The sequence below is a fragment of the Jatrophihabitans sp. genome, from assembly GCF_036000465.1.
GTDB lineage: Bacteria > Actinomycetota > Actinomycetes > Mycobacteriales > Jatrophihabitantaceae > Jatrophihabitans.
In genome coordinates this window covers 1-55305 of record NZ_DASYFV010000076.1, presented here as the reverse complement: position 1 = coordinate 55305, position 55305 = coordinate 1, and the positions used below count along the sequence as shown (strand labels likewise).

General features: G+C 72.2%; 55 protein-coding genes and 1 tRNA gene (1 of these 56 only partly in view). 23 read left to right on the top strand and 33 right to left on the bottom strand.

The window, feature by feature from the left end:
- The 3 genes in view from murJ to VGN18_RS20410 are tightly spaced (at most 7 nt apart) and all read right to left on the bottom strand, a layout consistent with a single transcriptional unit that may run on beyond the window.
- A protein-coding gene (gene murJ / locus VGN18_RS20420) for a murein biosynthesis integral membrane protein MurJ (protein WP_327541571.1) crosses the window boundary here: on the bottom strand, positions 1 to 662 show its beginning. It extends 1276 nt beyond the left edge of the window; the window shows 662 of its 1938 coding nt (coding positions 1–662); it begins with the start codon at positions 660 to 662; its stop codon lies off the left edge, out of view.
- 7 nt (positions 663 to 669) lie between these two features.
- On the bottom strand, positions 670 to 2901 hold the full coding sequence (locus VGN18_RS20415; RefSeq protein WP_327541570.1) for a DUF6049 family protein: 2232 nt from the start codon (positions 2899 to 2901) through the stop codon (positions 670 to 672).
- Positions 2898 to 3476 (bottom strand): NUDIX hydrolase, encoded by a 579-nt coding sequence (locus VGN18_RS20410; RefSeq protein WP_327541569.1) that lies wholly within the window; start codon positions 3474 to 3476, stop codon positions 2898 to 2900. Before VGN18_RS20410 ends, VGN18_RS20415 begins: the two co-directional genes overlap by 4 nt.
- 6 nt (positions 3477 to 3482) lie before the next feature.
- Between VGN18_RS20410 and VGN18_RS20405 the strand changes: the two genes are divergently transcribed.
- Positions 3483 to 4994: a CCA tRNA nucleotidyltransferase gene (locus tag VGN18_RS20405; protein WP_414655080.1), complete on the top strand. Its 1512-nt coding sequence runs from the start codon at positions 3483 to 3485 to the stop codon at positions 4992 to 4994.
- On the opposite strand, the gene VGN18_RS20400 is transcribed toward VGN18_RS20405, so the two are convergent.
- Positions 4966 to 6255, bottom strand: a complete 1290-nt coding sequence (locus VGN18_RS20400) for an MFS transporter (RefSeq protein ID WP_327541567.1) — start codon at positions 6253 to 6255, stop codon at positions 4966 to 4968. The genes VGN18_RS20405 and VGN18_RS20400 overlap by 29 nt on opposite strands.
- 91 nt (positions 6256 to 6346) lie before the next feature.
- Here VGN18_RS20400 and VGN18_RS20395 point away from each other — a divergent pair, with 91 nt between their 5' ends.
- Entirely contained in the window at positions 6347 to 6925 is a 579-nt protein-coding gene (locus VGN18_RS20395; RefSeq protein ID WP_327541566.1) for a YqgE/AlgH family protein, read from the top strand.
- Between the two features lie 70 nt (positions 6926 to 6995).
- The gene (locus VGN18_RS20390) at positions 6996 to 7190 is read left to right on the top strand and encodes a hypothetical protein (protein WP_327541565.1); all 195 of its coding nucleotides are present in this window, start codon (positions 6996 to 6998) and stop codon (positions 7188 to 7190) included.
- A 79-nt stretch (positions 7191 to 7269) separates the two neighbouring features.
- Here VGN18_RS20390 and VGN18_RS20385 read toward each other — a convergent pair whose 3' ends face one another.
- Complete coding sequence (locus tag VGN18_RS20385) at positions 7270 to 7638, bottom strand: DUF4267 domain-containing protein (RefSeq protein ID WP_327541564.1); 369 nt, start codon at positions 7636 to 7638, stop codon at positions 7270 to 7272.
- 185 nt (positions 7639 to 7823) lie between these two features.
- On the opposite strand from VGN18_RS20385, the gene VGN18_RS20380 reads away from it, so the two are divergent.
- Both VGN18_RS20380 and VGN18_RS20375 read left to right on the top strand, forming a co-directional pair.
- Positions 7824 to 8126 carry a type VII secretion target gene (locus tag VGN18_RS20380; protein WP_327541563.1) on the top strand — a complete coding sequence of 101 codons (303 nt, stop codon included), beginning with the start codon at positions 7824 to 7826 and terminating at the stop codon, positions 8124 to 8126.
- Complete coding sequence (locus VGN18_RS20375; RefSeq protein WP_327541562.1) at positions 8126 to 8971, top strand: hypothetical protein; 846 nt, start codon at positions 8126 to 8128, stop codon at positions 8969 to 8971. The genes VGN18_RS20380 and VGN18_RS20375 overlap by 1 nt, the downstream gene beginning before the upstream one ends.
- Before the next feature lie 7 nt (positions 8972 to 8978).
- Here the strand turns inward: VGN18_RS20375 and VGN18_RS20370 are convergent, their stop codons facing one another.
- The 6 genes from VGN18_RS20370 to VGN18_RS20345 all read right to left on the bottom strand — a co-directional run bounded on the left by VGN18_RS20370 (position 8979) and on the right by VGN18_RS20345 (position 14602).
- Positions 8979 to 9425, bottom strand: coding sequence for a YbaB/EbfC family nucleoid-associated protein (locus VGN18_RS20370; RefSeq protein ID WP_327541561.1), 447 nt, complete (start codon positions 9423 to 9425; stop codon positions 8979 to 8981).
- Positions 9426 to 9448: 23 nt separating this feature from the next.
- Positions 9449 to 10039, bottom strand: coding sequence for a hypothetical protein (locus tag VGN18_RS20365; protein ID WP_327541560.1), 591 nt, complete (start codon positions 10037 to 10039; stop codon positions 9449 to 9451).
- 85 nt (positions 10040 to 10124) lie between these two features.
- On the bottom strand, positions 10125 to 11225 hold the full coding sequence (locus VGN18_RS20360; protein ID WP_327541559.1) for an inositol-3-phosphate synthase: 1101 nt from the start codon (positions 11223 to 11225) through the stop codon (positions 10125 to 10127).
- Between the two features lie 48 nt (positions 11226 to 11273).
- Positions 11274 to 11795, bottom strand: a complete 522-nt coding sequence (locus tag VGN18_RS20355) for a PadR family transcriptional regulator (protein WP_414655081.1) — start codon at positions 11793 to 11795, stop codon at positions 11274 to 11276.
- A 136-nt stretch (positions 11796 to 11931) separates the two neighbouring features.
- Positions 11932 to 13896, bottom strand: coding sequence for an acyl-CoA dehydrogenase (locus tag VGN18_RS20350; RefSeq protein WP_327541557.1), 1965 nt, complete (start codon positions 13894 to 13896; stop codon positions 11932 to 11934).
- A 16-nt stretch (positions 13897 to 13912) separates the two neighbouring features.
- Positions 13913 to 14602, bottom strand: coding sequence for a TetR/AcrR family transcriptional regulator (locus VGN18_RS20345; protein WP_327541556.1), 690 nt, complete (start codon positions 14600 to 14602; stop codon positions 13913 to 13915).
- A 31-nt stretch (positions 14603 to 14633) separates the two neighbouring features.
- Here VGN18_RS20345 and VGN18_RS20340 point away from each other — a divergent pair, with 31 nt between their 5' ends.
- From VGN18_RS20340 to VGN18_RS20320, 5 genes are all read left to right on the top strand, one after another.
- Positions 14634 to 15923, top strand: a complete 1290-nt coding sequence (locus tag VGN18_RS20340; protein WP_327541555.1) for an acetyl-CoA C-acetyltransferase — start codon at positions 14634 to 14636, stop codon at positions 15921 to 15923.
- Position 15924: 1 nt separating this feature from the next.
- Complete coding sequence (locus tag VGN18_RS20335; protein ID WP_327541554.1) at positions 15925 to 17253, top strand: 3-oxoacyl-ACP reductase; 1329 nt, start codon at positions 15925 to 15927, stop codon at positions 17251 to 17253.
- On the top strand, positions 17253 to 18113 hold the full coding sequence (locus VGN18_RS20330) for a MaoC family dehydratase (protein ID WP_327541553.1): 861 nt from the start codon (positions 17253 to 17255) through the stop codon (positions 18111 to 18113). The genes VGN18_RS20335 and VGN18_RS20330 overlap by 1 nt, the downstream gene beginning before the upstream one ends.
- Before the next feature lie 229 nt (positions 18114 to 18342).
- On the top strand, positions 18343 to 18786 hold the full coding sequence (locus VGN18_RS20325; protein ID WP_327541552.1) for a MarR family winged helix-turn-helix transcriptional regulator: 444 nt from the start codon (positions 18343 to 18345) through the stop codon (positions 18784 to 18786).
- Between the two features lie 341 nt (positions 18787 to 19127).
- Positions 19128 to 20201: a histidine kinase gene (locus VGN18_RS20320; protein ID WP_327541551.1), complete on the top strand. Its 1074-nt coding sequence runs from the start codon at positions 19128 to 19130 to the stop codon at positions 20199 to 20201.
- 108 nt (positions 20202 to 20309) lie between these two features.
- On the opposite strand, the gene VGN18_RS20315 is transcribed toward VGN18_RS20320, so the two are convergent.
- Positions 20310 to 20471 carry a hypothetical protein gene (locus tag VGN18_RS20315; RefSeq protein ID WP_327541550.1) on the bottom strand — a complete coding sequence of 54 codons (162 nt, stop codon included), beginning with the start codon at positions 20469 to 20471 and terminating at the stop codon, positions 20310 to 20312.
- A gap of 182 nt (positions 20472 to 20653) precedes the next feature.
- Between VGN18_RS20315 and VGN18_RS20310 the strand changes: the two genes are divergently transcribed.
- Complete coding sequence (locus tag VGN18_RS20310) at positions 20654 to 21655, top strand: putative adhesin (protein ID WP_327541549.1); 1002 nt, start codon at positions 20654 to 20656, stop codon at positions 21653 to 21655.
- A gap of 12 nt (positions 21656 to 21667) precedes the next feature.
- Here VGN18_RS20310 and VGN18_RS20305 read toward each other — a convergent pair whose 3' ends face one another.
- Positions 21668 to 22549, bottom strand: coding sequence for an SDR family NAD(P)-dependent oxidoreductase (locus tag VGN18_RS20305; RefSeq protein ID WP_327541548.1), 882 nt, complete (start codon positions 22547 to 22549; stop codon positions 21668 to 21670).
- Between the two features lie 58 nt (positions 22550 to 22607).
- On the bottom strand, positions 22608 to 24182 hold the full coding sequence (locus tag VGN18_RS20300; protein ID WP_327541547.1) for an NAD(P)/FAD-dependent oxidoreductase: 1575 nt from the start codon (positions 24180 to 24182) through the stop codon (positions 22608 to 22610).
- 79 nt (positions 24183 to 24261) lie between these two features.
- Here VGN18_RS20300 and VGN18_RS20295 point away from each other — a divergent pair, with 79 nt between their 5' ends.
- The 4 genes from VGN18_RS20295 to VGN18_RS20280 are packed head-to-tail and all read left to right on the top strand — an operon-like array spanning position 24262 to position 27326.
- Positions 24262 to 24906, top strand: a complete 645-nt coding sequence (locus VGN18_RS20295; protein WP_327541546.1) for a TetR/AcrR family transcriptional regulator — start codon at positions 24262 to 24264, stop codon at positions 24904 to 24906.
- Positions 24907 to 24950: 44 nt separating this feature from the next.
- Positions 24951 to 26054, top strand: coding sequence for a branched-chain amino acid aminotransferase (locus tag VGN18_RS20290; RefSeq protein ID WP_327541545.1), 1104 nt, complete (start codon positions 24951 to 24953; stop codon positions 26052 to 26054).
- A gap of 33 nt (positions 26055 to 26087) precedes the next feature.
- Complete coding sequence (locus VGN18_RS20285) at positions 26088 to 26561, top strand: carbonic anhydrase (protein ID WP_327541591.1); 474 nt, start codon at positions 26088 to 26090, stop codon at positions 26559 to 26561.
- Between the two features lie 36 nt (positions 26562 to 26597).
- Positions 26598 to 27326: a maleylpyruvate isomerase family mycothiol-dependent enzyme gene (locus tag VGN18_RS20280; RefSeq protein WP_327541544.1), complete on the top strand. Its 729-nt coding sequence runs from the start codon at positions 26598 to 26600 to the stop codon at positions 27324 to 27326.
- Between the two features lies 1 nt (position 27327).
- On the opposite strand, the gene dcd is transcribed toward VGN18_RS20280, so the two are convergent.
- Both dcd and VGN18_RS20270 read right to left on the bottom strand, forming a co-directional pair.
- The gene (dcd, locus tag VGN18_RS20275; RefSeq protein ID WP_327541543.1) at positions 27328 to 27906 is read right to left on the bottom strand and encodes a dCTP deaminase; all 579 of its coding nucleotides are present in this window, start codon (positions 27904 to 27906) and stop codon (positions 27328 to 27330) included.
- A 10-nt stretch (positions 27907 to 27916) separates the two neighbouring features.
- Complete coding sequence (locus VGN18_RS20270) at positions 27917 to 28837, bottom strand: haloalkane dehalogenase (protein ID WP_327541542.1); 921 nt, start codon at positions 28835 to 28837, stop codon at positions 27917 to 27919.
- 128 nt (positions 28838 to 28965) lie between these two features.
- On the opposite strand from VGN18_RS20270, the gene VGN18_RS20265 reads away from it, so the two are divergent.
- Positions 28966 to 30642, top strand: a complete 1677-nt coding sequence (locus tag VGN18_RS20265) for a DUF885 domain-containing protein (RefSeq protein ID WP_327541541.1) — start codon at positions 28966 to 28968, stop codon at positions 30640 to 30642.
- 49 nt (positions 30643 to 30691) lie between these two features.
- Here VGN18_RS20265 and VGN18_RS20260 read toward each other — a convergent pair whose 3' ends face one another.
- From VGN18_RS20260 to VGN18_RS20240, 5 genes are all read right to left on the bottom strand, one after another.
- The gene (locus tag VGN18_RS20260; RefSeq protein ID WP_327541540.1) at positions 30692 to 32350 is read right to left on the bottom strand and encodes a hypothetical protein; all 1659 of its coding nucleotides are present in this window, start codon (positions 32348 to 32350) and stop codon (positions 30692 to 30694) included.
- A 248-nt stretch (positions 32351 to 32598) separates the two neighbouring features.
- Entirely contained in the window at positions 32599 to 33006 is a 408-nt protein-coding gene (locus VGN18_RS20255) for a hypothetical protein (RefSeq protein WP_327541539.1), read from the bottom strand.
- Positions 33007 to 33038: 32 nt separating this feature from the next.
- Positions 33039 to 33533, bottom strand: coding sequence for a GNAT family N-acetyltransferase (locus VGN18_RS20250; protein ID WP_327541538.1), 495 nt, complete (start codon positions 33531 to 33533; stop codon positions 33039 to 33041).
- A gap of 17 nt (positions 33534 to 33550) precedes the next feature.
- The gene (locus VGN18_RS20245; RefSeq protein WP_327541537.1) at positions 33551 to 33802 is read right to left on the bottom strand and encodes a DUF4242 domain-containing protein; all 252 of its coding nucleotides are present in this window, start codon (positions 33800 to 33802) and stop codon (positions 33551 to 33553) included.
- Between the two features lie 86 nt (positions 33803 to 33888).
- On the bottom strand, positions 33889 to 36573 hold the full coding sequence (locus VGN18_RS20240) for an ATP-binding protein (protein ID WP_327541536.1): 2685 nt from the start codon (positions 36571 to 36573) through the stop codon (positions 33889 to 33891).
- Between VGN18_RS20240 and VGN18_RS20235 the strand changes: the two genes are divergently transcribed.
- Complete coding sequence (locus VGN18_RS20235) at positions 36572 to 37372, top strand: MBL fold metallo-hydrolase (RefSeq protein ID WP_327541535.1); 801 nt, start codon at positions 36572 to 36574, stop codon at positions 37370 to 37372. The two genes, VGN18_RS20240 and VGN18_RS20235, sit on opposite strands and share 2 nt — an antisense overlap.
- Positions 37373 to 37375: 3 nt before the next feature.
- Here VGN18_RS20235 and VGN18_RS20230 read toward each other — a convergent pair whose 3' ends face one another.
- Both VGN18_RS20230 and VGN18_RS20225 read right to left on the bottom strand, forming a co-directional pair.
- Positions 37376 to 40903, bottom strand: a complete 3528-nt coding sequence (locus tag VGN18_RS20230) for a helicase-related protein (RefSeq protein WP_327541534.1) — start codon at positions 40901 to 40903, stop codon at positions 37376 to 37378.
- Between the two features lie 11 nt (positions 40904 to 40914).
- On the bottom strand, positions 40915 to 41448 hold the full coding sequence (locus VGN18_RS20225; protein ID WP_327541533.1) for an NUDIX hydrolase family protein: 534 nt from the start codon (positions 41446 to 41448) through the stop codon (positions 40915 to 40917).
- Between the two features lie 130 nt (positions 41449 to 41578).
- Between VGN18_RS20225 and VGN18_RS20220 the strand changes: the two genes are divergently transcribed.
- Both VGN18_RS20220 and VGN18_RS20215 read left to right on the top strand, forming a co-directional pair.
- A complete protein-coding gene (locus VGN18_RS20220) occupies positions 41579 to 42049 on the top strand; it encodes an allene oxide cyclase family protein (protein WP_327541532.1) in 471 nt (156 codons plus the stop codon).
- Between the two features lie 61 nt (positions 42050 to 42110).
- Positions 42111 to 42944, top strand: a complete 834-nt coding sequence (locus tag VGN18_RS20215; protein ID WP_327541531.1) for a class I SAM-dependent methyltransferase — start codon at positions 42111 to 42113, stop codon at positions 42942 to 42944.
- Here VGN18_RS20215 and VGN18_RS20210 read toward each other — a convergent pair.
- From VGN18_RS20210 to VGN18_RS20185, 6 genes are read right to left on the bottom strand one after another with little or no spacing between them, the layout of a single operon-like run.
- A complete protein-coding gene (locus tag VGN18_RS20210) occupies positions 42827 to 43276 on the bottom strand; it encodes a hydrogenase maturation protease (RefSeq protein ID WP_327541530.1) in 450 nt (149 codons plus the stop codon). The genes VGN18_RS20215 and VGN18_RS20210 overlap by 118 nt on opposite strands.
- On the bottom strand, positions 43273 to 44562 hold the full coding sequence (locus VGN18_RS20205; RefSeq protein WP_327541529.1) for a Ni/Fe hydrogenase subunit alpha: 1290 nt from the start codon (positions 44560 to 44562) through the stop codon (positions 43273 to 43275). The genes VGN18_RS20210 and VGN18_RS20205 overlap by 4 nt, the downstream gene beginning before the upstream one ends.
- Complete coding sequence (locus VGN18_RS20200) at positions 44559 to 45326, bottom strand: hypothetical protein (RefSeq protein WP_327541528.1); 768 nt, start codon at positions 45324 to 45326, stop codon at positions 44559 to 44561. The genes VGN18_RS20205 and VGN18_RS20200 overlap by 4 nt, the downstream gene beginning before the upstream one ends.
- Positions 45326 to 46141, bottom strand: a complete 816-nt coding sequence (locus tag VGN18_RS20195; protein WP_349259979.1) for an FAD/NAD(P)-binding protein — start codon at positions 46139 to 46141, stop codon at positions 45326 to 45328. Before VGN18_RS20195 ends, VGN18_RS20200 begins: the two co-directional genes overlap by 1 nt.
- 4 nt (positions 46142 to 46145) lie before the next feature.
- Positions 46146 to 46610, bottom strand: coding sequence for a cyclic nucleotide-binding domain-containing protein (locus VGN18_RS20190; protein ID WP_327541526.1), 465 nt, complete (start codon positions 46608 to 46610; stop codon positions 46146 to 46148).
- Positions 46597 to 47724: a 4Fe-4S dicluster domain-containing protein gene (locus VGN18_RS20185; protein ID WP_327541525.1), complete on the bottom strand. Its 1128-nt coding sequence runs from the start codon at positions 47722 to 47724 to the stop codon at positions 46597 to 46599. Before VGN18_RS20185 ends, VGN18_RS20190 begins: the two co-directional genes overlap by 14 nt.
- Positions 47725 to 48002: 278 nt before the next feature.
- Between VGN18_RS20185 and VGN18_RS20180 the strand changes: the two genes are divergently transcribed.
- Positions 48003 to 48076 (top strand) — tRNA-Gly (locus tag VGN18_RS20180).
- Between the two features lie 74 nt (positions 48077 to 48150).
- On the opposite strand, the gene VGN18_RS20175 is transcribed toward VGN18_RS20180, so the two are convergent.
- Both VGN18_RS20175 and VGN18_RS20170 read right to left on the bottom strand, forming a co-directional pair.
- Positions 48151 to 49368 (bottom strand): hypothetical protein, encoded by a 1218-nt coding sequence (locus tag VGN18_RS20175; protein ID WP_327541524.1) that lies wholly within the window; start codon positions 49366 to 49368, stop codon positions 48151 to 48153.
- Entirely contained in the window at positions 49365 to 49898 is a 534-nt protein-coding gene (locus VGN18_RS20170; protein ID WP_327541523.1) for a SigE family RNA polymerase sigma factor, read from the bottom strand. Before VGN18_RS20170 ends, VGN18_RS20175 begins: the two co-directional genes overlap by 4 nt.
- Before the next feature lie 165 nt (positions 49899 to 50063).
- Between VGN18_RS20170 and VGN18_RS20165 the strand changes: the two genes are divergently transcribed.
- Positions 50064 to 51005, top strand: a complete 942-nt coding sequence (locus VGN18_RS20165; protein ID WP_327541522.1) for a hypothetical protein — start codon at positions 50064 to 50066, stop codon at positions 51003 to 51005.
- Between the two features lie 137 nt (positions 51006 to 51142).
- On the top strand, positions 51143 to 51952 hold the full coding sequence (locus tag VGN18_RS20160) for a C1 family peptidase (protein WP_327541521.1): 810 nt from the start codon (positions 51143 to 51145) through the stop codon (positions 51950 to 51952).
- A 224-nt stretch (positions 51953 to 52176) separates the two neighbouring features.
- On the opposite strand, the gene VGN18_RS20155 is transcribed toward VGN18_RS20160, so the two are convergent.
- Both VGN18_RS20155 and VGN18_RS20150 read right to left on the bottom strand, forming a co-directional pair.
- Entirely contained in the window at positions 52177 to 52866 is a 690-nt protein-coding gene (locus tag VGN18_RS20155; protein WP_327541520.1) for a response regulator, read from the bottom strand.
- A complete protein-coding gene (locus tag VGN18_RS20150) occupies positions 52863 to 54464 on the bottom strand; it encodes a sensor histidine kinase (protein WP_327541519.1) in 1602 nt (533 codons plus the stop codon). The genes VGN18_RS20155 and VGN18_RS20150 overlap by 4 nt, the downstream gene beginning before the upstream one ends.
- A gap of 197 nt (positions 54465 to 54661) precedes the next feature.
- Between VGN18_RS20150 and VGN18_RS20145 the strand changes: the two genes are divergently transcribed.
- The coding region (locus tag VGN18_RS20145; protein WP_327541518.1) for an ABC transporter ATP-binding protein at positions 54662 to 55305 on the top strand (644 nt) is incomplete at its 3' end.

The following is a 55305-nucleotide window of genomic DNA, read 5'->3' as shown; positions in this document are numbered from 1 at the left end:
ACGAACGCCGCCGCGATCCACGGCGCGGCCAGCACCGTGGCCAGGGTCATGGCACCGAGTGCAGCGGTGGCGATCGACAACAGCCGCTGGGTGTAGGCGATGCCGCCGTCGTCGTCCTCGGACTGCGCGTGCACCAGCAGCGGGATGAGCACGCTCGAGAGCACGCCGCCGAGCAGCAGCTCGTAGATCATGTTGGGCAGGTTGTTGCCCGCGTTGTAGGAGTTCGCGACGGCGCCGGTGCCGATCGCGATGACCAGCAGGATGCTCCGCAGGAAGCCGGTGATACGGCTGGCCAGGCTGGCCACCGCCATCGACCCGCTCGCCGCCATCAGGCCCCGGTTGCTGCGCTCGGACTCGGGTTCGGCCGGGCGTTCCGGCGCCTCGGTGGCGTCGGCGGCCTCGGCGGGACTGAACGCGGTCGTGGCCGGCGGCTCGACGACCTCCGGTTCGACCTCGGGCTCGACCTCGGCCCCGCGCCGCCGCCGGCGCGGCTTGCCGACGTAGGTGGTGGTGCCCCAGCGGGGCTCGTCCGGCGCCTCCCAGTCGGCGTACATGACGCCGCCGATCGGGTCGGCTTCGGTGAACAGGCGCGGTTCGACGGCGTGACTGCCGTTGTACAGCGTGGCGCTGCTCCAGCCGTCGTCCTTCACCGGGGTCGTCACGAGACGGTCACTGGGCGAGCTCCGGCTGCGAGTCCACGAGGTGGCGTTTGGTGGCCCGCGTCGGGCCGGACGGCCGGGTGCGGCGGGTGCGCCACTGCCGGGAGAGCCGCAGCAGCAGGGCGATGCCGAGGATCGCGCCGGCCACGATGGTGATGACGACCCCGACCGTGCCGAGGACCGTGCTGTGCACCGAGAGCGTGATCGGGTCGCCGAGCGACGCGCCGTCGGTGGTCCTGAGCTGGGCCAGCACCGGGATGCGTCCGGACCGCTCGACGTGGGTCCTGATGTGCACGAGTTGCTTGGTGTGCGGGGCGATGACCGGCGAGCTGGCGTTGTCAGCCGTGAAGCCGGGCAGGCCGCCCGCGGTACGGACGTCGATGACGACCTTGACGCCGAAGTTGCTGTCGTTCTCGACGGTGATCGGCAGCGGGGAGTTGCTCGACGCCAGCGTGTAGCTGCCCGAGGTCGGCTTGACGATGTACACCGCGGCGAAGATCGCCTCGAGCCGCTTGTAGAGCTCGCCCGACTGGGCCGCCGACGCGGACTGCAACCCGATGGTCGAGTCGACCCGCCACGCTGCGGACGACACCCGCTGCAGCGCCGGCTCGTACGTGGCTCGCAGGGCCTGTGCCGTGGGGGCGTCGGCCAGCAGCTGCTCGGCGGTGGGGAGTTCGGTGGTCGCCGTGTTGATGTTGGAGAGGGTCTCGTTCGAAAGCCCGGTCTGCAGGGCGTTGGTGGCCACCAACCGGCTGGTGACCTTCTGGTCGCCGCTCGGCGACGCCGAGCGCAGCGCGATCGGGGTGGTGAACGGGCTGATGCTGGTGTCGCGGATCGTGCGGACCGCGTTGGCGACGGACGCATCGACGTAGCGCGGTGGCGTGAGCAGGACGAACCGGTCGGCGGACAGGTCCTCGTCGCGGCGCACCGCCAGTTCGGCGGTCAGCTGCGGCAGCGCCCCGGTGCCGGCCCCGCCGACCGTCACCGCGCTGCGGACGTAGCTCTGCAGCGCCGGAGCGGTGAGCGCGGCCTGGATCGAGCTGCTCCGGGTGCGCAACGTCGCGAACGAGCGGGGGATGTCGCCCTCGAGATTCGGCCGCACCGCCGCGGAGTCGAGGATCAGCGTCTGCGCCCCGGCCGTGGCGAGGGATTCCAGCCCGGTCCTGCTCACCACCCCGGCCGCCGGCCAGGCGACGTCGTCGCTGTAGCTGCGGCCGCCGAGCGCGGTCGCGACCCGGGCGGCCATGGTCTGGTTCGCCAGGTTCCGGGCCCAGGGCAGGTCGGCCGCGGCGAGGGACTCGACGTCGGGATCGGCGTAGGGGGTCAGCTCCACCTGCACCTGGTCGAGATCGACGACGGCGCGCAGCCGCACCAGCCAGGATTCGGCCGCCGCCGACCCGGTGCCCGGGACCGCTTCGACCGGGACGGTCTTGCCCGAACTGTCCTTGCGGGTCGTGGCGGACTGGACGGTGTACTTGCCACCGGCCATGACCTCGAGCTCGTCGAGCAGTTCCGGGTCGATGACGAGGGTCAGCGGCACCGCCGGTTTGGCGGCCTCCACGCCCTCGACGACGCGCAGCGCCCGGTCGAGACGCCCGTCGGTGACCGAGGCCGCGAGCTCGTCGTCGGTGAACACGGTGTCGTCGAGCAGGCGGTGCGGACGGTCGATGAGCGGCCACACCCAGCTCACCTGGACCGGCTTGGGCACGGCCTTGAACGACGGCATGTAGGTGGTGGCGAAGCCGAGCGTCTGGTCGACCCCGTCGGTGCCCGTGACGTGGGCCGACATCTGCAGGGGATAGATCGCGTCGTGGCACAGGCAGATGCCGGCGTCCCGCGGGATGTCGGTGGAGGTCACGAACCGGGTCGGCACGTTGGTGGCGCCGGCCGGCAGGTCGACGGAGTCGGGCGTGGTCGGGGCGATGTCGTAGCCGCCCTCGGGCGGGGTGCTCGTCTTCAGGGCGGCGTCCAGGGCCTGCTGGTTGCCGATCGGGTCGCCCCGCTGGGCCTGCACCTGCACCCCGTTGATGGCCCGACCGGTGTTGTTGGTGAGCTCCATCGAGATCACCAGCGGGCGCTTCACATTGCTCGGGACCGGCGTCGACGGACTGACATCGACGACCTGGATGGTGATCGCCGAGGTCTCGCGCGACGCGTGGGCCGCCTGCGGCGCGACCAGGACCGGCCCGGCCATCGCGAGCCCGAGAGCGAGGACGCCGCGACCCAGGCGGGTGATGATCACGCGGTGTCCGCGAGCATCCTGCCCGCGGTGTCCACCAGTCCGCGCTCGTCCGGGTAGGCGAGTTGCGCGCGGATCTCGGACAGCGGGACCCAGGCGACCTCGTCGACCTCGATGTCGGCGTCGGACAGCTCGCCGCCGGTACGGCGCATCAGGTAGTGCCGCACGGTCTTGTGGATGCGGCGGCCGTCGGCGACGAACCAGAAGTCGATGGTGCCGAGTTCGCCGAGGATGACCCCGGAGATGCCGGTCTCCTCCTCGACCTCGCGGACCGCGGCCTGCTCGGCCGTCTCGCCCGCTTCGATGTGGCCCTTGGGCAGCGACCAGAGCAGGCGGCCCTGCCGGTCGGTGCGCCCGATGAGGGCACCGCGGGGAACCTCGCCGTTGAGGTCGACGACCAGGCCCCCGGCGCTGAACTCGTCGACCTGACGCAGCCAGCGCCGGGAGCGGCGACGCTTCTTGTTCCCGGATCGGCCCGCCCCGGGGGTACGGGCCGGCGCATCGGAGGTCGGTGACGGGGTCGGCTTCGCCGGCCGCCCAGCCTGGCGCCCGGGCTGGGACTCCGGGCCAGTGGGCATCTCCCGATGGTAACCGGAGGAGGTCGGCATCGCCCCGGAGGCGCAGGCGGGTCGGTCGGTACGCTGGCCGTCCGTGAGCCCGCGCGCCGATCGACCGAACCGCACCGAAAAGGTGGGCCAGTGACGTCCCCGGCCGATCTCGTCCCGCTGCCGCCGGCCGCGCTGGCGCTCGGCCGGGCGTTCCGCGACGCCGGTCACGAGCTGCACCTCGTCGGCGGCCCTGTCCGCGACGCGCTGATGGGGCGCCGGTGCGAGGACCTCGACTTCACCACCGACGCCCGCCCGGAGGAGATCCTGGCCGTCGTCGGCCCGCTCGCCTCGGCGACGTGGACGACGGGCATCGAGTTCGGCACGGTCGGCGCCCGCGTCCAGGGCCTGATGTGCGAGATCACCACGTTCCGGGCCGACCGTTACGACCGGGTGAGCCGCAACCCGATCGTGGCCTGGGGCTCGTCGCTCGAGGACGACCTGCGCCGGCGCGACTTCACCATGAACGCGATGGCCGTGTCGGTCACCGGCGACGCCGTGTTCACCGATCCGTACGGCGGGCTGGCCGATCTCGCCCGCGGCGTCATCCGCACGCCGGGCACGCCGGAGGAGTCGTTCGCCGACGACCCGTTGCGCATGCTGCGGGCCGCGCGGTTCGTGTCGACCCTCGGCGTGACGGTCGACCCCGAGGTGGCCACCGCGATGACCGCACTGAGCGGGCAGCTGGAGCGCATCACCGCCGAACGCGTGCAGGCCGAGCTCAACAAGCTGCTGCTGGGCGCGGCACCGCGAGCCGGGCTGGAGGTGATGGTCGACACGAAGCTGGCCGACGTCGTGCTGCCCGAGTTGCCGGCGCTGCGGATGGCCGCCGACGAGCACGGCCAGCACAAGGACGTCTACGCCCACACCCTGCAGGTGCTCGACCAGGCGATCGATCTCGAGGACGGCGGGCCCGACCTCGTGCTGCGGTGGGCCGCGCTGCTGCACGACGTCGGCAAGCCGGCGACCCGTGCCTTCCTGCCCGGTGGACGCGTGACGTTCCACCACCACGAGGTCGTCGGGGCCCGGATCGCCCGCAAGCGGCTCAAGGCGCTGCGCTGCAGCAAGGACCTCATCGAGGACGTCGGCCAGCTCGTCTTCCTGCACCTGCGCTTCTACGGCTACCGCAGCAGTGACTGGACCGACTCGGCCGTGCGCCGCTACGTCGTCGACGCCGGGCCGCTGCTGCCGCGGCTGCACAAGCTCGTCCGCTCCGACTGCACGACCCGCAACCAGCGCAAGGCCGCCGCGCTCGCCGGTGCCTACGACACCCTGGAGCAGCGCATCGCCGCGCTCAAGGAGCAGGAGGAGCTCGAAGCGATCCGGCCCGATCTCGACGGCAACGAGATCATGACGATCCTCGACATCCCGCCGAGCCGCCTCGTCGGCGCGGCCTACAAGCACCTGCTCGCGCTGCGCATGGAGCACGGCCCGCTCGGCCACGACCGCGCGGTCGAGGAGCTCAGGAGCTGGTACGCGCAGAACTCCTGACCCGGGCGAGCCGTAGGTAGGCCAGCGCGGTCACGGCGTAGCCGAGCGCGATGACCACCACCGCCATCGGGGAGTGGCCGTCCTCGGGCAGCACGCTCGCCGTCAGCAGCGCCGCCACCACCAGGGTGACGTTGAACAGCGCGTCATAGAGGGAGAAGACGCGGCCGCGGAACTCGTCCTCGACCTGCTGCTGGACGAGGGTGTCGACGCTGATCTTGATCGACTGCGCGACGAAACCGAGCAGGAACGCGGCCACGAGCAGCAGCGGGAGCACGAAGGTCAGCGCGAGGCCGAGTTGCACGCCGGCGGCGGCGAGGAGCAGGGCGGCCGGCCAGCGCACCGGCCCGATCGAGCGGAAGGCGGCCGGCGTGACCATCGCGGCCAGCGCCCCGCCGGCGGCGAGGGCTGCGACGACCTGGGTCAGCCCGGCCAGCCCGGCCCGGAAGAACCCGTCGTCGGAGAAGTAGTTGCGGTACAGCAGCACGGTGCAGACGGTGGTGACGCCGTAGCCGAGCCGGTGCGCGCCGATCGCCGACAGCCCGAGCAGTACCGGCCGGGTCTCGCGGAGGTGCCGGGCGCCCGCGAGGAGCCCGCGCAGCACCGCGCCCACGGTCTCGCGGGTGCGCCGCTCGCTGTCCAGCGGCCCGAGGGCGCCGCGGGCGAACCCGGCGGCCACGGCACCGGCGAGCAGGAACGGGACGGCTGCGGCCGCGGCGATGACCGCGTAGTCGCGCGAGCTGTCCCCCAGCACGAGGCGGACGCCGACCGCCGCCGCCCCCCCGGCGGCCGCGACCAGGGTGCCGCTGGTGGTCGACAGTGCGTTGGCCGTGACGAGTTCCGCGGCCGGCACCACCCGGGGCAGCGCCGCGCTGAGCGCGGACAGGATGAACCGGCTGATGGAGACGAGCACCAGCGCCGAGGCGTAGAACGGCAACCCGGCGACCCCGGCCGCGACCTCGCCGGCGAACGCCACGACGGCGACGGCGCGGACCAGGTTGGCGAAGGTGAGCACCCGCTGCCGCCACCACCGGTCGAGCAGCACGCCGGCGAACGGGCCGAGCAGCGAGTAGGGCAGCAGCAGCACCGCGAAGCCGGCGGCGACGTCGGCCGCGCGGGCCTGCCGTTCTGGGTTGAACAGCACCGCTCCGGCGAGGCTGGCCTGGAACACGCCGTCGCCGAACTGGCCGAGCAGGCGCGCCGCGTAGAGCCGCCGGAAGCCGGGGTCGGACAGCGCGGCGACGAGGTGTCTGCGGCGCGGCACCCCGGCAGTCTGTCCTATCGCGGCGGCGCGGCCGACCACTTGTGGTCGATCACCTGTGGCCGTCGGCGGGTCCGGACGCCAAGATGGGCGCATGGCAGCGGTGAACTGGGGGGCGATGTCCGGTCTGGAGCCGGCCGCCGGGCGCCTGCTCGTCGCCACGCCCCTGCTCGGCGACCCGCACTTCGCGCGCACCGTGGTCTACCTGCTCGAGCACGACGGCGGCGGCACGGTGGGCGTGGTGCTCAACCGCCCCAGCCACACCCCGGTCGGCCAGGTGCTGCCCGACTGGCACGACGCGGCCAGTGGCCCGGCGGTCGTCTTCGGCGGCGGGCCGGTGCAGCCCGACGGAGCGCTGTGCCTGGGGGAGCTCGAACCCGGGACGACCGGCATCCGCGAGGTCGTCGACGGCGTCTCGACCATCGATCTCGACGGCGACGTGGCGGTCGTGGCTCCCATCGCCCGGCGGCTGCGGGTGTTCGCCGGGCACGCCGGCTGGTCACCGGGGCAGCTCGACGACGAGATGGCCGAGGGCGCCTGGTGGGTCGTGCTCGGCAGCCCGGCCGACCTGTTCAGCGAGGACCCGCGCACGATGTGGCGCCGCGTGCTGCGCCGCCAACCGCCACCGTTGTCGCTGATGTCGACCTTCCCCGAAGACCCCTCCCTGAACTGACCCGGGCGTTCTCCTCTAGTGCGGGGGGCCGGCTGGTGCTCTACTTGTCCCACTATCTGGGAGGCATGACATGATCGTTCTGTTGCTGGTTGCCGCCGGCATCATCGCCGCGTTCATCGGGCTCTACGTCTGGACCCGGCGCTCCGAGCGTGACGTCGACTACGCCGAACTGAGCGACGAGACGACTCAGACCGACGAACAGCGCCGGGCCAAGCAGCTCGGCATCGGCCTCTCGTCCAGCAACATCGGCGGCACGCTGCAGTAGGCGGTTGATCAACGCGCCCGCAGCAGGTCTGTGGACCTGCTCCGAGCGAGATGATGAAGGATGGGACCGACTTCCGGACTCAGCGCTGGGTGAGCACGTACGCCCCGGCGGCGGTGAACGCGGCCGAGGTGGCGGTGCCCAGGATCTTGCCGCGGGCCGAGACGTCGGGGCCCGCGGTCGCGCTGATCACCGTGTCGAGCGCCGTCATCGCCGTGCTCATCATGCTCAGCCGGCGCCGGTCCTCGGGCTCCTTCGCGGTGAGCATGACAGCGCCGAGGGCAGCGGTCCGGGTGCCCCACAGCCGCGTCATCACCCGGACGTTCGGGTTGGCGGTCAGCCCGTACAGCGCGGTGAACACCCGCGGCGCGGCGACGGCCAGCACCCCGAAGCCGACGGCTCCCAGCGCGAGGGCCTGGCGGACCTGGTCGGACTGAACCGGCTGTGACATGACTGCCTCCCCGCTGGCGCCACGCCGTGTGGCGTGGCGTGGCGCCAACCTAGGCCCGCGACCCGACCGCGTCCAGATGTCGATCACCCCCGGGGGCGGGATGGGGAGAACTTCCCTTAGGTCGGTCTGGGCCCGTTCTGCGAGGTAACGTCGGCTTCCCCGCCGTTCTCGCCGAAGGGAAGCCCATGGCCCACGTCGACACCGATGCGCTACGCCGACTCGCGGACGACTTCGAGAACAACGTCGGGGCGAAGCTCGCGGCCGCGCGCACGACGCTGGCCGCGGCCCAGGGCATCGAGTACTCGAACTTCACCAACGTCCACCTGCCGCTCGCAGCCGTCTACGTCGAGGCGTTCAACTTCGGAGATCGCGACCTCGCGACGAAGCGGAACACCGCGTCGCAGTTCCGCACCAACCTGCGGGCCACGGCCGACGCCTGGGACCAGGCCGAGCAGCACAACACGATGAACCCGGGCGGGGGTCACTGATGGCCTCGCCGCTGGACAGCGGGAAGTACATTGCCGAGGGCGCGCTGATCGCCATCACCGCGTCGGCCTGCGTCATCCCGGACGCCTGGTACCTGGCCGGCGAGGCCTACAAGATGCAGTGCGACCCGGGCGCGATCTACGACGCCGGGCAGGCCTGGCTCGACTCCGCCGGGCAGATCGGCGAGGCACTCAACGCCGCGATGGACACCAACAACGCCATCGCCGGCACCGGCTGGGAGGGCCAGGACGCCGACGCGTTCAGCGAGAAGGTCGCCGACTACATCCGCGAGCTGATGGTGGCGCAGGTGTTCGCCTACACCGTCGGCATCGCGCTGATCGTCGCTGCGATCGCCTCGTTCATCTCGATCCTCGTGCTCGCCGCGATGGCCGTGGGCCTGACCGTCTGGGCCGGCGTCATCCTCGCCGCGATGGCCTCTGTCGTCGGCTTCCTCGGCCCGGTCGAGGTGCTCGAGGTCGACGCCTCGCTCTACGCCGTCGAGTGCGAGCTGGGCCTGGACGAGCTGGATGTCGCGACTAAGGCGACCGACGGCGTGCTCGCCGGCGGCATCGGCGCGTTCCTCACCGGCGACGCCGGGGTGCAGCTCGCGATGGGCGACACCGCGGTGCTCGGCGATCTCGTGCAGGCCGGCGTCGACGGCATCGGCACGATCACCGCCGGGCTGACTGCCGCGCTGTACCAGAACGTGATGGGCAGGGGCATCGGCAAGACGGTCGGACGCGGACCGCTCAACACCCTGCTCACCGCCGTCGGCCTCGGCGACACGCTCTACGGCAGCTCGGTCGTCGACCGCGGCACGCAGGGGATCGACCCGGTCCAGCACTGACGCCGGGTCAGCCCCGGGTCTGGTCGCGGAAGCGTTCGAAGACGCGGCGGGCGTCGCCCTGACCCTCCGCCATGGTCGAGCGCAGCCGGGCGAGATCGGTGAGCATCTGCTCGAGATCGGGCCGCTCGCCGGGCACGCCGAGTTCGGCGGCCTGCTCGGCCCGGCGCTGCGCGAGATCCTCGGCGGCCTGCTGGGTCACCTGGACGATGAGCTGGGCGAGGTCCTGCGACGGCTTGCGCATCGCCTTCGGATCCAGCACGAGCTCCTGCAACCCGAAGCCGCCGACGACCGCGCGCACCGTGCCGTCGGGGCTCTCGGCCGCACCGGTGACCTCGGCCAGCCGCCGGCGCGCTGCCACGCTCTGCTCGGCGGACTGCTCCAGCGCGGTGACGGACGCCTCGGGCCGGACGTCGGCGAAACGGGGGATCCGGTCGAACTCGCTCATGTCAGCCATGCCTACTTTGTAGCGGTTCGGGTTCAGCGATGGCGCGCCGCGTGGACGATCACCGCGGCCAGGGCGGCGATCCGCACCAGCGCGTCGGCGTCGGTCGACCACGCGAAGGCGAACGAGCCGGGGGCGGCGTCCCCGATCGCCGGGCGGCCGAACGGCGCCTGGACGCCGAAGGCGACCGAGCCGACCTCACCGCGATCGAGACGCACGGCTGCGAAGCGCGGCCCCTCCTGACGCAGCTCGGCGAACACCGCCCCGGCCGGGTCGGTGAGCCGCAGGTCGAGGCCGTCGCCCACCCGCGGCATGAGCGCCCCGGCAACGGCCTGGCCGTCGGCCAGCTCGGCCGACACGGTCGTGCCGTGCCGCAGCCCGTGTTTCGAACGTTGCACGATGAGCTCGACCGCGCCGCCGGCGTCGCGCACCCGGAACATCGCGGCCAGCGTCTCCGGTCTGCGGGTGAGCCAGCGCCGCCCCACCGCGATCAGCGAGCCGACCTCCTGCTCGACCCGACCGAGGTAGGCGTCGCCCGGGCCGACGACGTCCCAGTTGCGCGTCGCGTCGGCCGACGGCGGCAGCGGGGTGAGGGTGAACGAGTCGAGATCGAACAGCGTGGTCACGGAACTCCCGGGTCGGAAACGACAGATCCTCCCGACGCCACCCGTGAGGGCGGCGTCGGGAGGATCGTGAGGTCGGAACGTGCGGTCAGCGCTCGACGGTGCCGTCGATGAAGTCCTGCACGGCCTGCTTCGCCTCGTCGTCGAAGTACTGCACCGGCGGGGACTTCATGAAGTAGCTCGACGCCGACAGGATCGGGCCGCCGATGCCACGGTCCTTGGCGATCTTCGCCGCGCGCAGGGCGTCGATGATGATGCCGGCCGAGTTCGGGGAGTCCCAGACCTCGAGCTTGTACTCGAGGTTCAGCGGCACGTTGCCGAACGTCTTGCCCTCGAGGCGGATGAACGCCCACTTGCGGTCGTCGAGCCACTGGACGTAGTCGGACGGGCCGATGTGCACGTTGCGCGCACCGAGGTCACGGTCGGGGATCTGCGACGTGACGGACTGGGTCTTGCTGATCTTCTTCGACTCGAGGCGCTCGCGCTCGAGCATGTTCTTGAAGTCCATGTTGCCGCCGACGTTGAGCTGGTAGGTGCGCTGCACCTCGACGCCGCGGTCCTCGAACAGCTTGGTCAGGACGCGGTGCGTGATCGTCGCGCCGACCTGGCTCTTGATGTCGTCACCGACGATCGGGACGCCCGCGTCGGTGAACTTCTGCGCCCACTCCGGCGTGCTGGCGATGAAGACCGGCAGCGCGTTGACGAAGGCGACCTTGGCGTCGATGGCGCACTGGGCGTAGAACTTCGCCGCCTGCTCCGAGCCGACCGGCAGGTAGCAGATGAGGACGTCGACGGCCTGGTCCTTGAGGGTGGCCACGATGTCGACCGGCTCCTCAAGGGACTCCTCGATGGTCTCGCGGTAGTACTTGCCGAGGCCGTCGAGCGTGGGGCCGCGCAGCACCGGGACGTCGAGCTGCGGGACGTCGCAGATCTTGATGGTGTTGTTCTCGCTGGCCAGGATCGCCTGCGAGAGGTCGAGGCCGACCTTCTTGGCATCGACGTCGAACGCGGCCACGAACTCGATGTCGCTGACGTGGTAGGGCCCGAAGTTCACGTGCATGAGGCCGGGAACCTTGGCCGACGGGTCGGCGTCACGATAGAAGTGGACGCCCTGGACGAGGGACGCGGCGCAGTTGCCCACGCCGACGATGGCGACGCGGATCGGACCGGCCGCAGACTGCGAACCCATCAGGGCTCCTCCTTGTGGTTGGTACTTCGGTTGCTTCGGTGGTCGTGCTTACGGTGTCGTCGGGCCGGCGCCGTCGTCGGCACCGGTCCGTTCGTGCTCGATGAGCTCGGTGAGCCAGCGGACCTCGCGGTCGACCGACTCGAGGCCGTGCTCGTGCAGCGTGCGGGTGTAGCGGTCGAGCCGCTCGCCGGTGCGGGCGAGGCTGCTCTTCATGCCGTCGCGCTGCTCCTCGACCTTGCGCCGCCGACCCTCGAGGATCTGCAGCCGGATCTCGGAGCGGGTCTGGGCGAAGAACGCCAGACGCGCGCCGAAACCCTCGTCGTCGAAGGCGTCCGGGCCGACCTCGGCCAGCAGATCGGCCAGGTGCTCCTTGCCGTCCGCGGTCAGCTGGTAGACCCGCTTGCCACGCCGCGACCGAGTGGTCCCCGACGGGGCGTCCAGCGGAGCCTCCTCGGAGATCCAGCCCGCCTCGGATAGGCGGCGCAGGGTCGGGTAGAGCGAGCCGTAGGAGAATGCCCGGAACGTCCCGAGCAGCGTAGCGAGTCGCTTGCGCAGCTCGTACCCGTGCATCGGGCTCTCGCCGAGCAGGCCGAGCACAGCGATCTCCAGCACGCCGCACCCCCGGTAGTTCACCCGCTCGCCGCGTATGTGTCGCTGCGATGTATCACGACGATACATCACGATGAGAGGTCGCGACGACCACCGGTCAGGCGGGCGGCGGCGGTCCCCCGGTCGACGCCGCGATCGGCGCGGCGATCGCCGCTTCGGGCACGCCGAAGGCGTCGACCAGCGTGCGCGCGTGCGGGCGCAGCGACTCGCACAGCGCGTTGACCCCGGCGATGACCGCCTTCGAGCGGGTCGCGGTGAGCCGGCCGTGCTCGGCGAACCAGCCACGCTCGGCCTCGATGGTGCTGAGCACGAACAGGTCGCAGACGCGATCGAGCAGGGCGCGCTCGGCGCCTGCGGGGCAGCGCTCGACGGCGTCGACGAAGGCCTGCAGCAGCACGCTGTCGATGTGCGCCCGCGCCGCCAGCAGCAGGTGGTCCTGCGCGGCGTTGAAGACGGCGAACGGGTCGTCGGCGCCGGCGGCGCGGCGCAGCCGCTTGGCCACCGAGTCGAGCAGGTGCTTCTCGCGCCAGTCGAACAGCTCGAGGTGCCAGGTGCGGTCGAGCAGGTCGTCCTCCTCGCCCCGGCCGGGGGCGGCGTCGAGCAGTCGCTGCAAAATGCGCCGGCCGCCGACCCGCTCGACCACGGCCTCGACCGCCTGGTCGGCGACGAAGCGGGCCGTGCCGAACCAGTCGAGCTCGCCGAAGTGGTCGCGGTAGTCGGTCAGCAGTTCCTTGGCGAGGAGCTGCAGCAGGACGGTGTTGTCGCCCTCGAAGGTGGTGAAGACGTCCGTGTCGGCCTTGAGCCCGGGCAGCCGGTTCTCGGCCAGGTAGCCCGCCCCGCCGCACGCCTCGCGGCAGACCTGGATCGTCTGCGTCGCGTGCCAGGTCGCGATCGCCTTGACCCCGGCGGCGCGGGCCTCGAGCTCGCGGCGCTCGGGGTGCTCGACCGGTTCGGCCGGGATCGGCTCGTCGAGATCGGGCGTGGTCTCGTGCAGGCTGGCGACGAGGTCGAGCTGGGCGAAGTGCAGGGCGTAGCTCTTCGCCAGTGCCGGCAGCAGCTTGCGCTGGTGGGCCAGGTAGTCGAGGACGGCGATCTCGCTGCCGTCCGGGCCGGCGAACTGGCGGCGCTGCTCGCCGTAGCGGACCGCGATGGTGAGCGCCACCTTGGTGGCGCTGCCCGCCCCGCCCGCGACCGAGATGCGGCCCTGCACCAGGGTGCCGAGCATCGTGAAGAAGCGCTTCGTCTTGTTCTCGATCGGGGTCGAGTAGGTGCCGTCGGCCGCGACGTCGCCGTACCGGTTGAGCAGGTTCTCGCGCGGGACGCGGACGTCGTCGAAGTACAGGCGTCCGTTGTCGACGCCGTTGAGGCCGGCCTTCAGCCCGCAGTCCTCGATGCGGACGCCGGGCATCGGCGTGCCGGTGTCGTCGCGGATCGGGACGACGAACGCGTGCACGCCCTGGGTCTCGCCACCGGTGACGAGCTGCGCGAAGACCGCGGCCAGGCTGCCGTCGCGGGCGGCGTTGCCGATGTACTCCTTGCGGGCCGGGGTGTCCGGCGTCGAGATCACGAACTCGTCGGTGTCGGGGTCGAAGGTCGCCGTCGTGCGCAGCGAGGCGACGTCCGAGCCGTGGCCGGTCTCGGTCATGGCGAAGCAGCCCAGCACGTCGAGGTCGATGACGTCGGCGAGGTAGCGCGTGTGGTGCCGCTCGGTGCCGAGGTGCAGCAGCGCCCCGCCGAACAGTCCCCACTGCACGCCGGCCTTGACCAGCAGCGACAGATCGCCCATCGCCAGCATCTCGAAGCCGGTGATCGACCCGCCGACGTCGTTGCCGCCGCCGTAGCGGGTGGGGAAGCCGAGGCGCGAGTAGCCGGCCTGGGCGAGGGCGCCCAACCGCTCGAACACCCGGGCGCGTTGCGTTTCGGTGCTCTCGCCGACCTCGACCGCGAACCGCGGGTCCTTGGCCAGCTCCCGCGCGCGCTCCCGGACGGCCCACCAGCGGCCGTCGAGCAGCTTCTGCAGGGTGGCGGCGTCGGCCGGGGCGAGCGCGTCGGTCGAGGGCATCGAGCTCCTTGGGCTGCTAGTCGGCTGGGGGGAACACACCAGGTGCGGGTCGGCCGTCGACGTCGCGTCCCGCCGATTGGTATACCCCCGCGGCGCCACCCCAGAGCAGGGCCGCGAGGTACTCGGTGAGCTCGCGCCGGGTCATCGCCCCGGGGTGCTCGAGCCACCAGAGGCTGGCGGCCCGGATGAAGCCGAGCGAGGCCTCGCCCCAGGGCTGGGCCCGGCTCGGGTCCAGGCCGCACTGCTGCAACTGGTGGGCCAGCGCCGCGCCGAGCACCGCGGACACCGCGCCGCTGAAGTCCGACGGCGTCGGGCTGCCCAGCAACCGGTTGTGGGTGACGAAGCGGAAGAGGTTGGGGTTGTCCTCGAGCAGCTGAAGGTAGGAGTCGATGGCGATGTGCAGCATGACCTGCGGGTCGGCGTCGTCGGGCACGCTCTCCAGCGCGGTGACGATGCTGGCCACGACCCGGCGGCCCACGGCCCGGTACAGGTCGAACTTGTCGGCGAAGTAGCGGTAGATCACCGGCTTGCTGGTTCCCGCCTCGGCGGCGATCTGGTCCATGCCGACGTCGGCGCCGTAGCGCCCGACCGCCGTGACCGCGGCGTCGAGCAACTCCTCGCGGCGCAGCGTGCGGTGCTCGGCCCAGCGCGAACTTCGCCCGTCTTCGGCGGGTTCGCCTGTTGGTCCGGCCACAGCCTTCTTCACGAGACACAAAGTAGCGGATACCGTCGGTGTCGTGAATACACGTCGCGCCGCCATCGTGGGTGGCAACCGCATCCCGTTCGCCCGCTCGAACGGCCCGTACGCGCACGCGTCCAACCAGGACATGCTCACCGCCGCCATCGACGGGCTCGTCGCCCGCTTCGGCCTGCAGGACGAGCGACTCGGTGAGGTCGCCGCCGGCGCCGTGCTCAAGCACAGCCGCGACTTCAACCTCACCCGCGAGTCCGTCCTCGGCTCGCGCCTGTCGCCCAACACCCCCGCCTACGACGTCCAGCAGGCGTGCGGCACCGGGCTCGAGACCGTGATCCTCACCGCCAACAAGATCGCCCTCGGCCAGATCGACTCGGCGATCGCCGCCGGCGTCGACACCACGTCGGACGCCCCCATCGCGGTGAACGAGGACCTCCGCGCGGTGCTGCTGGAGGCCAACCGGGCCAAGTCGCTCGGCGGCCGGGTCAAGGCCCTGGCCGGCATCCGCCCGACCCAGCTCGTGCCGTCGATCCCGCAGAACTCCGAGCCGCGCACCGGGCTGTCCATGGGCGAGCACCAGGCGATCACCACGCTCGAGTGGGGCATCACCCGCGAGGCGCAGGACGAGCTCGCGGCCGCGTCGCACCAGAACCTCGCCGCCGCCTACGACCGCGGCTTCCAGGACGACCTGATCACCCCGTTCCTCGGCCTCACCCGCGACCAGAACCTGCGGGCCGACTCGACCGCCGAGAAGCTGGCCAAGCTTTCGCCGGCGTTCGGCAGGTCCTTCGGCGAGCAGGCGACGATGACCGCCGGCAACTCGACGCCGCTGACCGACGGGGCGTCGACCGTCCTGCTGGCCTCGGACGAGTGGGCCGCCGCGCACAACCTGCCGGTGCTCGCGTACTTCGTCGACGCCGAGACCGCGGCCGTCGACTACGTGCACGGCGACAAGTTGGCCGACGGCCTGTTGATGGCGCCGGTCTACGCGGTGCCGCGGCTGCTGGCCCGTAACGGCCTCACCTTCGCCGACTTCGACTTCATCGAGATCCACGAGGCGTTCGCCGGGACGGTGCTCGCCACCATGAAGGCGTGGGAGGACGACGAGTTCTGCCGTACCCGCCTGGGACTCGACGGCGCGCTCGGTTCGATCGACCGCGCGAAGCTCAACGTCAACGGCTCGTCGCTCGCCGCCGGACACCCGTTCGCCGCGACCGGTGGACGCATCGTGGCCTCGCTGGCCAAGATGCTGCATGAGAAGGGCTCCGGCCGAGGGCTGATCTCGATCTGCGCCGCCGGTGGCCAGGGCGTCGTTGCGATTCTGGAGGCGTGACATGTCGGACCGGTACCTGAATCTCGTCAACTCGCCCGTCGGCTCGGCCGTCGCCTCGCGCGTCGGGCTGCCGCGCCCCTCGGTGCTGCGCCGCTACAGCGCGGGGGACCCGCTGCTGCCCGGCCCGCTGCTGCTCGGCTCGACGTCGGGCAAGCCGACTGCCGCGCTGCGCAAGCTGCTGACGACGGCCGGCGCCGAGGTGCTCGACACCCTCGGCGAGACCGACCGGCTCGCCGCCGTCGTCCTCGACGCCCGGTCGGTGGCCACGCCGCGCGACCTCTCCGGGCTGCGGGAGTTCCTGGCGCCCGGGCTCAAGGCGCTCGGCTCGTCGGGTCGGGTCATCGTGCTCGGCACCCCGACCGACGGCGCCGACATCACCGCCGACGCCGCCCGCCAGGCCCTCGACGGCATCGTCCGCTCGCTGGCCAAGGAGCTGCGCCGCGGTGCCACCGCGAACCTGCTCTGGGTCGCCGACGACGCGTCGCTGGCCTCGGCGCTGCGCTTCTTCCTCTCCGGCAAGTCGGCCTACGTCGACGGCCAGCCGCTGCTGCTCGGCGCCGGCAAGGCGCCGGCCCCGAAGGACTGGGACCAGCCGCTGGCCGGCAAGACCGCCCTGGTGACCGGCGCGGCCCGCGGCATCGGCGCCGCCATCGCCGGCGTGCTCGCCCGCGACGGCGCGCACGTCATCGTCGCCGACCTGACCTCGGCCGGCGAGGCGCTGGCCAAGGTCGCCAACCGGGTCGGCGGCACCGCCCTGCACCTCGACGTCGCGTCGGACAAGGCGCCGGAGCGGCTGCTCGAGCACCTGGCCGCGCACACGAAGGGCCTCGACGTCCTCGTCCACAACGCCGGGATCACCCGGGACAAGCTGCTGGCCAACATGAAGCCGGAGCAGTGGGACTCGGTCATCGCGGTCAACCTCGAATCACAGCTGCGCATCGACGCCGCGCTGCTCGGCAGCGACCAGCTCAACGCCCAGGCGCGGGTGGTCTGCCTGTCGTCGACCACCGGGCTGTCGGGCAACCGCGGGCAGACCAACTACGGCGCGACGAAGGCCGGCGTGCTCGGGCTCGTCCGCTCCTCCGCGGCGGCGTTCGCCGCGCACGGCGACTCGACGATCAACGCCATCGCGCCCGGCTTCATCGACACCGAGATGACGGCCAAGATGCCGCTGGCCACCCGCGAGGTCGCGCGGCGCCTGTCGTCGCTGCAGCAGGCCGGCCTGCCGATCGACGTCGCCGAGGCCGTGTCGTGGCTCTCCTCGCCCGGCGCCGGTGGTGTCAACGGTCAGGTGCTGCGGGTGTGCGGCCAGAACCTCGTGGGAGCGTAATGCCGGCTCTCACCAGCCCGCCGTCCCTGCTGCCGCTCTACGCCCGGGCGGCGGTGACCGGGCCGCTGCACCGCGGCTCGGCCCTGCCCGGGTCGACGTACACGCTGGCCGACCAGACGGTCGACGCCGATCACCTCGTGGCGTACCAGAAGGTGTGCGGGTTCGGGGTGTCCGACGTGCTGCCGCCGACCTACCTGCACGTCCTCGCGTTCCCGCTGTCGGTGGCGCTGATGACCGAGCAGGCGTTCCCGTTCCCGCTGGTCGGCATGGTGCACGTCGCGAACTCGATCACGCAGCTGCGCCGGGTGCGCTCGGACGAGACGGTGTCGTTCACGGTGCGCGCGGCCGACCTGCGCCCGCACGCGGCCGGTCGGCAGTTCGACCTGCTGGCCGAGGCGAGCGTCGCCGGCGAGACGGTATGGACGGGGCGCAGCACCTACCTGCGCCGCGGCAAGGCGGCCGACGACGCGTCGAAGGAGAAGAAGCGGACCGAGCTCGCGCCGCAGGACGGCCCGCTCGCGCTGGTCCGCGTGCCCGACGACATCGGCCGCCGCTACGGCGCGGTGTCGGGTGACCGGAACCCGATCCACCTGCACGGGCTCACCGCGCGGGCGTTCGGGTTCTCCTCGGCCATCGCGCACGGTATGTGGCTCAAGGCCCGCACGCTGGCCACGCTCGAGGGTCGGCTCGACGATTCGTTCACCGCCGAGGTCGCGTTCAAGCTGCCGGTGCCGCTGCCGTCGACGGTCGCCATCGCGGCGACCCGCGACGACGCCGGTTGGGAGTTGGACGTTCGGGCGGCGAAGTCGGGCAAGCCGCACCTCGCCGGGACGGTGCGACCGGTCGCTCAGCCCGGCTGATCGGGTCCCGTCTCGCGCGCCCGGCGGGCGAACCAGTCGACGATCCCGTCGGCGGCATTGCCCACGGCGTCACCGAAACCGCGCACGGTGGACACGAGGGGTCGGTCGATTCGTCGACCCGGTGCGGGTAGTCCCCGGACAGGATGCGGGCTTGGGGTCATCGTTGCATGATCGTCAAGGTGCTGGACCAGATGGTCCAGAGCGTTGACCACTGTGCCAGGGTGTCTGCATGACCAAGCGCGACACCGATCTTGCCCTGACCGTGCTGAACGCCGCGACCCTCGTCGTCGACGGCATCCAGGAGGGCCTGGCGCGCCGCGGTCACGCGGCGGTGCGTCCGGCTCAGGGGTTCGCGCTGGTGCGGATCGGCCAGGGTGACACGACGGTGCTCGATGTCGCCGAGCAGTTGGGCGTCACCAAGCAGGCGGCCAGCCAGCTGGTCGAGGTGCTCGTCGGCCGGCGGCACGTGAAGCGGGTGGCCGACCCGAACGACGCCCGGCGGCGGCTGCTCACGCTGACCGCGCGGGGCCGGGCGTGCGCCGCGGCGACGGAGGAGGCGGCGGCGGAGGCGGTCGCCGCGTGGCGCCCGACCCTCGGTGCCGCCGGCCTCAAGTCGCTCTACGGGCTCCTCGGCGCGCTCGACCGCACCGGCCCGCTGCGGCCGGCCTGGTAGGCCTCAGCGGCCGGACCGGTTCGGCCGCGAGACGAGCTGGATGTGCGTAATCGGCCGAGGTTCGGGCAGTACTGTGCGGCCCAGGTTTGTATGACGGTGTAAACACACCTGAGCTACACACCGCGATGTCCGCTCGCCTCCACCGCACGATGCGCCGCGGAGGCGCGGCAGCAGGTTCAGCGTCGCCCGGGGCCCGGCGCGTCCGCTACGGCGCTGGCTTGGTTGCGTCGCAATCCGTCCGCAGCCCGGGCGGCGAACGGTGTGCATCATGCCGATGATCGCCCGGTTGCTGGTGCGGTCGCGCGGGTCCGTCGGCCCAATTGGGATGGAGCGTTGAGCCCTTGCTGCTTGTCGCCGTAAAGGTCGAAGGTGGGAGTGTGCAGCCACCTGAGAACGCCGAACCGCCGCGTGGGGAGGTGCTTCAGGATCTGGTTACGACGCTTCGTGACCAGCCGCCGATGGTGGCTTACTTCGACGCTGAACTGCGCAACAAGTTCGCCAGCAACACCTACGTCGCGTGGTTCCAGGCCGCCGAACCAGGTGTGGTCGGGACCGACATCCAGTTCGCGGGGAGCCCCGAGGACACCGAACATGGAATGCCGCACGTCCGGGCTGTGCTGCACGGTGAGGAGCAGGACTTCGACGCAACCACGGTGGATGCGGCGGGCAGCGTCCGCTACTCCGAAGGCGTCTACGTTCCCCACTCCGTCGACGGGAAGGTCCAGGGCTTCTTCGCGGTCGTCACCGACACCACAGCCCGAGTAGTGGCCGAGGCAGCCACGCGCGCAGCCTTCGAGCCGCTCGTCTTGGCGCGCGAACGGGAACGCATCGCCGCGGACCTGCACGACACGATCATCCAAAGCCTCTACAGCGCGAGCCTGCAGCTGGCCGCCGTGGCCACGACGATCGAGCCAGGTCCGGCAGAGCGCGTCGAGTTGGCGATCGACACCATCGACAAAGCGATCGTCGCGCTGCGGAAATCGATCTTCCACCTGACCCACGGCCTCACGGACGCGGAGACGGCGACAGCCATCACCGAGATCGCCGGCCGCGCGGCGATGATCCTGGGGTTCAACCCCACCGTCGTTCTGTCCGGCCCCCTCGACCTGCCCGCTGACATGTCCGGCGAAGTCCTCGCCGTCATCACCGAGTCTCTGTCGAACATTACGAAGCATGCCGAGGCCAGCGCAGTCACCGTCACCGTCACTGTCGACCCGGAACAGATCGACATCAAGATCGCCGACAACGGCCTCGGCTTCAACCGATTGGACCGAAGCAGCGGACTAGCGAACTTGCGCGCCCGCGCTGAACAACTCGGCGGCACCTTCACCTGGCACAGCAACGAACCCACCGGGACCGTCATCGAATGGCACGCACCGCTCAACCAGCCCCCGCCACCGAACCCGACGGACTAGCTGGGCACCCGCTCGCCCTCGTCGCCGACACCGCCCCCGAGACGACCGATCATGCCGCTGCGGCGGCTACGCCAGCGCGCACGGGCGAGCTCACCCTGCTTGCCGAACTCAGCGTCGGGTGAGTCCCCGCCGGGCCGAGCCGGCGAGGGTGAACCCGAAGGCCACGAGGGCGATCACGAAGAGCCAGAACAGGCCCTTGATGATCAGCCCCATGATCCCGAGCAGAATCCAGATGGCGAGCAGCGCCAGCACTACCTTGCCCAACGTCATGACGACCTCCTGTCCCTACAACCCCTCGTCGACCCGGAGGGTTCCCGCCCGGAGCGGTGCACGAACGGGCAGACAATCCGCCCCAGATCCACTCGGCGCATTGACGCACCTCGCGGGGCGCCGAAATTCTCGGACGTGATGCCGCGGTCGGGGCGACCGCGACCGGAATCAAAGGTCTGCCGATGGGATACGTGATTCTCGGCCACGGCGGGTTCAGCCCGGCCGACGGAGCCAAGATGGAGGTCTGCGCGCTGAGCGCGGGCACGACGCTGCAGTACTACGCCGACACCGGCCAGTCGCTCGTCGTCACCAAGGGGTTGCTGGACAACTTCGGCAGCATGTCGCAGCCGTGGCCGCCGATCGACGACACCGGGGTGACCTACAACCTCGGGCTGGAGGCGCTGACCGAGGGCCAGCGGCAGGGCCTCGTCGACCCGAACAACGACTGGGGCGGCAACACGCTGCTGCTCGTCGGCTCGAACCTGGGCGCGAAGCCGCAGTTGTGCACGGGCACGGAGGCCACCTGCCCGAAGGATCCGCGCATGATCACCGGCGCGGTCGCGGGCCCGCGCGAGCACACGTGCGACGGCATCCTCGGCGTCTACAAGGGCCAGGACCTGCACTGGATCGCGTGCACCGTCACCGAGGGCTTCGACGCCACGACCCAGGGTGCGGTCGACACCGCCCGGGGCGACGCGCTGGGTGAGTCCTTCCTCGGCACGAACCCGGACGACGCCGTGGCGAACGCGCTGCAGATGGCCCAGATCGACCCGGCCGGGTTCGAGAAGTGGTTCGACGCACTCGGCCAGGGGGAGAAGGACGTCCTGCTCCGCGACCCCGGCATCTACGCGTGGGACCAGGGCCGGGCGACGACCGCCGTCTGGTACCCGTCGGACACCGACCGGCAGAACGTCGCCGACGTCAACCAGCGCTACGTCAAGGACCTCGACGAGGACACCGATGCCACCTGGGAGATCGGCGGGTTCCTGATGCTGCTCGGCGACCAGCACGGCTACGCCGACTGGGTGCGGCAGCAACAGGACTACGCCCACGGCACCTTCCAGGTGGCCCGCGCGACCTTCGGCGCCGGCAAGCTGGTCTTCACCGGCGTCCCGCCCGCGCACGAGGGGACCATCAAGTCCATGGTCGAACAGTTCTCCGACAAGTCGGTGAAGTTCGAGTAGCCGGGCGAGCGGTCAGGCGCTGGCCTTCGTCTGCGACGGGGCCGGCGCCGTGGCCGCGGCCTGGGCCGACGCGCTCGGCATGACGCGACCCGCGCCGCGGACGAGCAGGCGCTGGTAGGCCGGGCCGAGCACCCGGATGGCGATGTCGAGGAACTTGGCGTCGAGGCCGACGACGGCCCGGGGCCGGTTTCGCGAGACGGCCCGCAGGATCGACCTGGCCGCCGACTCCGGCGACGTCTTGGCCAGCTTGGCGTCGAAGAACTCGGCGAGCGAGGCGGCGTCGTGGCCCTCGACCGCGCCGGCGTTGCGGGCGATCGCGGTCTTGATGCCGCCGGGGTGCACGCAGGTGACCTGCACGTTGTGACCGGCGACGAGCATCTCCTGGCGCAGCGCCTCGGTGAAGCCGCGTACCGCGAACTTGGCCGCGTTGTACGCGCTCTGCCCCGGCACCGCGAGCAGGCCGAACAGCGAGGAGATGTTGACGACGTGGCCGTCGCCCGACTCGATCAGGTGCGGCAGGAAGGCCTTGGTGCCGTTGACGACGCCCCAGAAGTCGACGTCCATGACCTTCTCGATCTGGGCGAACGACATGTGCTCGACGTCGCCGGTGAAGGCAATGCCGGCGTTGTTGATGACGACGTTGACAACCCCGTACTCGGCCCGGACGGTGTCGGCGTAGGCGAGCACGGCGTCCCGGTCGGTGACGTCGAGGCGGGTCGAGTGCACCGGCGCGCCGATCACCCGCACCTGCTTGACCGTCTCGGCCAGCCCGGTCTCGTCGACATCGCTGATCGCCAGCTTGGCGCCGCGGCGTGCGAGGTCGTAGGCCAGCGCGCGGCCGATGCCCGATCCGGCTCCGGTGACGACGGCGACCTTGCCCTTGACGTCGGTCATGACTGTTGCTCCTTCGATGGTTCGAACGGGGGATCAGGCGGTGGTGCGGACGGGGGTGTCAGGCGCTCGCGGCGATCGGGACGACCGCGCCCGCGCGCTCGGTGGTGTCGTAGGCCGCGACGTCGAAGCGTCGCGTCTGCTGGCGGAAGGCGAAGGTGAAGCCCGGCCAGAGTGTCGTGTTGTTGCCGTGCTTGTCGAGGTACCAGCTCGCGCAGCCGCCGGTCTTCCAGATCGTGCGGCCCATGCGGGACTGCAGGTTCTCGTTGAACTCCCGCTGCGCCGCCTCGGTGACCTCGAACGTCGCCAGCCTCTGCTGATCCATGGTCTTCAACGCGCTGGACAGGTAGTTCAGGTGCGACTCGATCATGTAGACCATCGAGCTGTGCCCGAGGCCGGTGTTGGGGCCGACGACGAAGAGCATGTTCGGGAAGCCGGCGACCGCGGCGCCCTTGTAGGCCTGCTGGCCCTGCTCGTCCCACACTTGGGCGAGCGAGCGGCCGTCCTTGCCGATGATGCGCTGATAGGTCGGGGAGTCGGTGACGTGGAAGCCGGTGGCGACCACGATCGCGTCGACCTCGCGCACGGTGCCGTCGGTGCTGACGATCGCGTTGCCGCGGATCTCGGCGATGCCGTCGGTGACGAGGTCGACGTTGTCCTGCGCCAGCATCGGGTACCAGGTGTTGGAGATGAGGATGCGCTTGCAGCCGATCTGCCAGTCGGGGGTGACCTTCGCGCGGAGTTCTGCCCCGTCAGCGGTGTCGGCCTTGATGCCCTTGGCGATGTTGCGCTCGGCCACCTTCTGGGCCGCCTGCAGGATCCTGGGCTGGAACGCGAAACCCAGCACGTAGGCCTCGCGGCCCCAGTAGATCGCCTCGCGGGCGGCGCGTTGCAGGAGGGGCACGTTCTTGTAGGCGAAGCTCTCGAGCCCCGAGTAGGCGCGGTCGTGCCGCGGCATCACCCACGGCGCGGTGCGCTGGTAGACGTCGAGGTGGCCGACCGTGCCGGCGATGGCCGGGCCGATCTGGATCGCCGAGGCGCCGGTGCCGATGATGGCCACCCGCTTGCCGGCGAGGTCGGCGTCGTGGTTCCAGCGGGCCGAGTGGAAGATCTCGCCTTCGAAGTTCTCGATGCCCACGATGTCGGGCAGGTTCGGCTCGCACAGGGCGCCGACCGCGCCGACGAGGACGTCGGCGCTGAAGTCGCCGTTGGTGGTGTCGACCAGCCAGCGGCTCGTCGCCTCGTCCCACCGGGCGAGGGTGACCTCGGTGTCGAACAGGTGCTTGTCGGCGACGTCGTACTTGGCCGCGACCGAGCGCAGGTAGTCCTGGATCTCGGGCTGCGGCGAGAACGAGCGCGACCAGGTCGGGTTCAGCTCGAAGCTGTAGGAGTACAGGTGTGAGGGCACGTCACAGGCCGCCCCCGGATAGGTGTTGTCGCGCCAGGTGCCGCCGACCTCGCGGCCCCGCTCGATGACGAGGAAGTCGTCGCGACCGTCCTTCACGAGCCGGATCGCCGCGCCGAGACCGGCGAAGCCGCTGCCGATGATCAGCACGCCGACGTGGCGGCGGGGGTGGGAGCCGTTGACCGGCTTGCGTCGCGGGGTCCTCGTCGGGCGAGTGGGTGCCTGGGTCATGGTGTCGAGCGTAAAAGCTCATTGAACGTCAGTCAATAGATAGTTGGCTCACGTTCAATAGCGAGTTACGATGATCGGCATGACGGCGACCAAGCGCGTGCGGCTGAGCCCGGAGGCCCGGCGCGCCCAGCTCATCGAACTCGGCGTCGAGATGCTGGCCACCCGGCGGCTCGACGAGCTGTCGGTCGAGCTCATCGCGCAGACGGCCGGCATCTCACGCGGGCTGCTGTTCCACTACTTCTCCTCCAAGCAGGACTTCCACGTCGAGGTCGCCCGGGCCGCCGCCGCGGCGATGATCGAGCGAACCGAGCCCGACACCTCGCTGCCGCCGGTCGAGGCGCTCCGCGGGGCGCTGTCGCGCTTCATCGACTACGTCGAGGAGAACCCGGACAACTACAAGTCGCTCGTCCGCGGGGCGGCCAGCGCCGACCTCGAGATGCGGGCGATCTTCGACCACACCCGCGCGACGATGGCCCAGCGCGTCATCGACGTCATCGGCGAACTCGGTCTCGAACTCAGCGACCGGGCGGTGCTGGCCGTCCACGGCTGGGTGGCCTACGTCGAGGAGTGCGTCATCCGCTGGACGGAGTCGCGCACCTTCGGGCGCGAGCAGTTGCTCGAGATGCTGACCAAGTCGCTGCCGGCCGTCGCGCTCTCCGCATCGGACGACGAGGTGGGCACGCTGGTCTCCATCCTCACCGCCCACACAGCCATCGGAGGCTGAAGGGCTCGTTTCTCTCTCGGCTGGAAGTCCTAGGATGACCGACTATGAGCCAGAGCACTGCGTCGTTCAGCGTCGAACGCAACCCCAACCCCCGTAGCGAGGCCGAGCGGGCCGAGATCCTGGCCGCGCCGGGCTTCGGCCGCTACTTCACCGACCACATGGTCCGCATCGACTGGACCGAGGCCGACGGCTGGGGTCCCGGCCGCGTCGTGCCGTACGGCCCGCTCTCGCTCGACCCCGCGACCTCGGCGCTGCACTACGGCCAGGAGATCTTCGAGGGGCTCAAGGCCTACCGGCAGGCCGACGGCTCGATCGCGACTTTCCGCCCCGAGGCGAACGCGAAGCGGTTCCAGCGGTCGGCCCGACGGCTGGCGATGGCCGAGCTGCCCGAGGAGCTGTTCGTCGAGTCGCTGCGCGCGCTGGCCGAGGTCGACCGCGCCTGGGTGCCGGCCAACCCCGACGAGTCGCTCTACTTCCGCCCGTTCATGATCGCGACCGAGGTCGGGCTCGGCGTCAACAAGCCGTCCAGCTCGTACACCTACCTGCTCATCGCCTCGCCGGCCGGCGCGTACTTCAGTGGCGGCATCAAGCCGGTGAAGGTGTGGCTGTCGACCGAGTACACCCGCGCCGCCCCTGGTGGCACGGGCGAGGCCAAGTGCGCCGGCAACTACGCCGCCGCGTTCGTCGCCCAGGCCTACGCCACCGAGCAGGGCTGCGACCAGGTCGTCTGGCTCGACGCCGCCGAGCACCGGTGGGTCGAGGAGATGGGCGGCATGAACCTGTACTTCGTGCACGGCTCGGGCCCGTCGGCCCGGATCGTCACGCCCGCGCTCACCGGCACGCTGCTGCCCGGCGTCACCCGCGACTCGCTGCTCACCCTCGCCGGCGAGCTCGGCTACACCGCGGAGGAGGGCAAGATCTCGACCGACGAGTGGCAGGCCGGCAACGCCTCCGGCGCCATCACCGAGGTGTTCGCGTGCGGCACCGCCGCCGTCATCACCCCCGTCGGCTCGGTCAAGAGCGCGACCGGCGAGTGGACCGTCGGCGACGGCACCCCGGGCCCGGTGACCATGCAGCTGCGCGAGCGCCTGCTCGCCCTGCAGACCGGCCAGGTCGCCGACACCCACAACTGGATGCACTCGCTCTGATCCGCGGGCTCTTCGCGCGTCACCGATGAGTACCTGGCCAACAACGCCCTTTACGCCGAGTCGTTCTCCGGCCCGCTGCCACTGCCACCGGCGAAGCACGTCGCGATCGTCGCCTGCATGGACGCCCGGTTGAACGTGCACGGCGCGCTCGGCATCAAGGAGGGCGAGGCGCACGTGATCCGCAACGCGGGCGGCGTGATCACCGAGGACGAGATCCGCTCGCTCGCGATCAGCCAGCGGCTGCTCGGCACCGAGGAGATCATCCTCATCCACCACACCGACTGCGGCATGCTGACCTTCACCGACGACGCGTTCAAGAAGTCGATCCAGGACGAGACCGGCATCAAGCCGTCGTGGTCGGCCGAGGCGTTCGACGACGTGGAGATCGACGTCCGCCAGTCGATCGACCGGATCAGGACCAGCCCCTTCGTCCCGAAGAAGGACTCGATCCGCGGTTTCGTCTTCGACGTCGCGACCGGCCGCCTGGACGAGGTCAAGCCCAGCTGATCCGCGGGCTCGTCGCCTGCGTGCGACGATCCAGCGATGGATGCCGCCACGTTGATCGATCACCTGGACGCCGAGGGGCCGCGGCTCGTGCAGTCCGCGCGCCGGGCCGGGGTCGAGCAAGCGGTGCCCTACCTGGACTGGAACGTCGGGCAGCTGGTGCGGCACACGAGCGGGGCGCACCGGTGGGCGACGGCGATCCTGCGCGGTGAGGTCACCGCGATCGACACGGCGGGCGACCTCACCGACGGCGGCCCGGACGACGCCGACGTGCTCGAGTGGTTCCTGGCCGGGCACGCCGACCTGGTCGAGACGCTGCGCGCGGCGCCGGCCGACCTGAAGGTGCCGACGCTGATGAAGGCCGACAGTGCGCGGCACTTCTGGGCCCGGCGTCAGGCCCACGAGACGGCGATCCACCGGGCCGACGCCGGGGCCGCCGCCGGCGAGGTGCCCGAATTCGCGAGCGACCTGGCCCAGGACGGCATCGCCGAACTGCTGCTCGGCTTCGGCCGGGGGCGTCCCTTCGCGGTGCCGACCCCCGGCACGCTGGCCCTCGAGCTGACCGACGGGCCGTCCTGGCGCATCCGGTTCGGCGGCGAGCGCAACGTCATCAGCGAGACCGAGGGTGGTGATGCCGACGCGATCGTGCGGGGCACGTCGTCGGAGGTCTACCGCTGGGTGTGGAACCGGCCGTCGGAGGCGGTGGTGAGCGGCGACGTCGAGGTCGCCGCGCGCTGGGCCGCGACGGTGCGCATCGTGCGCAGCTGAGCTACTGCGTCGGCCAGCGCTTGAAGTTCAGGTACGACCGGCTCGGGGTCGGCCCGCGCTGGCCCTGGTAGCGCGAGCCGTAGACCGCCGATCCGTACGGGTGCTCGGCCGGGCTGGACAGCCGGAACAGGCACAGCTGGCCGATCTTCATGCCCGGGTGCAGCATGATCGGCAGGTTGGCCACGTTGGACAGCTCGAGGGTGATGTGGCCGTTGAAGCCGGGGTCGATGAAGCCCGCCGTCGAGTGCGTGAGCAGGCCGAGCCGGCCCAGCGACGACTTGCCCTCCAGCCGACCGGCGAGGTCGTCGGGCAGCGTCACGACCTCGAGCGTCGAGCCGAGCACGAACTCGCCCGGGTGCAGGACGAACGGCTCCTCGCCCTCGGGTTCGACGAGCGCGGTGAGGTCGTCCTGCTGCTCGGCCGGGTCGATGTGGGTGTAGCGCGAGTTGTTGAAGACCCGGAAGAACCGGTCGAGCCGGACGTCGACGCTCGACGGCTGGACGAGCCCGTCCTCCCAGGGTTCCACGGCCAGGCGGCCGGAGCCGACCTCGGCGCGGATGTCGCGGTCGCTCAGCAGCATGGGGCAGAGGCTATCGGGCGGCCGGGGTCGCCTCGACGAAGGTCACGATGTGCGCGGCGAGCTCGGGGCCGGCGTCCTCCTGCAGGAAGTGCCCGGCGTTCGTGACGGTCGGGTGCTCGCGGCCCTGCGCGCCCGGCAGGACCTTCTCGAGGATCGGGCGCATCGCGCCGGTGATCGGGTCTCCGTCGGAGAACGCGACGAGCACCGGGGTCGGTGACGCGGCCAGCACGCCCCACGCGGCCCGGTTGGCCTCGGTCGCCGGATCGTCCGGACCGGTCGGGACGAGCCCGGGCATCGCCCGCGGGCCGGCCTTGAACGACTCGTCCGGGAACGGGGCGTCGTAGCCGGCCGCGACCGCGTCGGACATCGGCCGGGCGCACCCGCTGGCCACGAACCGGGCGACGTCGACCACGGGCGCCGTCTGGATCGCCGCCCGGAACTGGTGCCAGATCTCGGGCATCGGGTGATCGCCGGTCGGCAGCCCGCTGTTGGCGACGACGAGGCGGGCGAACCGCTCGGGGTGCTCCGCGGCCAGGCGCAGCCCGATGAGTCCACCCCAGTCCTGTCCGACCAGGGTGACGCCGTCGAGCCCCATCACGTCGAACACCAGGGAGCGCATCCACTCGACGTGCCGGGCGTAGCTGTGGTCGCCGATCTCGGTCGGCTTGTCCGAGCGGCCGAAGCCGACCAGGTCGGGGGCGATCGCCCGCAGCCCGGCGCCGGCCAGCACCGGCATCATCGTGCGGTACAGGAACGACCACGACGGCTCGCCGTGCAGCAGCAGCACCGGCTCGCCGTCGGCCGGGCCGGCCTCGACCCAGGCCATCCGCAGCGTGCCGCCGTCCTGGTCGGGAACGTCGGCGTAGTGCGGCTCGTGACCGAAGTCGGGCAGGTCGGCGAAGCGGTCGTCAGGCGTGCGCAGCGTCTCCATGCCCGGAAGCTACCGCCCGCCCGGCCGACGGGCGCGTCCGGCCGAGCGTCCGGGCCGCGGGCGGCACGAACTTCCACCACGTCGCGAACGTGTGTACTTCGACGTGCCCGCGCGGCCAGGATGAAACGGTGACGATCTACACCTCCGACGACGCGAGCCCGGTCCGCCGCCTTGCGGACGACCTCGCCCGGCGCCTGCTCGACGCCGACCCGTTCCTGGGCACCGGGCTCGGGCTGCGCGAGTACGACGCGCTCGTGCCCGACCCGTCCGCCGCGGCCGAGCAGGCCCTCGACGCGGACCTCGCTGCCTTCGCGGCCCGGTGCGACGAGGTCGAGCCGGCCGACGCCGCCGAGCGGGTCACCCTCGCCGTGGTCCGGGCGACGTGCGAGCGGCGCCGCCTCGCCATCGCCGCCGGCGAGATCGAGTACACCGTCAGCGCCATGCCGATCGCCGGCCCCCCGATGATCTTCGCGCTCGCCGCGCGCACGGTGCTGCCCGACGAGCGGGCGGCCCGGGACTACCTGTCGCGCCTGGCCGGGCTCGCCGATTGGATCGACGCGAGCACCGCCCGCCTCGCCGAGGGGCGGACCAAGGGCCGGGCGCCGGTCGGCTCGCTCGTCGACCAGGCCGTGGACTGGGCCGAGCGCACCCTGGCCGCCGACGTGCCGGCGGCGTTCACCACCCCGGCCCCGCCGGCCGGGTGGGACGGCACCGCGCAGTGGTCGACCGAGCGGGATCGCATCGTCGTCGACGAGGTGCTGCCGGCCGTGCGGCGCTGGTGCGACCTGCTGGTCGAGCTGCGGCCGCACGCCCGGTCGGACGAGCAGGCCGGCCTCGGCGCGCTGCCCGGCGGCGACGAGGACTACCTGCGCGCGATCGCCTTCCACACCACCCTGCCGCTGACCGCCGAGGAGTTGCACGCGATCGGGCTCGCCGAGGTCGAGCGGCTCGAGGCCCGGGCCCTCGACCTCGGGGCGCGGATCGGGCCGGCCGACCTGCCCGCCGTCATCGCCGCCGTGCGCGCGTCGGCGAGCGAGCTCGACGCCGAGTCGGCGCTGGCCGCGGCCCGCACCGCGGTCGCCCGGGCCGAGGCCCGCGCGGCCGAGATGATGCCGCCGCCGCTGCCCGAACCCTGTGCCGTCACGCCGATGCCGGCGACGGTCGGCGAGTCGGGCATGGCGCCGCACTACACGCGTCCGCAGCAGGACGGCAGCCGGCCGGGCACGTTCTGGTTCAACACCCTGCGCCCGACGGCCGGCGCCGGCTGGGATCTCGAGGCCGTCGCCTTCCACGAGACGGTGCCCGGCCACCACTCGCAGGTCGCCCGCACCCAGGTGCTCGACGACCTGCCGCTGCTGCAGCAGCTGACCATCACCGTGCACGCCGAGGGCTGGGGGCTCTACGCCGAACGGCTGGCCGGCGAGTTCGGGCTCTACAGCGACGTGCGGGCCGAGATCGGGTCGGTCTACATCGAGATGCACCGCGCGGCGCGCCTCGTCGTCGACACCGGCCTGCACGCCTTCGGCTGGAGCCGGGCCCGCGCCGTCGAGTACGTGGTCGAGCACGTCGCGCTGCCGGAGAGCTTCCTGGCCAACGAGATCGACCGCTACATCGCCTGGCCCGGCCAGGCGCTGGCCTACCTCGCCGGGCAGCGCGAGATCCTGCGGCTGCGGGCGAAGGCCGAGGCGGCGCTCGGTGACGCGTTCGACCTGCCCGCCTTCAACGGCGCGTTGCTCGACAGCGGCTCGGTGCCGATGCCGGTACTGGCCGGGATCGTCGACGACTGGATCACGTCGCGCGGATGATCCGGACGGGACCGGACCCGAAGGTACGGTCCCGTCCGGCCCGAACCTTTCAGTGGTTTCGCGACTGCTGACAGGGGTTGCGGCGATCACCGCTGTTGAAGTTGTTGAAGCGCGTGACCGTGGTGGGGCCCGCCACCGGGTACACCGTGCTCAGCAACGGACCGAACTCCGCGGCCGAGTTGCCGCCGAACAGGTGCGTCGTGCCCGGGATGTAGCGGCCGCCCTCCTGCCAGGTGCAGACGTCGCCGACCGTCCGGGTCGAGAAGAACGGGTAGAACGCCGCGCCGGATGGCGGGTTGACGCAGTTCGCACCGGTGTTGCGATCGCAGAACGGCGGAGTGTCCTGCGAGTCGCCCGCCTCGATGCGCGGCAGGTCGGTCTCGAACGCGATCGTCGAGTAGTTCGACCGGCCGTTGGCCAGTGGGCTGGTGAACAGCACCGAGGTCGGGTGCAGCTTCCGGTCGCGGTTCACGTTCGGATCCGTCCCGGGCCAGTCGAGCCGGTAGGACTGGCCGTCGAAGTCCTCGTCCGAGGCGAAGCAGCCGTTGATGTGGATGAGGGTCGAGTCCGAGCCGGGCACGCAGGACGAGTCGTCCTCGTCGAGGGCCTGGCCGTTCGGCGCGACGGCGCAGTTGAGGTTGGCGTCGAGCTGCAGGCAGTTCTCGAAGTGCCCGATCTCGTCGGACATCGCCACGTTGTACGTGTGCGCCGACCACGTGTTGCCCCGCGGGTCGGCGGTCGAGTACTCCGGGTGGAAGGCGTAGGGCGCCATGTGGCACGTCGTCGAGCTCGGCTCGTACAGGATGTGCCCGAAACCGTTGGCGACCGACGCGGTCATGGAGCCGTGCCGGCCCCGGGTCAGGTCGTTCAGGTCGATGCGCAGCCCGGCCGCGGTGTCGTACATGTGGACGCGGACCCGGTCGCCCGGCGTCATGAGCAGGTCCTTGGTGAGGTCCGGGGTCACCGCGCTGAGGTTCGGGGCGGCGAAGGTTCCGGTGAACAGCGGGTTGGCCGGGGCCTGGGGCAGGCCGGACTTCGTGATGTAGGCCCAGTTGATCGGCTCCGGTCCGCCGAGGATGTAGTTGTTGCAGTCGGCGTTGTTCTCGATCCCGGTGTTCTGGTCCTGGGTGCGCGAGTCGATGGTGATGGCCGCGCAGTACGAGTGGGCCGAGCAGCCGAAGCCCTCGAACTGTGGCACGTAGCCCGGGCCGTAGAACTGCAACTCCATGTAGGCGTTGCCGGGGTGCTTGCCGATGTAGTCCGGGGCTGCCGGGTTCGTCCCGACGAGGTTGTTGCCGTCGGAGTCGGGCGTGCAGATCTTGGTGAACTCGGGCGAGGACTCGGAGTCGCACAGCGTCAGCCCGAACCAGAACGTGGGGCGCAGCTGGAAGTTCCAGGTGCCGCCGCTGCCGTCCTGGCGCGGCCGCACGGGCGGGTCCTTCGGCAGCGTCATCGTGTAGGTGATGTCGTTGCCCGACCCCGCGATGCCCGATTTGAACTCGAGCGACGGCTCGTCGTGACCGACGTAACCACCCGCCGGGTTGTCGTACATGTCGGCGCACATGGACGACCGGCTGAGGCACAGCGAGGTGTGCACGCCGAGGGTCGTGGCGGTGGCCCCGCCGGCGGACGTGGCGCCCGGCAGGCCGAGGCCGACGAGCGTGAGGGCGGCGACCGCCGTGAGACCTGCTGCGATGGATCGATTCACCGTGATGTCCCTTCGTCGAGACGCGGCGTCGGGACCGGCAGAGGTCGTCACGACGCCGGGCTGGTTGGACGAGCCGCTACCTCCCTTCGAGCGGGAAGGAGCGTCGGCGATCGGGGCGTCGGCGCATCGGCCGCAGCGGCCGATTTCCGGCCCGGACGGTACCCCTGGAGATCACCGATCACCAGGGTCGGTCGCATATGGTGACGAATCGCCGTGCCGAGTCGGTGCCGCCGTGACCGGCGGCGGGGTCAGAGCCCCGGTCCGACGATGTTCGGCGTCTGCTCGACCCGGCGGAAGATGTAGAGCGCGGTGTGCTTGCCGTGGAACGCGAACCAGGGGTAGCCCTCGTGCCCGATCGAGCCGGTCTGGGCGTGCGCGAGCGCGACGTGCTCGAGCCGCCAGCCCTGCTCCTCGATCTTGTCGATGACGTTCTCGTCCGACTCGACCCGACGCGTACGGGTCGCCGGACCCCTGGTCGGATGCACGAAGCCCTCGTCCCGGCTGATCACGAGGTCGATCTGGAATGTCCGCTCGCCCCGCATCCAGGCCTCGTAGGCGAGCCGTTCGGGGGAGGCGGGACGTTTCTCGGTGGCGTCGGCCATGCCCCACTGCGCGTCCTCGAGGTCGACTCGGTTCGGCGGACGCACCTCGCTCATGTCAGGAGACTAGGGCGGGAAGGCCCGCGGCGTCACCGCTCGAGCAGGAGCACGGCCCAGCCGTCGTCGTCGAGGTCGGGTCGCCGGGTCAGCCCGGCCCGCTCGGCGACCGCCAACGCGGCGGGATTGGTCGGGCGCGTCTCCACGAGCACCGGCCACTCGGGACGGGTGACGGTCGCGGCGGCCACGGCGGCGCGGGCGAGCTCGGTGGCCAGACCGCTGCCGTGCCGGCTCGGGTGCAGCCGGTAGTAGAGGTTCCAGCAGTCGCGCTCGCGCCACCGCTTGGGCTTCACGCCGCCGAAGCCGACCACCTCGCCGTCCCGCCGGGCGGTCCAGTAGCCCAGGGGGCCGTCGTCCCAGACTGCGACGAACTGCGCGAGGTAGCCGGCCCAGGTGACGGGGTCGGGCGCGTCGCGCGGCGGTGTCTCGAGCGAGCGGAGCGCGATCTCGAGGGCGACGAACGCGTCGGCGTCGGTGACCGCGACCGGCGTGAGCCGCAGCCGCGGCGTCGTCCACTCGCGGGTCACCGACCCGACGGTACCGATCAGTCGCCCTCGACGACCGGGTGGATCGAGTCCGCGACGAGGCCGTGGGCCTCGCGGTGCACCGTGTTGGCCGCCTCGGCGTCGGGGGCGTCGACCAGGCAGAAGATCTTGCCCGCCTCCTGGTCGACCCAGTACCGCAGGTAGTGCACCCCGTGCTCGCCCTGCGTCTGCAGGTCGGCGGCGTGGGCCTTCGCGACGTCGTCGATGCTGACCGCGTCGCCCAGATCGTGGACGTCCATGAACAGTGGCATGTCGTGCTCCCCAAGGTGTCGGCCCGCGATTCCGCGGGTCCACCCAGCACACCGCGCCGGGCCGCGTGGGACATCGGGAGCATTCCCTATGTTCGCGGCGCGGACCCCGGTGCCGGAGCGAGCAGCCCGGTGCGGAGCGCGGTCGCGACGGCGCGGGCCCGGGTCGGTGCGCCGAGCTTGCGCAGCACGGCCGACACGTGGTGGCCGACGGTCTTCTCCGACAGGTAGAGCCGCCCGGCGATGTCGGCATTGGACAGCCCCTCGGCGAGCAGGTGGAGCACCTCCGACTCGCGCGCGGTCAGCGCGGCCGGGTTGGCGAGCCGGGCCGCCCTGGGCCCGCGCGGGACGGGGAGGCCGGTGTCGTGGCGCAGCCGCAGGATCGCCTCGCGCACGGCGGGCGCCCCGAGCCGGTCGACGAGGTCGAGGGCGTTGCGCCCCGCGTCGAGCGCGGGGACGCGGGCGAGGGCCAGCGCCCGCCACAGGTCGGCGCCGAGCGCCCGCCACGCCTCGGCCGCGTCGAGCCAGCGCTCGTCGAGCATCAGGGCGAACGGCGCCGCGACGGGTGCGTCGGTCGACGCCGGCAGCCCGATGACAGCGCGCCAGCAGGCGAGCTCGCCGACCTCCCAGGGCTGCGGGTGGGTGGCGGTGGCGGCCCAGGCTATGTCGAGGGCCTCGGTGGGGTCCCCGACCCCGGTCAGCCAGGTGCGCTCGGCGAGAGCCGCCGCGACCGGGACGAGCCGTTCGGCCTCGCCGGTGCCGCGGGCGAGCGCCCACACCTCGTCCAGGAGGTCGTCGACGTTCTCGCCCCGCCGCAGCGCGACCTGGGCGGCGACCGTCCCGGCCACGATGGCAGTGATCGGCGCCAGCCGCGGGTGCCGCAGCACGTCGGCCGCCACGGCCCCGGCCTCGTCGAGGCGGCCCTGCTCGGCGAGAAGGTGCGCCAGGTGCGCCCCCATGTAGTGCCGCCACGAGTCGAGGTCACGCTCGGTGCAGTAGGCGATGCCCGCCGCGAGGTCGGCCTCGGCCTCGGCGAAGCGCCGCTCCAGGTCGCCGACGCTGCCGAGATTGGTGTACGCGCGGGCCGCGTGCTCCTGCGCGTCGCGGGCGAGGGCCAGGTCGAGACTGCGCTCGAGCAGCTGCCGTCCTTCGAGCCAGTGGCCGTCCTGCATCAGCGCGGTGCCGACGTTGTTCAACGCGTGGGTCTCGGTGTCCAGGTCGCCGAGGCGGCGCGCCAGGTCGAGGGCGCGCCGGCCCCACCGTTCGGCGCCGGCGGTGTCGCCGGCGAGGACGGCCAACTGGGCCTGGTTGCTGTAGGCCATCGCCAGTTCGGGATGATCGCCGCCCGGCTCGAGGGTGGCGACGGCCCGGGCGCCGTAGCGGACGCTGTCGGCGTTGCGGCCGAGGAACCACGACAACCGCGACACCCAGCGCTGGTGCCGGCCGAGGTCGCGCGGGTCGCCGTCGAGCTCGGCGAGCTCCATGGCCTTGAGCCGGGCCGCGAGGGCCTCGGCCAGGTCGTCGGTGAGGTAGCACGCGTAGGACAGGGCGCTGAGCAGCCGGTCGCGTTCGGCCCCGCCGCCGTCGAGGAAGCGCAGCGCCAGCCGGTACTGCTCGGCCGCCTCGCGGTGGGCGCCGAGTCGGGCGGCGCGATCCCCGGCCCGCACGGCGTGCCGCTTCGCCGCGGCCCGGTCGCCGGCCATCGCCGCGTGGTGGGCGAGGCGGCGGTCGTCGTCGCTGTGGCGGGCGGCCAGCGCAGCGAGGGTGCGACGGTTCAGCTCGGCCAGTGCGGCCGGGCCGAGCGTCTGCTCGACCGCGAGCCGGGCCAGCTCGTGGCGAAAGGCCCAACCGCCGTCGGCCGCCACGAGCAGGCCGTGGTCGATGCACTCGTCGACCGCGTCGGCCGGTGCCTGTGCCACCTCCGCGAGCAGCGGGGCGTCGGCCGGCTGGCCCAGCACGGCCGCCGCGGCCAGCACGTCCGACGCCCGCGGGGACAGCCTTCCGGCGCGCGCGAGCACGGCGTCCCGGACGGTCGCGGGCAGCTCGACCCCCTGCGCCGCCAGCACCTCGCTGACGTAGAAGGCGTTGCCGCCGGTGCGGGCGCGCAGGGTTTCGGGGTCGAGTGCCGAGCCCGCCGCCCCGATCAGCTCGGCCACCGCCGCGGCGCTCAGCGGCGGGACCAGTACCCGCTCCACACCGGCCGTCGTCGCGAGATCGCCGAGCACGACCGCGAGCGGGTGCCGCGGCGTCACCGTCTCGCTCCGGTAGGTCGCGAGCACGGCGAGGGGCAGGCCCTCGAGGCGACGGCCGAGGTAGCGGAGCAGGTCCAGGGTCGCCTCGTCGGCCCAGTGGACGTCCTCGAGCACCAGCAGCGTCGGCCGCGCGGCGAGCCGGCCGCGCAGGCGGCGGAACAGCTCGTGCCGCGGACGGCCGCTCTCGAGGTCGGCGGCGAGCTCCGGCAGGGCGTCGACGACGGCGCCGAGCGCAGCGGCGGTCGTGATGTTGTCGGCCGTCCCGCGGCGCACGCGCAGCCCGTCGGGGGCCGCTGCGGCTGCCGCCGTGACGACCGACGTCTTGCCCATGCCCGCCTCGCCACCGACGAAGACCAACCGGCCCCGGCCGGCGAGCGCGTCGTCGACGGCAGCGGCCAGGCCGGCCAGCATCGTCGCCCGCTCGACCAGCATGCCGACATTGAACCGTGCCCGCACGCACAGTGAGACCTTCGCCGACTCCGCGCGACGGCACAGCGGCGCCGTGCCACAGTTGTCGTCCATGCGCGTACACCACCTGAACTGCGGCACGATGACGCCGCTGATCGTCGGTCGCATCGTCTGCCATGTCCTGCTGTGCGAGTCCGACGACGGGCTGGTGCTCGTCGACACCGGCTTCGGGTTGGCCGACTGCGCGAAGCACTCGCGGGTGGGACCGGCCCGGTTCCTGCTCAACGCGAGGTTCGACGAGTCGGAGACGGCGCTGCGCCAGGTGGAGGATCTCGGCTTCTCTCGCGAGGACGTCCGGCACATCGTCACCACCCACTTCGATCTCGACCACGTCGGCGGGCTGAGCGACTTCCCGGACGCCACCGTGCACAGCACCGCGGTCGAGTTCGAGACCGCGAACCACCCGCCGTCGCTGGAGGAGCGCCGCCGCTACCGGCAGGTGCAGTGGAGCCACGGCCCGACGATGCGCACCTACGCGGGCGGCGGCGAGGCGTGGCAGGGCTTCGCCGAGGCCTACCCGGTGGCCGGCGTCGAGGGTCTCGTCATCGTCCCGATGCCCGGGCACACCCGCGGGCACGCGCTCGTCGGCGTCGACGCGGGCGATCGCGGTTGGCTGCTGCACGCCGGCGACGCCGTCTTCGACCGCGGCTCGATCGCGCTGGCCGGCGACCCCGAGGACGACCGGGCGAAGCGGCGCACGATCCGGCTGTTCGAGCAGGCGGTCGGGCAGGACCGCTCCCGGATCGCGGGCAACCACGCGCAGCTGATGGAGGCGCGGGCGGCGGGGGCCACGGTCATCCCGGCCCACGACCCGGTGGTCCTCGAGCGGATGGTCGCGGCGACCACCGTCTGACGCCTACGCCGCGCCGGTGATGCGGCCGTCGGTGGCCGCCTCGAGCGCGACCTCGATCTCGGCCAGCCTCGCCTCCGCCGCCAGCAACTCGTCCAGCCTCGGGAAGCGGTGGGTGTCGATCAGCCCGCGGGCGGCGACCGCGGTGTCGTAGGCGGCCGCGGCCAGCTCGGCGACGGCGTCGACGCGATGGTCAAGCTCCTTGACCCAATCGGCGAGCGCGGTCAGCACCCGTCGCAGACCCGGTGGCCGACCGCCGCGCAGCGGCAGCACGAGCTCGTCCACCCGCCGGTGCGACAACGTGATACGTACGGACAGACTGCGCCCGTCGGACGCGCGCCAGCCACCGGCCGGGATCAGCTCGACGCCCAGTCCGCGCCACGGGACGCGGACCGGCGCCGGGTCGTCGCTGCTCGCGGGGTCGCGCAGCCGGGCGCCGAGCGTTGCCACCGCCGCCTCGACCGCATCGCTCGGGCCGCGGGCCGCGAGCCGGTCGCGGGCGGCCCCGAGGATCAGCGAGTGCTGGTGGTGACGCACCTGGTCCCGCTCGGCCGCCGCCAGGGTGCGGCGGGCCTCGGTGACGGTCTGGGTGTCGATCGCGCGCAGCAGCCGCAGCCGCGCGACCTCGGCCTGGGCCCGCGCGTGGTCGAGCAGCAGCGGGTTGCCGGCGGCGAGGGCCTTGACCTCGGCGAAGGTGAGCGTGGCGTCGCCGAGGTCGTCGGCCTCGCGGCGGTCGGTGCGGCCGAGCTGTTCGATGAAGGCGGCCTTGCGTTCGAGCGTCTGCCACATGTACGCGTCGAAGGTGCCGATGGTGACGTAGCGCAGCACGGTGACGACCGGGTTGAGGTTGCCCGGCCGGAACGCCCGACCTTCGCGCTGCTCGATGTCGGACGGCCGCCAGGGCGCGTCGGCGTGGTGGATCGCGCGCAGCCGGGCCTGCACGTTGGTGCCGACCCCGACCTTGTCGGTCGAGCCGATGAGCACCGACACCCCGCCGGCGCGGCAGGCCGCGAACAGCGCTGCCCGCTCGGGGCCGGTGCGGGCCGCGTGCACCCAGCGCACCCGCTCGGGCGGCACGCCGCGCTCGGCGAGCGCGATCCGGATCCGTCCGTAGGTCTGCAGGCCGTTCGGGCCGGGCGTGCCCTGGTCGCAGAAGACGAGCTGGAGCACGCCCTCGGCGTCGCTGCCGGGCAGGCGCAGCGTGGCGTTCTCGTGGTAGATCCGGGCCACCTCGTCGGCCAGCGCGGCGACCTTCGGCGAGGCCTCGGCGACCCCGACCAGGGCCGGGTCGAGCGCGGCCCGGCGGCCGTCGCCGCACAGCGCCAGCATGTTGTCACCGCCCGGCTCGGACTTCACCGACTCGCCCCGGATCTTGTCGGCCCGCGCGCCGAGGCTGCGCACGTACTCGAGCTGGCGCGGTCCGGGCTCGCAGACGACGGTGTCCTCGTCGCGCTCCGGCCGGTCGAGGCCCAGGGACGACGCGGGCAGCACGTCGGCCGAACGGGCGAGCAGCGCCTGCAGCTCGGGCACGTTGCGGATGCGCGACGGCCGCTGCTTGAGCCGGATGTCGGCGCCGTCGGGCGTCACCTCGACGACGGTCTCGAAGTCGACGAACACCGCGGCCCACGCGTCGAAGGTGTCGATGCCGGCGTCGGCCAGGACGTCGGGCTGCACGAACGTCTGCCACACGAACGTCTCGGCGATCGAGTTCGACCACGGGGTGCCGGTGAACAGCGCGAGGCTCGGCCGTGACCCGCGACGGGCCCGCAGGATCTGCGCCTTCAGCAGCAGGTCGGCCGCGCGCTTCGAGGCGCCGAGCGAGACCCCTTCCAGCCGCGACACGACCGGCAGGCGCTTGAAGTAGTGCGCCTCGTCGACGAGCAGCAGGTCGACCCCGAGGGTGTCGAAGGTGATGGCCGGGGTGTCGGCCCGGCCCAGCGCCTCGATGCGGGCTTCGAGCGCGGCGCGGCGGCGGTGCAGCCCCGCGCGGCCGAAGCGGCCCCCGCGCCCGGCCGCGACCTGCGCGTCGACCTCGTCGCGCCGCTCGGCCAGCCAGGCCGCCTCGGTGGCGGGCGCGACCGGCAGCGCGCTGAACGTGCCGTGCGACATGATCACCGCGTCCCACTCGCCGGTCGTGCAGCGCGCCGCGAGCTCGGCCCGGGTGCTGCCGACGTCCTCGCCGGCGATCAGGAAGCGCCCGGTCGGGAAGGCCTGCCTGGCCTCGCGCGCGGTCTGCTCGACGAGGTGCGTCGGCACCGCGATCAGCGGCTTCCGCGCGAGCCCGAGGCGGCGCGCGGTGACCGCGGCCGCGACCATCGACCGGGTCTTGCCGGCGCCGACGGCGTGCGCGCACAGGGTGGCCGGCGAGCCGATGATCCGGGCGACGATGTCGCGCTGCCACGGCCACAGGGAGACGCTGTCGGCGAGGCCGGGAAAGGTCAGTGCCGAACCGTCGTGGCGGCGCACCAGGTGGGTGTTGAACCGGCGGTTGAACTCGGCGGTGAGGCGGCGGGTGCGGGCGGCGTCCTCCCAGATCCAGGTGCGGAAGCGCTCCTGCAGCGCGGCGAGCTTCTCCTGCGCGGCCAGGCTCTCCTGCTGGTTGCGGACTCGGTGCCGCTTGCCGGCCACGTAGACGATCTCGAACACCATCGGGGTGCGGCCGTTGAGCCCGGCGGCGAGCAGGTCGTAGGGCTTCACCCGGTGCGTCGTCCAGCCGAAGGCCTGCGCGGGCACCTTGCCCAGCGGCACGATGCGCCACGACGCCGCCGACGGCAGGTGCCACACCTTCACCCGCCCGCCCAGCACCTCGTGGACGAACGCCTCGACGTCGGTGGCCGGCACCCAGGGCGCGCCGAGCGCAACGGCGATGTCGAGCGGGCCGAGGTCGGTGGGCACGACGGCGGCCAGCGCGTCGACGTTGCGCCGGTAGTGCTCGTCGTCGCGGGCCGCGGCAACGGCGATCGCGTGCCGGGCCCGCACATCGCCGGCGAGATAGGCGCGCGCGGTGACCCAGCGACCGTCCTGCTCCGGGTCGCGGAAGATCAGCTCGCCGAGTTCGCGCTCGGCCGCGGCGGCGTCGGGCAGTCCGGCCAGGGCGGCGATGCGGTCGAGATCGACGTCGCCCGCGCCGACCGCCAGCGCCTCGACCGCGTTCGCGACCCCGCCGACCGTCGTGCCCCCGCCGTGCACGCGGCGCTGCAGGATCGGCGCCGGTGCGGCCGTCCCCGTGCTCTGGTCGAACACCTCCAGGGCGAGGACGGTCAGGTACTCCGGGTCGCGCCGGAAGCCGCCGAGGTCGGGGCGGCGCCAGACCGGCGCCGGCAGTCCGGTCTGCGGGTCGAGCCGGGATTCGTCGAGCACGCCGCGGTTGAGCGGGCCCCACCTCTCGACGTAGGCGGCGTAGAGGTCGGCGGCCTCGCGGCGGATCGCCTCGCGGGCGTTGTCGGGCGCGTCGTCGTCGGACTCCGCGGCGATCAGCTGGCAGGCCGCGTCGCGCAGGGCGACCAGCGCCTCGAGCTCCGCGTCCGACGTCACCGCCCCATTGTTCAGCAGCCCAGGTGACGCAGCGCGTGCTGGAGCAGGACGTCCTGCCCGCCGCCCATCTCGGCCAGCACCGACTCCATCAACGCCTCCTCGGGCGTGAACCAGGTCAGCTCCAGCGCGTCCTGCTGCGGGTCGCAGTCGCCCTCGACCGGGACGATGTAGGCCAGCGACACCGCGTGCTGGCGCGGATCGTGGAACGGCGTCACGCCCTCGTGCGGGAAGTGCTCGGCCACCGTGAACGGCTGCGGCGAGGGCGGCACCCGCGGCAGCGCGAGCGGCCCGAGGTCCTTCTCCAGGTGGCGCAGCAGCGCGGCCCGCACCCGCTCGCCGTAGAGCACCCGCCCCGAGACGAGCGAGCGGGTGATCTCGCCCTTGCCGCTCGCCCGCAGCAGCAGCGCGACGTGCAGCAGCGCGCCCTGGCTGTCGACCCGCACCGGGACGGCGTCGACGTAGAGGATCGGCAGCCGCTCGCGGGCACTGTCGAGCTCCTCGCGGGACAGCCAGCTGCTCATCGTGTCGGACGTCGCCTCGGTCATGCTCACTTTCTATCGGTTGGACGTCGGTTGTGCGGGAGGTGCCCGATCCGGCCCTGTCGGCCGGGCCTCGCAGCGGGCTAGCGTCGGCCTCCCGGGGTCGCCCGGGATCCTCTGTCGAAAGGCGTCGGCCATGCGCATCTCCCTCGTCGTCCCCATCGCAATCGCGGCCCTCGCCGCCTCGGTGTTCACCGGCCGCGCCCTGGCGACCGCGCCGGGCTCGCCCCACCCCGGCGGGACGTTCACCGTGGTCGAGCACGCGGTGAGCGACACGACCGCCGACACCGGCCCGGCGGGCGACAGCGTCGGCGACATCCTGGGGTTCGCGAACCCCGTGTTCGACCGGAGCAACACGCGTCAGGTCGGCACCGACAACGGCTCCTGCGTGCGGACGGCCGTCGGGGTGAGCTACGAGTGCTCCTGGACGACGATGCTGGCCGGCGGCTCCATCGTGGTCGAGGGCCCCTTCCTCGACGCCGGTGACTCGACGCTCGCGGTCACCGGCGGCACCGGCCGCTACCGCGGCGCCGTCGGTGAGATGCGGCTGCACGCCCGCAACGCCCAGGGCAGCGAGTACGACTTCGTCTTCTCGCTGCGCCGCTAATTGCGTTGACGCCCCTCCGACGCTGGACGGTGATCGACGTCGACGGCGCGAAAGGGTGGCGATGCAGGGTTTCGATCCGTGGACGGCGTTCGGGCACGACGTCGCCCAGCGCTACGACGACGACCTGCGCGGCGACGAGGCCGAGACCGTCGCCTTCCTGGCCGGCCTGGCCGGTGACCGGCCGGCGCTGGAATTCGCGATCGGCACCGGCCGCATCGCGCTGCCGCTCGCCGCGGCCGGGGTCCGGGTCGACGGCATCGAGGTGTCGCCCGACATGGTCGACCGGCTGCGCGCGAAGCCCGACGGAGCCGGCCTCGACGTCGCGATGGGCGACATGACCACGACCTCGACAGGGCGCGTCTACGGCGTCGTCTACCTCGTGTTCAACACCATCGCAAACCTGCTCACGCAGGACGACCAGGTGCGCTGCTTCGACAACGCCGCCCGGCACCTCGAGCCCGGTGGCGTGTTCGTGGTCGAGTGCCTCGTGCCCGGCGACGTCGCCCGCCCGGCCGGCCAGTACGTCGACGCCGAGGTCGTCGGCGTCGACCACGTCGTGCTGGACGTGTGCCGCTACGACCCGTCGACGCAGATCCTCGACGAGAACCACGTGCGGATCAGTGCCGACGGGATCCGGCTCGCCCCGATCCAGCAGCGCCTGAGCTACCCGTCCGAGCTCGACCTCATGGCCCGCCTCGCCGGCCTGCGGCTGCGCCAGCGGTGGGGCGGCTGGCGGGGCGAGCCGTACGACGCCGCCGCCCGCCGGCACGTGAGCGTCTACGAGAAGGCGGTGGCCAGCTCGGAGAGCACGGCGCGGGCGACGACCGGCACGGCCCGCCCGACCTCGGCCGAGAGCCCGGGCCCGACCTCGACGTCGGCGGCCTCGACGGCGTAGAGGACGAGCCGCTGCGGGGCACGGTCGAGCACCTCGGCGAGCCGGAGCGCGTCGGCGAGGCCCAGGCCGTGTGTGCCGCCACCACCCGGTGCGGCCGCGTCGCCGTCGAGCCGGTGCACCCGGCCGGGTTCGGCACCCGGCACGGCGTCGATCACGACGGCGAGCTCGACGCCCTCCCACGCGTCGAGCAGCCGGGTCGGCTCGCCGTCGGTGGCGACCAGGGTGACGTCGGCGAGGGCGAGCCGCTGCAGTTCGGCGATGACCGCCGGCCCGACGCCGTCGTCGTGGCGGAACTCGTTGCCGATGCCGATGACGGTGACCCGGGTCGTCATCGGCGCTCGACCGTCAGGCGGAGGAAGTGCGTCGAGCACGAGATGCACGGGTCGTAGTTGCGGATCGTCTGCTCGCAGAGGTGGGTCAGCGCGGCGTCGTCGAGATGGAGGTTGGCCGAGGCGATGCGGTGCAGGTCGTGCTCGATGGCGGCCTGGTTCTGCGACGTGGGCGGGATGATCGTGGCCTGTCGGATCAACCCGTCGGCATCGAGCTCGTAGCGGTGGTAGAGCAGCCCGCGTGGTGCCTCGGAGACGCCATGGCCGACGCCGGCGCGCGGGGGCACCTCGATGCCCGGCGCGGCCGGCCGCTCGTAGCCGTCGATGATGCGCAACGCTTCGTCAAGCGCCTGGACTATCTCGACGGCGCGGACGACGACGCTGCGAAACGGGTTGCGGCAGGTCGCGCCCAACCCGGCCGCGGCGGCGGCCTGCTGCGCGACGGGCGACAGCAACGCTGAGCTGATCGAGTAGCGCGCGAGCGGCCCGGTCAGGTAGCGGCCGCCGTCGAGCGTCGCGTGCAGGGCGGTCGAGTGCGGCACCTGGTGTTCGACGACGTGGTCGAGGAACTCGGCCGGCGCGAACCGGGCGCCGCTGCCGGTGGCGATGTGGTCGGCCCGCTCGATGGCGTAGCCGGCGGGGTCGTAGGCGGCGAGCAGCTCGTGGTCGAGTTCGAGGTCGGGGAAGTCGAAGCCGGCGACCCAGCGCACCGTCTCGAGGGCGGCGTCGAGGGCGGGCCGCAACTGCTCGGCGAGGCGCGCGAGTTCGGCTGCGGTCGGCGCGCGGTGGAACCCGCCGACGCGCGGGTTCACCGGATGGATGGCCCGTCCGCCGACCGTCTCGAGGATCGCGTTGCCGGCCTTCTTCAGCATGAGTCCGCGGCTGACGGCCGCCCGGTGGTCGCGGGCGAGGGCGATGGCGTCGGGGTAGCCGAGGAAATCGGGGGCGTGCAGCAGGTAGATGTGCAGCGCGTGGCTGGAGATCCACTCGCCGCAGTAGAGCAGTCGGCGCAGCGCGCCGACGGCGGTGTCGGGCGCGACCCCGCACGCGTCCTCGACCGCCGCCCAGGCGCTGGTCTGATACGCGACCGGGCAGATGCCGCAGATGCGCGAGGTGATGTCGGCGACCTCGGTGTGCTGGCGCCCGCGCAGGAAGGACTCGAAGAAGCGGGGCGGCTCGTAGATCTGCAGGGCCGCGGTCTGCACGGCCCCGTCGGCGATCACGAGGTGCAGGGCGCCCTCGCCCTCGACCCGGGCGAGCGAGCTCACGGTCAGCGTGCGGTCGCTCATGCGCGCGGGCCCCGGTCGGCGAAGGCCGGCGCCGCGACGTTGAAGGTGCTGAACACCCGGTCGACGTCGCCGTCATCCAGGCCGCACCGGCGCAGCAGCGGGACGAGCGCGGCGACGTTCGCCCCGGTCATCGGCCCGAAGCAGCCGTAACAGCCGCGATTCACCCCCGGGCAGAGCGCGCCGCAGCCGGCGTGCGTCACCGGCCCGAGACACGGCTCGCCGTGGGCGACGGTCACGCAGGTCAGCCCGCGGCGCTTGCACTCGGTGCAGACGCTGGTGTCGGGGATGTCGGGCTTGCGCCCGGCGAGGAAGGCCGAGATCACCTCGAGCAGCTGGCCGCGGTCGATCGGGCAGCCCCGCAACTCGAAGTCGACCGTCACGTGCGCCGCGATCGCGGTCGAGGTGGCGAGCGTGTCGATGTAGTGCGGGCTGGCGTAGACGGCCGAGCGGAACTCGTCGATGTCGGCGAAGTTGCGCAGGGCCTGGATGCCGCCGGCGGTGGCGCAGGCGCCGATCGTGATGAGCACGCGGGACTGCTCGCGCACGCGCCGGATGCGCTCGACGTCGCCCGGCGTGGTGATCGATCCCTCGACCAGCGAGACGTCGTACGGGCCGGGGCGGACGTCGACCGACGCCTCGAGGAAGTGCGCGATCGTCACCTCCTCGGCCAGCGTCAGCAACTCGTCCTCGCAGTCGAGGAGCGTGAGCTGGCACCCGTCGCACGAGGCGAACTTCCAGACGGCGAGCGTGGGTGGAGACGTCATCACAACTCCCTGATCGCGAGCAACGGCCGGGCCTGCCGGTAGTCGACGACCGGGCCGTCGCGGCACAGCAGCAGCGGGCCCAGTTGGCAGTGCCCGCACAGACCGGCACCGCACTTCATGTTCCGTTCGAGAGAGACTCGGATGTCGGCCGCCGGTAGACCCATACCCTGAAGTACGTTCGCGCTGAAACGCATCATGGGCTCCGGCCCGCAGAGGAACGCGGTCGTCCGCGTCGGGTCGATCGTCAGGCGGCCGAGCGGTTCGGTGACGAACCCGACGTCGCCGGTCCAGCCGTCGGCCGGCCGGTCGACCGTCAGTTCCACCTCGAGATCGGACTGCTTCGACCAGCGCGCGAGCTGGTCGCGGAACAGGAACTCGGCCGGCGTGCGTGCGCCCGCGACGAGCACGATGCGGCCGAACTCGGCCCGCCGGGCCAGCGCGCCGAGCAGAACGGGGCGCAGTGGCGCGAGCCCCACCCCGCCGGCGACGACGACGAGATCCCGACCCGCGGCGGTGTCGAGTCCCCAGCCCCGGCCGTACGGGCCCCGGACCCCGATCCGGGTCTCCAGGTCGGCGCGGCACAGCGCCCGGCTCACCGCGCCGACGTCGCGGATCGTCTGGGTGAGGGTGGCGCCGTCGAGCGACGGGTCGCCGCTGATCGAGATCGCGACCTCGCCGACCCCGCGGGCGTAGAGCATCGTGAACTGGCCCGGTGCGAACGGGGCGATGCGAGCCCCCACCGGTTCCAGGTGCAGCGTCACCGAATCCCCCGTCTCGCGCTCGCGCCCCGCCACCCGGTAGGGCAGCGGCAGCATCGGGTCAGCGGTCACGGGGGTTCCCGTAGAGGTCGAGCAGCCGGGCCCGGGTGCCGTGCAGGCGAGGCAGCAGGGCGGTGACGAAACCGAGCAGCAGGGGGTAGCCGAACGCCGGGTCGGTCTCCGCGGCCGCGCGCATCGCGGCGGCGTCGAGCCGCACGGCGGTCACCGCCTCGGCCGCACTGGCCCCGAGCTGCCACCGGTACGGCGGCACGAGCCAGGACCACCCGAGCACGTCACCCGGCCCGAGCGTCTGCACGACGTAGCGCGGCCCGGCCGGTTGGCCGGCGTCGAGGGTCACCCGTCCGGTGCGGATCAGCCAGCACGCGTCCGCCACCTGGCCCTCCTCGAAGATCCGCTCGCCGGGGGGCAGGGTCACGGTCTCGGCGAGGTCGGCCAGCAGCTGCCGGTGCTCGGCGTCCAGGCCGGCCAGGGCCGGGAAGTCCAGCAGCTCGTCAGCGGTCGGCATCGGGGCTCCCTTCGGCGGCGGCGCGCAGCGCATCGAGCTGCGCGACCTCGGCGGTGATGTCGATGCCCACCGGGCACCACGCGATGCAACGTCCGCAGCCGACGCAACCCGAGCTGCCGAACTGGTCGTGCCAGCTGCTGAGCTTGTGGGTGATCCACTGGCGGTAGCGGCTCGCGCCGGAGGTCCGCACGCTGCCGCCGTGCACGTAGGAGAAGTCGATCTCGAAGCAGGACGCCCACCGCTCGGACCGCTCGACGTGCTCGCCGGTGAGGTCGGTGACGTCCTCGGTGGTGGTGCAGAAGCAGGTCGGGCAGACCATCGTGCAGTTGCCGCAGGTGAGGCAGCGGTCGGCAACGTCGCCCCAGTGCGGGGATTCGCGGCTCTCGACGAGGAGCGCCCGCAGGTCGGTGGCCGGCATCGTCCGGCCCATGCGGTCGCGCGCGGCCGCGACCGCGTCGGCGGCGTCGGCGGTCTCGGCCGCGGTCGCGGCGCGGTGGGTCAGGCTCTCGAGCACGGCCGCGCCCGCGTCGGACCCGACGGAGACGACGAAGCGGTGGCCGTCGGCGTCGACCCGTTCGGTGAGGGCGAGGTCGTAGCCCGGACCCGTTTCGGGGCCGGTACCCATCGACGCGCAGAAGCACAGCCCGCCGGGCTCGGTGCAGCCGACGGCGACGACGAACAGGTCGCGCCGGCGCCGGGCGAACCCGGCCGACGGTTGCGCGCCGTCGCCGAGCACCGTGCCCAGCGTGCGCAATGCCGCGAGGTCGCAGCCGCGCACGCCCAGGAAGGCGTAGCGCGTCGGCTCGGCCTCGGCGGCCCGGAACTCGCCGTCGTCCAGCGACCACAGCGGCTGGCGCGGCGGGTGCAGGAACTGCTTCCACGACTGAGCGCCGGCCGAGTGGCTGAACACCGCGCGATCGGCGCGACGGTGCAGCCGGTAGTGCCCCGGCCCGACGTCGACGCCCCACCCGTCCGGCAGGTCCGCCCCCGAGCCGAGCTCGGCCAGCACGATGGCCTCGTCGCGGACGGTGGGGCCGACGACCTGGTAGCCGGCGGCGTGCAGGCCGGCGACGAGCGCGTCGAGCCCGGCCCGGTCGATGACGGCGTCACCCATGATCGTCAGCCTGCCCGTCCCGTCCGCGCCCCGGCAGAGACCAAAGGTCCGTTCGGGAGCAGTCGAGGGGATCGTGCCGCGGGGAGGGGATGCCCCTTTACGTGACGCCCGGGGTAAGGGCATCCCCCGCGCGATCTGATCCCCCGCCCGCGACACTGGACCGGACGAGCCGCCCGGCATGCCCCCACGATGACCGCCCCGGCCGCCCCCGACCACTGCCTTTCGGCCTAATGCGTGGGGGACCCGTCTCATCCGGTCCGGTATCGTTCCGAGCGTCTGCGGGTGTAGTTCAATGGCAGAACATCAGCTTCCCAAGCTGACAGTGCGGGTTCGATTCCCGTCACCCGCTCCACGAGGTCTACGCGAAGCGCCGGGTCGTTCTTCGTGAAATGACCGAACTCGGCGATGACGAATTCCGGGCGGCGGTCAGCAGGCGAGCAGCGTCGCCGTCGGCAGCCGTGAGTAACCGCCCGCTGCCGTGGTCAGCACTACCGCCCCGCCGACCGCGTAATGCAGTGTCAGGCCGCGTGGCAGTTCGACGGTGCGGCCGGTCACGGTGTCGTAGATCTGCTGCGGCGCCCCGGCCGGGTCGGTGGCCGCGAGCCGGCCGATCGCCTGCGTCGGTCGGAAACCGGACGGCACGGTGTGCCGGATCGGGTCGGGATCGCCGGGCGCCCATTGCCAGAGGGAGTGCAGGTCGCCGGCCCCGGCCAGCCATTCGAGCGTGGTGCCGTCGCTCGCGAAGGCATAGCCGTCCTGGGCCGCGGGTGGCAGCGAGGTCGGCCGGTAGTCCGGCTGGTCGAAGTCGAGGACGGTCCGACCGCCCGCCGACGGGCGGACGCTGATCACGTTGCCGCCCACCGCGAGCAGTGACCGGACACCGCTGGTGCGGGTGCGACCGCTCGGCGTATGCACGGCCGAGTCGGCCCAGTACTGCGCGATCTGCTGGCGGGCGGGGGCGGCGAGCGACGTCTCGAGCACGCTCACCGCACTGCGGAGGATGACCGGCGCCGACGCCGTGTCGGTACCGACCCGGTAGCCGGCATCGACCGTCAGGGATGCCGAGGAGTGCGTTCCACTGTCCACGACCATGATCTCAGGAGTGCCGTGGCCGCCCGTCGGCACGAGGACGAGGACGGCCGTCGACCCGTCGAACGCGCCCGACGGGTTGGCCACCACCCGGACCCGGTCGGCCGGTCGGGTCGTCCACAGCCGCGTGCGGGTTCCGACGGGGCTCAGGACATCGACCGCGCTCGTCGCCCCGTCGTGTCCGGTGGCAACGAGCAGGGAGCCGTCGCCGGCCGCGGCCAGGACCGCGTTGCCGGCCGGCAGGGCGCCGGCGCGCAGTGCCGCGGCGAACGGGGTCGGGCCGGTGATCGCGCAGTGCCCGACAGACGGCTCCGAACGATGATCGTTGCTCGCGCGGGTCCAGGCGAGGAGCGCGATCACGACCAGGGCCGTGAGCATCGCCGTGCTCGTCACCCACGCCGCCCAGGTAGGACGTGGACGAACGTCCCGCGCCCGAACGTCGCTCGCGCCCTTCGACGCCGGAAGCGGCTCCAACCGGTATTCCGGCGCCACCTCGATCGACGCGGCCCGCTCCTTCAGCACGCGGGTCAGCTCACGTTCCATCGGCGATGTCATCGCGCCACCTCCGCGGCGGAGCCGGCCGGGCGCAACACCGGACGCAACGTCTTGAACGCCCGGGCCGCCAGGCTGCGGATCGTTCCCTCCCGGCAGTCGAACAGCGCCGCGATCTCGCGGTCGGTCTGGCCGAGGTAGTAGCGCAGGACGAGGACCGTGCGCTGCCGGGCCGGGAGGGTGGCCAGCGCGTCCCAGGTCCGGTCCGCCACGATGTCGAACTGCGTGGCGTCGGTCCAGGCCACCTCGGGCGGGCGTTCGGACGGCACCTCCAGGACTCGTCGCCGACGCAACCAGCTCACATGCGCGTTGACGACGGCGCGGCGCGCGTAGGCGGCCGGGTCGTCGAGGGCGAGGCTGGTCCCGAAGCGCCGGTGCATCGCGAACAGGACGTCCTGTACGAGGTCCTCCGCGCGGCCACGATCACCGGTGACGAGATAGGCGAAGCGGGTCAGCTCCAGGGCGCGGTCGCGTACGAAGTCGTCCAGCAGCACCGTCTGGTCCACGCTCACCACCGCCCCGATGTCCGTCACCAGTACAGACGCCGGATCACCGAAATCCGCTGCGCGACCCAGCCTGCTGCCGTCCGTGACCCCCGGCAAGACCGGCCGCAGCGGATTCCCCGGAATTCGCGTCTGTACGGGTGACCCCGAGGCACGGTCGCCGTGGGCAAGCCGTGCACCCGATCGAGCGGAGGCATGATGTACCGACGACTGACCGCGACCGCGAGCGCGTGTGCGCTCGCTGCCACTCTGGCGACCGCGCACGCAGCGCCGGCCCAGGCGACCTATCCGGGCGATCCCGGCCGCATCGCGTTCGGCATGACCGACACGACCGGCCGCCACATCTACGCCGCGCGTCCGGACGGCAGCGGGCTGAGCCAATTGACCTCCGGCCCGTACGCCGACCTGTGCCCGGCCTACTCCGCGAGCGGGAGACGCATCGTGTTCTGCAGCAACCGCAGCGGTGCGTTCGAGATCTGGTCGATGTCGGCGAACGGGCGCGACCTCCGGCAGCTCACGAGCGTCGCGTCCGCGTCATTCCCCGATTTCTCACCCGACGGCAGCCATATCGTCTTCGACGGCCAGCTGCCGGGCGACTCGAGCGACGCCGTCTTCGTGATGAATTCCGACGGGTCGGGACTGCACCGGCTGACCTCCGGCAGCGGGAACAACGACTATCCGGCGTGGTCGCCCGATGGCCGGCGGATCGCGTTCATCAGCGACCGCACCGGCGTCGAGCAGGTGTTCGTGATGAGGGCCGACGGCGCCCACGCGACGCAGCTGACGTTCGCGCCGATCGCGCACGACGAGTCACCCGACTGGCGACCCGACGGGCGCCAGATCGCCTACGCCCAAGGCAATCCAGGCGTGGACGAGAAGATCTGGGTGATGAACTCCGACGGCTCGCACCCGCACCAGATCACCTTCGGGACGGCCGACGACTTCGGCCCGGTGTGGTCACCGGACGGGCGGCACCTCGCCTTCCTGCGTGACTTCGGCAACGGGGACCGCCCGGTGATGATCACGACGGCTCGCGGCGCGGATGTGCACCGGCTCGCCGACCCGAACCACACGGCTCACCAGTTCGTGCCGGCCTGGCAACCGCTGGGCGGTGACGGCGCTCAGGGCGACGGCTGACCGGCTCGGTCGGCGAGTGCCGGCGCGGTGGGGCACGGACTTACGAAAGCCCCTCCACCAGGTATCACGGCCGCGCGCGGCTGCTCCTCAACCCCGACGACGTCCTTGTCGCGTTCACCGAGCAGGGGAGAACAGCCATGACCTCGACACCGCGCAGACTGGCCCGCTACGGCTGGGTACCCGACCTGCCCGACACGCGGGATCACATCTTCGCCGCGGCGGCGCCGACCCTGGCCGCACTGCCGTCGTCGGTCGACCTCACCGCCCAGTGCCCGCCGGTCTACGACCAGGGACGGATCGGGAGCTGCACCGCCAACGCCATCGGCGCCGCCGTCGAGTTCGACCTGCACAAGCAGGGGCTGACCGACTTCATGCCCTCACGCCTGTTCATCTACTACAACGAACGGGCGATGGAGGGCCACGTCGGCAACGACTCCGGGGCCGCGATTCGCGACGGCGTGAAGAGCGTCCACCAGCTCGGGGTGTGCCCCGAGTCCGAGTGGCCCTACGACGACACCCCGGCGACGTCCGACGGTGGCCGGTTCCCGCCCGGGGCCCGCGACGGGGAGCAACCGTCCGCGCAGTGCTACACCGACGCGCTGAACAACCGGGCCGCCGCCTACACGCGGGTGACCCGCGACCTGAACCACATGCGGGCGTGCCTCGCCACGGGCTACCCGTTCGTCTTCGGCTTCACCGTCTACGAGAGCTTCGAGAGCGCTGCGGTCGCCGCGTCGGGGGTGGTCCCGATGCCGGCGAGCACCGAACACGTTCTGGGCGGGCATGCTGTCCTCGCGGTGGGCTACGACGACGGCCAGCAGCGGTTCGTCGTCCGCAACTCCTGGGGCACCGGTTGGGGTCAGCACGGCTACTTCACGATGCCGTACGACTACCTGACCAACCGGGGACTGGCCTCGGACTTCTGGACGATCACGATGATCAGCTGATCGGCTCGGCCCGACGCCGCGACGCTCAGGCGACGTGGCGCGAGGTGGCGATCTGCCAGTCGCGTCCACCGAGCACGACCGGGTCGTGCTCCGGCGCAACCCGACAACGGCCACCGTCGCCGTGGCCGTGAGCACGACGATGACGACGAGCCGGAGCATCCGCCAGGGGCGGGCGGTGCGCGGCCGAGGCATGCACCCCCTCGGTGTGGGCGACGTGCGGTTGATCAGGCCGGCGAGTACCGGTGCTCGGGACGTCCGGTCGAGCCGTAGCGCAGCTGGAGCCGCACGACGCCGTAGCTCTCGAGATAGCTCAAGTACCGCTGCGCGGTGGCGCGGCTGATGCCGATGCTCTCCGCGACGTCCGAAGCCGAGACCGCGTCCGGGGCCGTGCGCACGGCGTTGCGCACCAGTTCGAGCGTCGGGGCGGAGTGGCCCTTCGCCGGGCGGCGGGCGCTGGCCGGTTGCGAGCGCAGGATGCCGAACAACTCGTCGACCGCGGTCTGATCGGCCTCGCCGGGGAGGCCGGCGATGCGCAGGTGCAGGCGGCGGTACGCGCTGAGCCGCTCGCTGAGCGCGGCGAAGCCGAACGGCTTGACGAGGTAGTGGACGGCGCCGAGCTGCATGGCGGTCCGCACGGTCGACATGTCGCGGGCGGCGGTGATGACGACGACGTCCGGGTGCCTGGCCCGGTCCATGAGGCTGCGGACGACGGTCAGCCCGTCGCCGTCGGGGAGGAAGACGTCCATGAGCACGAGGTCGGGGTCGAGCTCGGTGACGGCGTCGAGCGCCGCGGCCGCGGTGTGCGCCTGGCCGACCACGGTGAAGCCGTCGACCTTCTCGACGTAGGCGGCGTGCACGGCGGCGACCCGGTAGTCGTCGTCGACGACCAGGGTGCGGATCGGTGGCGGTGTCATCGGCCCGCGGGGACGGCCGGGGTGGTGACGGGCAGGTGGACCTCGAACGTCGGTGCCGCGCCCTCGGAGACCGCGATCGTGCCGTGCAGCCGCTGCACCAGGCGGTGCACGATCGCGAGTCCGAGGCCGCGGCGCAGCGGGCCGGCGCCGGTCTTGGTCGTGTAGCCGTCGCGGTAGATCAGCTCGCGGTCACCGGGCGGGATGCCGGGGCCGTTGTCGGTGACCCGGATCGTGATCGCCCCGTCGTCGTCGATGATCGTGACAACGACCCGCCCGCCGGCCACCCCGGCGAGTGCCTCGAACGCGTTGTCGACCAGGTTGCCCAGGATCGTCGTCAGCGCCTGCAGCTTCTGGGTCGACTCGCCGAGCCAGGTGTCGTCGGTGATCTCGAAGGCCAGGCCCCGCTCGCTCGCCTCGGCCGCCTTGCCGAGCAGCAGCCCGATGATGAGGGGCGAGCCGATCCGGGCGCGGAGGGAGTCGGCGAACTCGGCCGCGCCGCCGTGCAGCTCGGCGAGGTAGAGCAGCGCGTCGTCCACCTGACCCAGTTCGAGCAGGCCGGTGACGGCGTGCAGCCGGTTGGAGAACTCGTGCTGCTGGGCGCGCAGCGCATCGGTCAGGCGCCGCACGCCGTCGAGCTCGCGCAGCAGCCCGGACATCTCGGTGCGATCGCGGAGGGTCACCACCGCGCCGTGGTCCCGGCCGCCGAGGACGACCGGTCGCCGGTTGACCGTCAGGCAGTAGTCGTCGGTGAGGACGACCTCGTCCGGACCGCTCACCGTGCCGGCCAGGACGTCGCGGAGCCGGCCGGGCGGGAGCAGGTCGGAGAGCTGGGCGCCGAGGGAGACGTCGATGTCGCCGAGCAGCCGGCGCGCCTCGTCGTTGACCACCGACACCCGTCCCGACGGGTCGAACGCGATGACCCCCTCACGGATCCCGTGCAGCGTGGCCTCGCGCTCCTGCAGCAGGTGGGCGATCTCGTCCAGTTCGAGCCCGAACGTCTTGCGCTTGAGCGTGCGGGCGAGAAACCAGGACGCCAGCGCTCCGGCGGCCAGGGCTACCGCGAACCACTCGGCGTAGGACGGCAGTTCGCGCCACAGCGCGTGCGACACCGAGCTCTCGGTGATGCCGACGGACACCTCGCCGACCATGCGGTGGTCGGCGGTGTACAGCGGCGCCTTGCCGTTGGCGGACAGGCCGGTCTTGCCGTCGTCGATACCGACGTGCGTGTGACCGTCGGCCGTCACGATCGGCTCGGCTACCTTCTGCCCGATCAGCGTCGGGATCGGGTGCGAGTGCCGGACCCGGTTCATGTCGATGACCACGACGTAGGACGCGTGCGTCTCGGCCTGGATGCGGCTCGCGATCGTCTGGACCGATTCCGGGCACGGGCTGCCCGGCCCGGCGAGGCAGCTCTGGATGGCCGGGACGCCGGCGACCGTCTGCGCGATCGAGGCGGCCCGGGCCTCGTACTGGCGGTAAAGCTGTGACCGCTCGACGCGGGCGAACAGCGCGAAGCCGATGAGCACCGTCGCGGTCAGGATCGCCAGCTGGGCGATGAAGATCTGCGTCGACAACTTGCGGGTCGAGAAGCGGTGCACGGGCCTGATTGTCACCGCCCCCCAGGCCGGGAACAACAGATGGGGCCCCGCGCAGAACGCGCAAAACCCCGATCAACGCGGTAAACGCGGGATGCGCGCGAAACCGCGACGTAACCGGGCGGCCACACCTAGCGTCCCTCCTCACCAAGCGAGCGGGCCACCGAGCGGCCCCTCCGCACCGAGCGAAAGGGGCCGACATGGTCGACACGACCGCGGCGCACGCCGATGCGGCCAGGATCGAGATCAGCCACCTGACCAAGCGGTTCATGACGCGCACCGGCGAACCGTTCACCGCGATCCGCGACGTCAGCCTCACCGTCGAGCCGGGCCAGTTCTGCGCGATCGTCGGACCGACCGGCTGCGGCAAGTCCACGACCCTCGGGCAGGTGTCGGGCCTCGACACCCCCAGCGGCGGGTCGGTCCGGGTCGGCGGCCGCGACGTCCGCGGCATCACCCCGGGCGTCGGCTACATGTTCCAGAGCGACGCGCTGTTCCCGTGGAAGTCGGTGCTGGCCAACGTCATGATCGGGCCGGCGCTCAACGGCATGGGGCGGAAGGACGCGATCGAGCTGTCGCGCGACTGGCTGCGCCGGGTCGGCCTGGCCGGCTTCGAGGACCGCTACCCCCACCAGCTGTCCGGCGGCATGCGCAAGCGGGTCGCCATGGCGGCCGCGCTGATCAACGAGCCGCGCATCCTGCTCATGGACGAGCCGTTCGGGGCCCTCGACGTGCAGACCAAGGCGATCATGCAGACCGAACTGCTCGGGCTGTGGGAGCAGTCGCGCCCGTCGGTCCTGTTCATCACCCACGACCTGGACGAGGCGGTGGCCCTCGCCGACCG

Excerpts from the sequence above, each read along its gene's own strand:
- VGN18_RS20160 (WP_327541521.1), top strand. The coding sequence starts at position 51,143 with ATGACCTCGACACCGCGCAGACTGGCCCGCTACGGCTGGGTACCCGAC.
- VGN18_RS20330 (WP_327541553.1), top strand. The coding sequence starts at position 17,253 with ATGCCGGCTCTCACCAGCCCGCCGTCCCTGCTGCCGCTCTACGCCCGG.
- VGN18_RS20270 (WP_327541542.1), bottom strand. The coding sequence starts at position 28,837 with ATGGAGACGCTGCGCACGCCTGACGACCGCTTCGCCGACCTGCCCGAC.
- VGN18_RS20200 (WP_327541528.1), bottom strand. The coding sequence starts at position 45,326 with ATGACGTCTCCACCCACGCTCGCCGTCTGGAAGTTCGCCTCGTGCGAC.
- VGN18_RS20195 (WP_349259979.1), bottom strand. The coding sequence starts at position 46,141 with ATGCTGCCGCTGCCCTACCGGGTGGCGGGGCGCGAGCGCGAGACGGGG.
- VGN18_RS20175 (WP_327541524.1), bottom strand. The coding sequence starts at position 49,368 with ATGACATCGCCGATGGAACGTGAGCTGACCCGCGTGCTGAAGGAGCGG.
- VGN18_RS20165 (WP_327541522.1), top strand. The coding sequence starts at position 50,064 with ATGATGTACCGACGACTGACCGCGACCGCGAGCGCGTGTGCGCTCGCT.
- VGN18_RS20185 (WP_327541525.1), bottom strand. The coding sequence starts at position 47,724 with ATGGGTGACGCCGTCATCGACCGGGCCGGGCTCGACGCGCTCGTCGCC.
- VGN18_RS20205 (WP_327541529.1), bottom strand. The coding sequence starts at position 44,562 with ATGAGCGACCGCACGCTGACCGTGAGCTCGCTCGCCCGGGTCGAGGGC.
- VGN18_RS20280 (WP_327541544.1), top strand. The coding sequence starts at position 26,598 with ATGGATGCCGCCACGTTGATCGATCACCTGGACGCCGAGGGGCCGCGG.
- VGN18_RS20225 (WP_327541533.1), bottom strand. The coding sequence starts at position 41,448 with ATGACCGAGGCGACGTCCGACACGATGAGCAGCTGGCTGTCCCGCGAG.
- VGN18_RS20215 (WP_327541531.1), top strand. The coding sequence starts at position 42,111 with ATGCAGGGTTTCGATCCGTGGACGGCGTTCGGGCACGACGTCGCCCAG.
- VGN18_RS20380 (WP_327541563.1), top strand. The coding sequence starts at position 7,824 with ATGGCCCACGTCGACACCGATGCGCTACGCCGACTCGCGGACGACTTC.
- VGN18_RS20210 (WP_327541530.1), bottom strand. The coding sequence starts at position 43,276 with ATGACGACCCGGGTCACCGTCATCGGCATCGGCAACGAGTTCCGCCAC.
- VGN18_RS20385 (WP_327541564.1), bottom strand. The coding sequence starts at position 7,638 with ATGTCACAGCCGGTTCAGTCCGACCAGGTCCGCCAGGCCCTCGCGCTG.
- VGN18_RS20395 (WP_327541566.1), top strand. The coding sequence starts at position 6,347 with ATGGCAGCGGTGAACTGGGGGGCGATGTCCGGTCTGGAGCCGGCCGCC.
- VGN18_RS20370 (WP_327541561.1), bottom strand. The coding sequence starts at position 9,425 with ATGGCTGACATGAGCGAGTTCGACCGGATCCCCCGTTTCGCCGACGTC.
- VGN18_RS20375 (WP_327541562.1), top strand. The coding sequence starts at position 8,126 with ATGGCCTCGCCGCTGGACAGCGGGAAGTACATTGCCGAGGGCGCGCTG.
- VGN18_RS20350 (WP_327541557.1), bottom strand. The coding sequence starts at position 13,896 with ATGCCCTCGACCGACGCGCTCGCCCCGGCCGACGCCGCCACCCTGCAG.
- VGN18_RS20405 (WP_414655080.1), top strand. The coding sequence starts at position 3,483 with ATGGTAACCGGAGGAGGTCGGCATCGCCCCGGAGGCGCAGGCGGGTCG.
- VGN18_RS20355 (WP_414655081.1), bottom strand. The coding sequence starts at position 11,795 with ATGCACGGGTACGAGCTGCGCAAGCGACTCGCTACGCTGCTCGGGACG.
- VGN18_RS20315 (WP_327541550.1), bottom strand. The coding sequence starts at position 20,471 with ATGACGTTGGGCAAGGTAGTGCTGGCGCTGCTCGCCATCTGGATTCTG.
- VGN18_RS20410 (WP_327541569.1), bottom strand. The coding sequence starts at position 3,476 with ATGCCCACTGGCCCGGAGTCCCAGCCCGGGCGCCAGGCTGGGCGGCCG.
- VGN18_RS20335 (WP_327541554.1), top strand. The coding sequence starts at position 15,925 with ATGTCGGACCGGTACCTGAATCTCGTCAACTCGCCCGTCGGCTCGGCC.
- VGN18_RS20220 (WP_327541532.1), top strand. The coding sequence starts at position 41,579 with ATGCGCATCTCCCTCGTCGTCCCCATCGCAATCGCGGCCCTCGCCGCC.
- VGN18_RS20255 (WP_327541539.1), bottom strand. The coding sequence starts at position 33,006 with ATGAGCGAGGTGCGTCCGCCGAACCGAGTCGACCTCGAGGACGCGCAG.
- VGN18_RS20390 (WP_327541565.1), top strand. The coding sequence starts at position 6,996 with ATGATCGTTCTGTTGCTGGTTGCCGCCGGCATCATCGCCGCGTTCATC.
- VGN18_RS20245 (WP_327541537.1), bottom strand. The coding sequence starts at position 33,802 with ATGCCACTGTTCATGGACGTCCACGATCTGGGCGACGCGGTCAGCATC.
- VGN18_RS20190 (WP_327541526.1), bottom strand. The coding sequence starts at position 46,610 with ATGCCGACCGCTGACGAGCTGCTGGACTTCCCGGCCCTGGCCGGCCTG.
- VGN18_RS20305 (WP_327541548.1), bottom strand. The coding sequence starts at position 22,549 with ATGACCGACGTCAAGGGCAAGGTCGCCGTCGTCACCGGAGCCGGATCG.
- VGN18_RS20310 (WP_327541549.1), top strand. The coding sequence starts at position 20,654 with ATGGGATACGTGATTCTCGGCCACGGCGGGTTCAGCCCGGCCGACGGA.
- VGN18_RS20290 (WP_327541545.1), top strand. The coding sequence starts at position 24,951 with ATGAGCCAGAGCACTGCGTCGTTCAGCGTCGAACGCAACCCCAACCCC.
- VGN18_RS20235 (WP_327541535.1), top strand. The coding sequence starts at position 36,572 with ATGCGCGTACACCACCTGAACTGCGGCACGATGACGCCGCTGATCGTC.
- VGN18_RS20295 (WP_327541546.1), top strand. The coding sequence starts at position 24,262 with ATGACGGCGACCAAGCGCGTGCGGCTGAGCCCGGAGGCCCGGCGCGCC.
- VGN18_RS20300 (WP_327541547.1), bottom strand. The coding sequence starts at position 24,182 with ATGACCCAGGCACCCACTCGCCCGACGAGGACCCCGCGACGCAAGCCG.
- VGN18_RS20155 (WP_327541520.1), bottom strand. The coding sequence starts at position 52,866 with ATGACACCGCCACCGATCCGCACCCTGGTCGTCGACGACGACTACCGG.
- dcd (WP_327541543.1), bottom strand. The coding sequence starts at position 27,906 with ATGCTGCTGAGCGACCGCGACATCCGCGCCGAGGTCGGCTCCGGCCGC.
- VGN18_RS20325 (WP_327541552.1), top strand. The coding sequence starts at position 18,343 with ATGACCAAGCGCGACACCGATCTTGCCCTGACCGTGCTGAACGCCGCG.
- VGN18_RS20360 (WP_327541559.1), bottom strand. The coding sequence starts at position 11,225 with ATGGGTTCGCAGTCTGCGGCCGGTCCGATCCGCGTCGCCATCGTCGGC.
- VGN18_RS20240 (WP_327541536.1), bottom strand. The coding sequence starts at position 36,573 with ATGGACGACAACTGTGGCACGGCGCCGCTGTGCCGTCGCGCGGAGTCG.